A 57,671-nucleotide genomic window follows, 5' to 3' on the forward strand; every position below is an offset into this window, starting at 1 on the left:
AAAGAAGAAAGTTACCTTTATTATGTGCTGTACATATTATTCATAGGACTAACGCAGCTTACGTTAAGTGGTTATACCTATAAATATCTTTGGCCGGATACACCTGCTTTTAACAATCTGGCGTACGTTATGTTCCCTGCCCTGGCCGGAATTTTCACGATTCTGTTCATCAAAAATTTCTTACATACAAGTGTCAAATCGCCAATATTGCACCATATGCTCACCATTGTAAGCTTTGGTTATTTACTGGCACTCGTAACCCGGTTAGTAGGATATGACCTGATCAGTTTCCGTATTATTGATATTATGGCCCTCACAGGAGCTATCGTTACGTTGATCATCGCAGCACGACTTTCATTTTTAGAAAATTACAGGCCAGCCAAATTTTTCCTGACTGCCTGGCTGGTCTTTCTGGTCGGACTTATCCTTTACATTGTACGTAACCTCAACATGCTGCCGTATAATGATTTTACAAATTACAGCATGCAGGTTGGGACAATTATAGAAGTGATCCTGCTTTCATTTGCGCTTGCCGACAAAATTAATATATTGAAAAAAGAACGGGAGCTTTCTCAGGAACAAGCCCTTCGGATCTCTCTGGAAAATGAAAAAATCATCCGTGAGCAAAATATTTCACTTGAAAAGAAAGTTGCTGAAAGGACGATAGAATTAACAAAAACCAATATTGACCTGGAGGATACGCTTAACAAACTGAAAGATGCGCAATCGCAATTGATTGAATCTGAAAAAATGGCATCTCTTGGACAGCTTACAGCAGGGATAGCCCATGAGATCAACAACCCGATCAACTTTGTAAGTTCTAATATCCGTCCCTTAAGAAGAGATATTGATGATGTGATGGAAATTCTTTCGGAATTTGATGAAATGCAGCAGATTGATTCTTTGGAAGGTATACATACTAAACTCAATCAAATTGAAAAGTTGAAAGAAGATCTGGATCTGGACTATATTAAAACAGAAATCGGGCTGCTGCTGAGCGGTATGGAAGACGGCGCCAGACGAACTGTCGAGATTGTAAAAGGCCTGAAAGTTTTCTCAAGAGTAGATGAGTCAGACCTTAACTTTGTTAATTTAAATGAAGGAATTGAATCTACGCTGGTAATTTTAAATTATCAGATGGGAACAAATCTTGAACTTATTAAAAATCTGGGAAGTATTCCAAACGTTGAGTGTTATGGCGGGAAAATGAATCAGGTTTTTATGAACATACTTACCAATTCAATTTACGCCGTTCAAAAAGGAAATCTGACAGACCGGAAACCAACCATTTGGGTTAAAACATTTCTGAAAGATAGTGAGCACGTAACAATTTCCATAAAAGACAATGGATCGGGTATGAGCCCTGAAGTAAAGGCCAAAATTTATGATCCTTTTTTCACGACCAAAGACGTTGGAGAAGGTACCGGTTTAGGTTTATCAATCGTTTTTAAGATTATTGAAGTACATTACGGCACAATTGAAGTAATATCAGAAATCAACAAAGGAACGGAGTTCGTAATTACACTCCCAATAACTAAAAAAAATAGCCTTACCTGAATCAATGACTGATAAACAGATACGCATACTATACATAGACGACGAGGAGCATAATCTGCAATCGTTTAAGGCATCATTCCGTAAACAGTACAACATTACCACAACCACATCCGTAGTTGAGGCTGAGGGATTTATGGAGCAAAAAGAGTTCCACGTAGTACTGGCTGATCAGAGAATGCCGGGCATGACCGGGACACAGTTTTTTGAAAAAATAAGGATCAGATTCCCTGAGCCAATAAGGATTTTAATTACAGGACATACAGATATCAGTGCGGCGATTGACGCCATTAATAAAGGAGAAGTTTTTAGGTTTATTGACAAACCGTGGGATTACACCTACGTTGAAAATGCAATTACCCACGCATTTGAAATTTTTAATACCAGGGCTGAATTAAAGCAAAGGAATCTTGATCTCGAAAAAGCTTACGAAGAGCTGGACAAATTTGTATATAGTGCCTCACACGATCTGCGCGCACCATTGATGTCGGTTTTAGGTATTGTTAACCTGGCATTGATGGAAGATAAAGTCGAGTCTCAGAATGAATATCTGGACCTGATCAAGCAATCCGTAAAAAAGCTGGATACTTTTATTATCAATATCATTGACTATTATAAGAATGCACGCGGTGTTGCGACCATGACTCCGATCAATTTCCAAGAGCTTGTTAATGATGTTACCGAGGCAATTAGGTTCTTACCGGAATTTGAAAATGTTGAAATGACAACAGACATTACCCAAACCGGTGTTTTTGAATCGGATGTAATGAAGCTGAGAATAATATTTAATAACCTTATAAGCAATGCAGTAAAATTCCAGGATCCGAAAAAGGAAAAGTCTTTTATTAAACTCAGCATTCATGCCACACCGGCTAATACTTTGATTACTTTTGAAGATAATGGCCTGGGAATAAAAAAAGACGACCTCGAAAAAATATTCAAAATGTTTTATCGTGCAGGTGCTACCAATAGTGGCTCTGGCATAGGTCTTTATATCGTACATGAGGCGATTAATAAACTTGAAGGAAAAATTAAGGTTACATCAACTTTAGGTGAAGGCAGTATTTTTGAAATAGATATTCCTTCAATAAATAAATAGAAATTATGACTGCTCAATTTGATTTTATCTTAATTGATGATAGCGCTTTTGATTTATTTATTTATGAAAAACTAATTATTAAAAGCGGGATAGGCAATTCAGTACGGCCTTTTAATTCCGCTGAGGATGCTCTTGAATATTTGACCGGGGAAGGTGAGTCCCTACCTCCAACCGTTATTTTACTGGATTTGCAAATGCCTGGCATGAATGGATTTGAATTTATTGACAAATTTGATCTGCTTGCTGACCAAGTGAAGGATAAAATTCGCATTTACATGTTATCTTCCACGATCGATACGAGGGATATTGACAAGGCCAAAGCCAGTGATTCTATCATTGATTTACTTTCAAAACCGTTGGAAATTGGCCTGCTTAAAACAATTTTGACAACATGATTTTGTGTACTTGACCCTGTATTTTTCGTTAGTTCTATCCGTTAGGTTTCGCCGTAGCGCGCAATAAGTCTTGCATTAAACATAGTCTGCAACAAATTCTGAATCAGCAGATTTCCAGTAAAAATTCCTCAATCTAATATTTTCAAAATAAAAAAAATAAACAATAAATAGTTTCTATATAATAATTTAAATATTTATCTGAGAGGTTACATATCAGGTATGTTTTTAATAAAGGTAATATTCAATTAACCAAAACCCATAATAACCTAAACTCACAAATGAAAACAGATAATAAAACGCTAATTGAAATTAAAAGACTACACGAACAATACGTAAAAGAAGTTGAGTTCAGCGGCATTAAGCCTTTATCCATAGAAATTTACAAATCTCATTCTAAAAACTTTGTAAGGTGGATTCATGGAGATTTTGTTCCCGGCGGAAAATTGAAGAAAACGATGGAGGATAACATCCTTAAAGAACAAAACCAGGCTGTATAAAAAAAATAATTCAAGTCCTTAAAAAAGACTGATGAAAATATGGTTTTGGTTGTACATCATTACAGTAGAATATATGAATTTCTTTATTTAGCTTTGAGAAGGAAATTTCAATTTCCCGATACTGGCATAAAGAAATATTTAACAATAAGGTTATGATTATTGCATTGCTTAACTTTTTTAAAGGCCGTTTTGATAAAGACTCCATTCAGGCAGCCAAGTCAAGCGAAAAACGCATGACACGTCAGGAAGCGTTTCAGCAAATGAGAGAATTGGCCAAAAAATCGGGCAAAAAATGACTTTTTTTAATGGTTAAGTATTAATTGTTAATGGTCAATAATTGCTCATTAGGGCTTTGTTTCTTCGAAATTGAACTTAATGCTCTTCTAAATTATTAACCCGAGTCTTTCACAATCCATCAATTCTCGTTGATTAATCAATTCTCCCTTTCCACTCATTAACAATTAACCCTTAACAATTACTTTGTCCATAATAGGCATCCTTTCCGTGTTTTCTGAAAAAGTGTTATTAATGGTTAATGATTGCTCATTAGGCCTTTGTTTCTTCGAAATTGAACTTAATGCTCTTCTAAATTATTAACCCGAGTCTTTCACAATCCATCAATTCTCGTTGATTAATCAATTCTCCCTTTCCACTCATTAACAATTAACCCTTAACAATTACTTTGTCCATAATAGGCATCCTTTCCGTGTTTTCTGAAAAAGTGTTTATCTATCAGGCTTTGTTTTATTGAAGTCACCTCGGGGTTAATTTGCATCGTTAAATACGCCATTTTCGCGATTTCCTCCAAAACAACTGCATTATATACTGCTTTGCCAGGATCTTTTCCCCATGTAAAAGGTCCATGGCAAGCCACCAGCACCATTTCCACCTCTTCCGGGCTAAGGCATAACCGATTAAACAGATCAAGAATCTGGTTACCGGTCTCATGTTCATAATCTCCCTGAATCATTTCATCGGTCATTACATCCGTGACAGGAACTGGTGCGACCAAATGATCGGCATGAGTTGTGCCAAGATTTGGTATAGACATTCCCGCCTGCGACCAGGCAACCGCATAGGTTGAGTGCGTATGACAAACACCACCGATCGATGGAAAATTCCTGTACAGCAAAGTATGTGTTTTGGTATCCGACGATGGACGCATGTTTCCTTCAACCAGCACGTTATCAAGGTCAACGATTACGATATCTTCTACTTTTAGTTTACGATAAGGCACGCCGCTCGGTTTGATGGCAATAACGCCCGCTGAACGGTCAATTCCACTGACATTCCCAAAAGTAACAATAGCCAGTTCTTCCTTCGGAATTTCCATATTGGCTTCGTAAACCTGTTCTTTTAAATATTTATATAACATTTTATTAAGCTAAAACCCGGGTTAAACTGACTATTGTATTTGGTGATTCTAATTAATATTCTAAAAAAGACTTATATGATTTGGTGTCACTTATAGTAAGCCTCACTCCATCTCAATTCATTTTTCAACTGGCGAAGTGTTGTACTTTTATCAATCACAACCAGCTCAACGCCTACCATTTCCGCAAACATTTCTATTTGTTCAGTGCCAAGATTCTGACTAAAAACCGTGTGATGCGCTCCACCGGCATAAATCCAGGCTGCACAACCGGTTTTCATATCAGGAGCAGGTTTCCAGATCGCACGTGCCACCGGAAGTTTTGGCAGATCCTCTTCAACTGCAACAGCTTCTACTTCATTCACCAACAAACGAAACCGGTTGCCCATATCAATAAGTGAAACGTTGATTGCAGGACCGGCAGGTGCATTAAAAACCAGGCGTACGGGATCTTCTTTCCCTCCTATACCCAAAGGATGAATTTCACATGAAGGCTTTCTGTCCGCAATAGTTGGACAGATTTCAAGCATATGGGATCCTAAAACAAGATTTCTTTCCGGATTGAAATGATACGTGTAATCTTCCATAAATGAACTTCCGCCGGGCAATCCGCTTCCCATGACTTTAAGCGCGCGAACCATGGCAGAAGTTTTCCAGTCGCCCTCACCCGCATAACCGTAGCCTGCCGCCATCATGCGCTGTGAGCCAATTCCCGGCAATTGCTTCATCCCATATAAATCCTCGAAAGTGTTGGTATAACCTTTGAAATTTCCATCTTCCAGAAAATATTTCAATCCGAGTTCTATTCTCGCAGCATCTTGCAATGCTTGGTATTTTTCTTTTCCTTTGTGTAGAGATGCCACGAGCCGGTATTGATCCTCGTATTCGGTGATCAGTTTGTCAACGGCCTCATCAGAAACCTGATTGATAACTTTTACCAAATCGCCGACAGCATACGTATTGACAGAAAACCCAAAAGTCATTTCAGCGGCAACTTTATCCCCATCGGTTACAGCCACCTGTCTCATATTATCCCCAAACCGGGCAAATTTCGCCCCATTAAGATCATTTTTGGCGCTGGCTACCCGAGACCACGATGCCAGCGCTTCAATTACATCATTTTGCTGCCAGTGACCAACAATCACCTTCCGGTTTATCCTCATCCGTGTCATGATATAACCGAATTCCCGATCACCATGCGCGGACTGATTCAGGTTCATAAAATCCATATCGATATCGTTCCAAGGGATATCACGGTTAAACTGGGTATGCAGATGAAGCAAAGGTTTGCGTAAAATCTGCAACCCACGTATCCACATTTTGGCTGGGGAGAAAGTATGCATCCAGGCTACTATACCAACGCAACTAACTGAAACATTAGCATCCTGACAAATACGATATATTTCATCCGGAGATTTTACAACCGGTTTAAAAACAACACGAACTGGTATCTGAGAATTTTTATCAAAAGAATCACTTATAATTTGGGAATGTTCATCTACCTGGCGAAGCGTATCCTCCCCATATAAATCCTGACTACCAGTAACAAACCATATTTCAAATTGCTTTAAATCCAACATTGAGGCTGATTGTCTAAAAAAAATATTATGGATAATTATTGCTGTTTTAAACTGCCTTTAAATCTTCAACAGTATGCTGCATTATACCCGATTCTACAAAATTTCCTGCTTTTAGATACCGCTGGTACAGTTTTTCATAAACCCGCGCGATTTCAGGCCTTGGACGATATTCTGTATCAAACCCTGAGTTCATAGCCTGCTGAGCTTCGGGAAGTGTCTCATAAATTCCGGATGCAACCGCAGCAAACATCGCTGCTCCAAGTGCGCAGGCCTGCTCCGAAGACGCAACTTTAATGGGCATGTTCATGACATCAGCCAACGTCTGCATCACAAACCTTGATTTTTTTGCTACCCCGCCAATTGCAATAACTTCCCGGATCGGCACTCCTTCTCTGACGAAGCGATCTGCTATACTTTTGGACCCGTAAGCCGTTGCTTCAACCAGGGCTTTAAAAACCCTCGCTCCGTCACTGGCAAGATTAAGTCCGAAAATTGCTCCCTTTAAAGTATGATTGGCATCAGGAGTGCGTCTACCGTTCAGCCAATCTATGGCAACAATGTCATTTTCTGTGACCGGTAAAAGTGCAGCTTGTGCAGACAAATGCGGAAGTAATTTTTCGGAAAGTTCTTTCGCAGCATTTTCACCTAAAATTTCAGCAACTGGCGTCGTGATCAGCTTGGCAAACCAGGCATAAATATCTCCAAAACCAGATTGTCCGGCTTCCATGCCCAGCATACCGGGCACTATCGAACCATCAACCTGGCCACAAATTCCTTGAATCAATAAGTGACCGATTTCTTCATTCGGAGCTACAAGCATATCACAGGTTGAAGTTCCGATCACTTTGCAAAGTGCGTAAGGCTCGATTAAAGCCCCTACAGCACCCATGTGACAATCAAACGCACCAACACCAATAATTACATTCAACGGAATACCCAGTTTTTCAGCCCACTGAGCGGAAATCGTCCCCATTGGCTTATCAGATGTTTCTGTTTTTGAAAAAAGACGATCACGGATTCCTGCCAAAAGCGGATCAAGCGCGACAAAAAATTCCTCCGAAGGAAGTCCGTCGTATTCGCTGTGCCATAATGCTTTATGACCTGCTGCACAACGCGATCTGTGTATCGCTAAAGGATTAGTATTTCCGGTCAGTTCCGCAGAAATCCAGTCGCAATGTTCAACCCATGAAAAAGCGGCCTCCCGTACCTTTTCATCGATTCGCAGCGTTTTTAATATTTTTGACCAGAACCATTCCGACGAATAAATTCCACCAACGTATTTCGTATAATCTATATCCCAATGATGCGCAAGTTGGTTTATCTCCTCAGCTTCTGCATTCGCCGTATGATCTTTCCAAAGGATAAACATCCCGTTCGGATTCTCTGCAAATTCAGGCAAAAGCGCTAACGGAGTTCCGTTTTTATCCACAGCCACAGGAGTTGACCCGGTTGTATCAATGGAAATTCCTGTTATATTTTCACGAATTTCCGCACCCGCATTTTTCAAAGCACCAGTCACACAGGACTCTAAACCTTCCAGATAATCAAGCGGATGCTGCCTGAAACGGGAAATGGCCGGATCGCAATATTTTCCTTCTTTCCACCTTTTGTACTCATGCACAGCAGTGCCAGCCGTTTCTCCTGTATGTGCATTTACGACTAGCGCCCGAACCGAATCGGTCCCGTAATCAATGCCTATTACGTACTTGTTTTTCATATGCGACACTATTGAATACTTAAAAGATTTTGGAAAAAATTCAGGAAACTAAGCTTTGCAAAAGCCGACGACATTCTAAGTTATGCACACCGACAATATCGAAAATCAATTAACAATTATGAATAATCGGCTTGTAAATATAATATATTTTATTTATAGTGTATATGTGACACAATTGAAAATATATAAAATATTCACTTTTAATCAGGATTATTAAGCACGGCTAAATTTTGACAGGTTTCATTGAATCCGGCATGAAATTCCAGAAAGCATGAAATTTCTCCTTATACCGAATTGTATCGAGTTTGTACAAAGTCGCCTTCTTAGTTGTAGAATTGCTATTTTTGCTGCCTGTATCAATAAGTAAACCTGTTGAAAGCAATTTTCTACTAAAATTTCGTCTGTCGAGCGGTGTGTTGTAAATTGCTTCATACAATTTTTGTAATTGGGGAATTGTAAAAAGTTCGGGCAAAAGTTCAAATCCGATCGGATGTAATGCAGCTTTATAACGCAGATGTTCAATTGCCCGGCCGACCATTTCATTATGGTCAAAAATTAATTCCGGACGCTGATCCAGGCTGATCCAGGATGCGTTGTGATTTCTTACGGCCTCTGAATCATGTTCATCAATCTGTATCAATGCAAAAAAAACGACTGATACGGTTCGTTCAGCCGGATCACGGTTAACCTTCCCAAACGTTTCAAGCTGTTCGACATAAATATTTTTTAATCCTGTTAGATAAAAAATAATTCGCCCTGCCCCTACTTCAAGATCTTCATCTTCTCTCAGAAATCCGCCCATAAGCGACCACTTTCCCATTTCAGGTTCTAGATTCCGCTTAACCAGAAGCAGTTTTATATCTTTTCCGTCAAAACCAAAAATGATACAATCAATAGCAAGCAAAATGCGCGATGTGACGGGATACCTATACATAAAAATTCAAACGTAATACTTCTGACAGATTAGGTGGGCAAAATACAACTTCTCACTTGGTTAGTACTAAATTGTACAAAAAATTTAAGTTTATTAACTTATTGTTATTAAAAAATAAAAAAACAAAGAGATTACTTAACTTTCAAGTGAAGTGCGTGAGCAAATTTAGACTGATTTTTGTTAAAAATTTCTTACCTTATTCTGAAAGGATTGAGGCCTTGAAACATATGAGCCAGTTGTACCTTACCTATTCTGATGAAAATATTCTCGAACTGATCGGTCAGGACGACGAACTTGCATTTGGCGAGCTATATGAACGCTATTTCAAGGTCTTGTTCAATTATGTATTTTCCAAGGTCGGTGATCAGTTTTCAGCACAGGAAATCGTTCAGGAATTGTTTGTAAATATCTGGCAGCAGCGTCAGAAAAATCAGATTCAGACTTGTCGTCCATTTTTATTTGCTGTGGCGAAAAAATCTGTTATTAATTTTTACAGAAAAGAATTCACCCGAAAGCATCATTACAATCAGTGGGAAATCCAGGCATCGACCATTTCGGAACTGACGGATCAGACAATACTTACAGCTGATCTGCAAAACAAATATGAACGGGCACTTGAAATGTTACCTGCAAAATGCCGGGAAGTATTTATCCGAAGTCGCCAGGGACTTTCAAACCGTGAAATTGCTTCTGAATTGATCATTTCCGAAAAAACAGTTGAACAACATATTACAAAGGCTCTCCGTATTTTAAGACAGCATTTGAAAGAACATCTGGCCTATCTGATTATTTTTTATCAATTATTTTTATAATCCGGATAAGGGTAATTTCTTTCATACACGACTTTTATTCAAACTAACATTTATTCAATCTTCGTTCAGACCGAACGTCCTTACCATTTATGAAGTTTATTATTCCAGCTTTCCTTTCCGCTTTTCTTTTTGTTACTCAGGCTGGTGCTCAAAGTCCGGTTCGTTATACCACTGCACAAGCCCATTCACATAATGATTATGCACAGAATATTCCTTTTCTGCGTGCTTATTATCAACAATTCGGTTCTATTGAAGCCGATATTTTTCTGAAAAATGACAGCATTTTTGTAGCACACGATCACAAATACATTACGTCAAAAAACACTTTTAACGCCTTATATTTAAAACCGATCCTTGATCAGATTGAAAAGAATAAGGGCAGTATCTATCCTGATAAAAATCGGGGTTTACAGTTATTAATCGATTTAAAAACACCTGGTAAAGAAACCATTGCCGCACTTATAAAAGAATTAAAACCACATACCGACATTTTTTATCCGAAGGGATCTGTCAAAATCGTTTTGAGCGGTGAAGTACCTCCACCCCAGGAATTTGATCAATATCCTGATTATCTGTTTTTTGACGGACGGCCGGATGTTCTGTATACCAAAGCACAGCTTGAAAAAGTTGGGCTGATTAGTCAGGATTTTACAAAATATACCAAATGGAATGGAAAAGGAATTTTGGTCAAAAGTGAGAAAAACGCTATTCAAGCTGTTATAAAAAAGGTACACGACCAAGGCAAAAAGGTGCGTTTTTGGGCAACTCCGGATAATATTAACGCCTGGAAAATGCTTATGAACTTGGGACTCGATTATTTGAATACTGACAAAGTAGAAGAACTGGGACCGTATCTAAGAAACCGTCCCGATGCTGAATATACCGCTGAAAAAATTCAGCCGCTTTACAAACCAACCTATCGAAATAACGACAAGGAATCCAAAGTCAAAAATATAATTTTATTGATTGGCGACGGTATGGGACTCACGCAGATTTATTCGGGTGTGACCGCTAATCGCGGAGAACTAAATCTGACCCGTTTTTTAAATATTGGCTTTTCTAAAACCAATGCTGCGGATAGTTATATCACTGATTCCGCCGCTGGGGCAACGGCGATGGCTACCGGTAAAAAAGCGAGAAACCGAGCGATTGGCGTGGATACTAACAATATTCCACTTCCTAACTTACCTGATAAAATAAAACCTCTTGGCATAAAAACGGGGCTGATATCGGCTGGGAATATTGTTGACGCTACTCCCGCCGCGTTTTATGCACATCGCTCCGACAGAGCTATGGAAGCTTTGATAGCACACGATTATCTAAAATCTCCTGTTGATATTTTGATCGGGGGCGGTGCTCCGCTTTTCAATAAAGAAAAAGTTTCGGACTCTCTTCAGTCAAAAGGAATCCAGTTTTCTAATCAGTGGAAGGATTTGAATACATTGAAAACTCCGTTTGTACTTTTAGATGATTCCAAAACAGTTTCAATACTTAACGGACGTGGCAATTTTCTTACTGAGGCATTTAAAAAGACGCAGAAATCGCTGGTGAAAAATGAAAAAGGATTTTTTATTATGGCAGAAGGAGCACAAATTGATTACGGCGGACATGTCAATAAAGTACCTTATGTCGTTACCGAAATGCTGGATTTTGACCAATTAATCGGAGAAGCCTTACGTTTTGCGGATAGTAACGGAGAAACGCTAGTTATTGTAACTGCAGATCACGAAACGGGTGGCTTGACTTTGCTTGACGGCGATTTGAAAAAAGGATATGTTGACGGACATTTTAGTACCAATGACCATACTTCGGTGATGGTCCCGGTTTTTGCTTACGGACCACATTCGATGGATTTCAGAGGGGTTTATGAGAACACTGAGATTTATGAGAAGATATTGAAGTTATTTAAGAGGTATGGTAAGAAATAAATAACAATTTCATTATGAATCAAAAAGACTGTTGGAAATTAATTCCCGACAGTCTTTTTGATTCATAAATGTCTAATTTTTACTTCGATTTATAAACCACCCCATCCTTCATCACAAAAGTAACATTCATCATCACTGTGGGATCTTTTAATGGATCTGAATCTACGGCAATAATGTCAGCCAGTTTTCCAACTTCAACAGAACCGATCTGATCTTTCATACTTAATATTTCGGAATTCGTGCGTGTTGCAGCGAGCAACGCTTCTGCCATCGGCATTCCTGCTTCGGTCATGTAAACAAATTCTTTTGCATTTTTTCCATGTACATAAACACCCGCATCTGTACCGAAACCGATTTTAACGCCAGCCTTATACGCTTTTGCAAAAGATTCCTGGATCATCTTTCCGGTTTCTAACGCTTTTGGAACAACAAGCGGATGATAATATCCCGGAATCTTGGCAGAATCCGAAGCAGTTTTACCGGCAATAATAGTCGGAACAAGATATGCTCCTTTTTCCTTGAAAAGTTTGATACACTCATCATCCAGGAATGAACCATGTTCAATCGTCGTAACGCCGGCGCGTAATGCACGTTTCATACCTTCTGCTCCGTGTGCGTGTGCCGCTACTTTTAGTCCATAATCATTCGCAGTTTCAATCAATGCTTTTAATTCATCTGGTTGAAATTGCGGTCCTTTCCCGTTTTTGGCGATACTCAATACACCGCCGGTTGCCGTGATTTTGATCCAGTCAACACCATCTTTATACCGTTGACGAATGGCCTGACGTGCTTCGTCCGGGCTATTGATCACACCGTCAAGAGCTGCTGGCGGAAGTTGTAGTTCCGGCTTGATACCGTTTGAAGGATCTCCGTGTCCACCGGTTGTTGCAATCGTTTTTCCGGAGGTTAGAATTCTCGGACCTACAACCACACCTCTGTTGATTGCATTTCGCAAAGCAATATTAGCGCCGCTTCCACCCAGATCTCTTACCGTTGTAAAACCAGCCATTAACGTAGTCACCCCGTTTTTCTGTGCGTCAAAAGCGACATCAGCCATATTTTGCTGAATTCTTTTTTGAAACTGGTCCTTGCTTGTTTCTCCTTCCAGATGGACGTGCATATCGATCAATCCGGGCAAAACAGTTTTACTTTTCAGGTCGATCACTTTATCTGCCGAAAGTGCGGCCGAATAACCGTTTTCAATTGAAATAATTTTATTTTTTTCAACAATAACAGTGACAGAAGACCTGACAGAGCCATTGGTACCATCAAACAAATTGCCGCAATAAATAACAGTGCGCTGGGCAAATACGCTGCTGACAGAAAAAACTGCAAGAAAAGCTAGGTAGACAATTTTCATAATAAGATGTTTTTGAGAAGAAATTGCGCTTTTCCGTTGATAGTAAGTTACTGAACGTAAGGCTTATAAACATACCGATTGGAAGGCTTTAATCAAAATTTAAAATGCCCTCAGAATTTTTTAAAAATATTTTTAAAACTGACTAAGGGTCAGCCCGTTTTCATACGACTTGGTTTTAAATTGATAATTAAAATCATCACATGAATCAACCTGTCCCGTCTGCTTTCCTGTTGGAGAAATACCTTAATGATCAATGCACTGCTCAGGAAAAAGAACTGGTAGAAAAATGGTATGCATCAATAAATGGTAAAACTGATTATCTGGATACGCTTTCTGATGCCGAACAAATTCATTTACAGGAAGAAACCTTTGCCTACATAAAAACGCAGATACAAAAGACGGAAATCAAAACACAAACAATCTCTCCGACTTTTATCTGGCTAAGCGGAATTGCAGCTTCACTCTTAATAGGATTAGGATTTTACTTTCTTAATCAGCGCCGGGAAAATATCTCTCAAATTGCGGCTTTTGATACTAAAAAAGAAAGCATTTCAGATACAATTTATTTTCGGAATAACGAGCCACGTATGGTGATGCACAAACTTCCGGATGGAAGTTTCGTGTGGATGCATGATAATGCCGCGATTTCTTACCCAAGAAATTTCCAAAAGGACAAAAGAACAGTAACGTTTAGCGGCGAAGGTTTTTTTGATATCGCACATGACAAAACACGGCCGTTCCTGATTCAAAGTGGTGAGGTGAAAATTAAAGTATTAGGAACCCGCTTCAATGTTAAAGCATTAGAAAAACAAAAAATGCTGGAAGTATCTGTCGTTTCCGGTAGCGTCTCGGTAAGCGCCCCTGGCGAAAAGTCCACACAGGAAGTGATCTTAAAACCTCAGCAAAAGGCATTTTTCGAGCCAAAATCAAAACGACTTACGTTTTTTGAAATACCAAGCCAGGCTAAAAAAGAAATATTTGAACCGGTAACGATTGTATTTGAGGAAACGCAGCTTACTTCTGTGATCCAGCAATTGGAGCAGCGTTTTGACACACACATTCTTCTTGTGAACCCGGATATGAATCGCTGCAAACTGACAGCGGATTTCGAACAACAATCCCTTCCGGTTATCCTTGAAATGCTATGCACTTCACTGGAAGCAAGTTACACCATGTCGGAGAATACCATTTTGATTGATGGAAAAGCTTGTAAATAAAAATTAATAACCCGCTTACTTAACCCAAAACCACCGACCTCATGAAAAAAGATTTTACTATTCCACCCTGACTTTCCGAGCATAAAAAGGCCGGATGTGTACCACCACACCCGGCCCAAACTTGCTTATTTCCCCCAATGATTTCTCATTTCACGTACCACCGTGAGAGAGGAAATAAAATGTCCAATAGTTCTAACAATCAGACAATCAAAATTATGCAAAAATCAGTACGTAACAAGCCGATCAACTGGCAAAAACTTATGCGCATCGGATTGCTTCAATGGATCATGGCCGCTTTACTTGCAAGCTCTGGCTACGCAAGAGAAAGTTCGGCGCAGTCTATCCTGAGTAAGGATATGACGCTGCGGTTAGACAACGTTACGCTCAAAGAAGCGTTAGGACAAATTCAGAAAAAAACGGATGTAAAGTTTGTGTACAGCAGCCGCGTTTCTCTGCAAAGTAAAATCAAAATTGACGTAGAACACCAAAAACTTTCGAATGTTCTGGATCAGCTGCTGACTCCACGCGGAATCAGTTATAAAGTAATTAATGAACAAATTGTGTTGGCCAGCACTCAGCAAAAAATTGTAATGCTAATGCCCGATATCGATTCAAAAATGCGTGAGCTGACCGCTCCGGCAGAGATCAATATCAAAGGAACAGTACTTTCAGCTGACAATAAAGAACCACTTCCCGGTGTAAGTGTTGTGGTAAAAGGCACGCAGCGCGGTACTTCCACAGATGCCAAGGGAGCTTTTGAAATTGATGTTCCTAACTCGGAAGCTTCACTTATTTTCAGTTTTGTAGGGTATCAAAGTCAGGAAGTTCTGGTGGGAAATAAATCCTCAATCAGCGTTTCACTGGCAGTGGATACCAAGTCTTTGGATGAGCTTGTCGTGATCGGATACGGAACCGCTAAAAAGAGCGATCTTTCAGCCGCTGTGTCCTCCGTGCCCGACATGGCTCAGATCAAAAACCGTCCCGTATTGGATGTAGCGAATATGATCCAGGGAAAAGTGCCCGGTGTAACAGCGATCAGTAACGGAGGGCACCCGGACCAGACACCCAATATTACAATCCGTGGTACAGGTTCACGCGGCGGTGAAAGTGTTTTGTATGTTGTGGATGGTGTGCCAAATGCACCTTATAATCCGTCGGATATTGAATCCATTACCGTTTTAAAAGATGCAGCCTCTGCCGCAATTTATGGAGCATTTTCAGGATCAGCCGGGGTAATCCTTATCACAACAAGACAAGCGGCTGCCGGAAAACCAAGTATTGAATATTCTGGTTTCCGCGGAATCAAACAAGCCTGGAAATTGCCAAATTCGCTTAGCGCAGATAAAGAAGCGGCTGTATCAAATCTGGCTTTCACAAACGCGGGCCTTACTCCGCTTGATGGCTGGGATGCTACAAAAAATCCTTATGCGCAGGTTACACGTACAAACTGGATTAATGAAATTTTCAGAACCGGAATCATTCAGAGACATAATATCAGTATCAACGCAGGAACTGATAAATTCTCAACTTTATTCCAGGGACGCTACGAAAAAAATGAAGGAACGTTATTAAATACGTTCAGCCAGAACATTTCTATGCGTTTTAATACCTCTTACAAATTCACTGAAAACCTGAAATTCCGTCAGGAATTGTTTTGGAATAATAGTGACAGCCGCGGAACAGAAACGGCCAGCGGATATAGCGGAACAATTTTGTCGGCGATGTACATGCCGCGTTCTGCATCGGTTTATTATGATGACGGTTCTTTCGGTGGCGTTGGCCCAAGAGATTCACAATATCTGGGTATTCACGGTGACGCGATCAACCCGGTTGCTACGCTTCTTCGGTACAAACCTTACAATAAAGGAAATGACATTCAGTCGGTATCTGAACTTTCGTACGCCAATATTATTCCGGGATTATCCTTTTTGACCCGTTTCTCTTATCGTCAGAAATCATCGCTTTATAAAAACTTTACCCCAAAAAGAACAGAACCGGGTAAGCCAAATAATCAGAATACGTTAAGTTATTCAACAGACCGCTCGTATAACTGGATTTGGGAAAATACGTTGAACTATTCCCGCGTATTTGGCAAACATAATGTGGGCGCCATGCTTTCTACAACTTCACAGGAAAATGCTTCGAAAGGCTTTTCTGCTACTGCAAGAGATATTTCGGATGAAGAAAACTGGGCTCAGTTTTTCATCAACGCAAGTACATTCACCTCCGACAGACCAACCGATTATGACTGGAAAGACCGTAACGTATCTTACGTTGGAAGAGCTTCATATAGTTTTGCAGACCGTTATTTTGTAACAGGCAGTTATCGTTATGACATCGCCGGCAGACTTGCAGAAGGATACCGTGGAAAAGGTTTCCCGGCAGCAACAGCGGCCTGGAAAATCAGTTCCGAACCTTTCTTCAACGTTCCGGCTGTGGATTTGTTAAAAATCAGAGCAAGCTGGGGACGGATTGGTAACATCGGATCGGTTGGCCGTTACTATGGTTACTCTACGTTGAGTTCAAGTTATACGTATCAGGTTGGTGACGGCGGTGTTTATTCAAGAGCACTTTACGTTGAAGCATTGAAAAATCCGAAACTATCATGGGAAACATCGCAGCAAACCGACATCGGTATTGACATCTCGCTGATGAAAGAAAAACTAACACTTTCTGCGGATTATTTTGATAAACTGACTTACAATCTGATCAAGCAACAAGATACTGACTGGACAAATACCTACGGCTTTGGAGCTCCTTTAATCAATCAGGGAAAAATAAGCAACAAAGGTTTTGAACTGGTTGCTACCTGGAAAGACCGCGCAGGGGAATTGGGTTATGAGATCAGTGGTAATATTGCTACGCTTAAAAACCGGGTTGAATATATTGATAATAACCCTAATTCAGTCTGGGTGCATCCGGACGCGTGGAGAGGGACGATCACGCCATACCGCTCAACCGTTGGACAACCCTATTATTCTTACTGGCTTGTTAAAACAGATGGAATTTTCAAAACCAACGAAGAAGCAAATAACTATACAGTGAACGGAACAAAAGTACAGCCAAATGCTCAGGCAGGCGACTTGAAATTTGTAGACCAGAACGGTGACGGAAAAATCGACGATAGCGACAGAGTTTATATGGGTAACGCTTTCCCAAAAATCACTTACGGATTTACTACTAACCTTAACTGGAAATCTTTCGACCTAAGTATGTTTTGGCAAGGAGTAGGTGGCGTAAAAATTTTCCATGCGTTTAAAGAATCTACTTTGAATGCTTCGGAGCAGGGGTACAACCGTTGGGATAAAATTCTGGATGCCTGGTCACCAACAAATACAGGATCCAGCATTCCAAGAATTTCGGCCAGTGATGCAAATAAAAACTTCCAGACAGCTTCTGACTGGTATCTGGAAAGCGGAAATTACGTGCGTTTGAAAAGCTTGATTATCGGATACACGGTTCCTAAATTCATAAAAGGTGCAAGTTTAAGAGTGTATTTGAGCGGAGATAATTTATTGACATTCACGAAATATTCAGGAATGGATCCCGAAGTAGGAAGTACGCTGGTGAACGGTTCTTACACCGCACCAGGCATGGATGGCGGCCAATTCCCGGTTTCCCGTGTATACTCAGCAGGTTTAAAGCTTAAATTCTAACATTCCGAAAATTATGAGATTATATATAAAACATTCGATTTTATCAGGCATGGCGCTTATGCTAAGTCTGACTGCGTGTGATGAAAAATGGGTTGATACCAAACCAAACGGAGAATCAACAACGGCTTACTTTTGGGATAGCGAAGATGATGTGATTAAAGGCGTGGCTTCGATGTATGTTGCGATGCGTGACGAAGAAACCTGGGGACGTAATCTTTTTTGGGTTCAAAATGCAAGCGACGATTTAATCGTGGGGAGATCAAAAGCGGATGGAGAAAACATCAAAAACTTTATTCCGTCAGGTAACGAAGGCTATCTGACAGGCGGCTGGAATGATTTGTATTCGATGATGAATAAAGCAAATCAAACGATTGAAGGCGTTAAAAAGGCTACCAATGTGAGCGATGCTGTAAGAAATCGTTCTTTGGGGGAAGCCTACTTTGTACGTGCTTTTTCTCATTTCTGGATAGCCTATATTTGGGGACATAAAAATCAGGGTGTTCCTTATGATGGTATTGAAAATGCTGAATTCGGTCTGAGAATTCCTCCGCAGCTTCCTTCAGTAACCGATAATTATGCTCAGATCATCAGCGACTTGCAAAAAGCGGCGGATCTTCTTCCTTTGTTCCAAACCTTCGGAGCAGCCGACAAGGGAAGAGCACACAAGGCAGCGGCCTGGGGATATATGGTGAAAACCTATGCATATTGGGCGCAATACGACAATACCAAATGGGCTGCGATTCCTGATATTGCGGATAAAATCAAAAATGAAGGTGGACGCGCTTTGGTAACGGGACAAGGAAGTAACCTTGCCAATTACAAAGCTGTTTTTAAAGCAGCCAATAACTGGAGTAGTGAATATATCTGGTCGGTAACTTCCGGCGTTCAGGGAGGTTCTGAATTTCCGGGTGTTGTCATGGAAAATAAAGGATGGGGAATTTACAATGGCTGGGGTTATTTCCAACCTACTGCTGAGCTTTATGACGAATATGAAGCAAACGATCCGCGCCGTGAAGCAACGATTTTGAAATTTGGAGACAAGTTTACTTTCTTCGGTGTTGAGCGTGCTTACTTTTCAACGAATAGCCTATCGGGTTTCCAGATCAATAAATACATGGATCCGTATAGCAATGGTACAAACCAGGATCCGGGAACAAATACGCAAATTAACCAGAACGGCGACTACCCTACTACCACACTGAATTTGCCACTGATGCGTTATGCGGAAGTGCTGCTTTTCAAAGCGGAAGCACTAATTCAGCAAGGTAAAAACAGCGAGGCGGCAGCTCCTTTAAATGAAGTTCGTGCGCGTGTTGGTCTCGCGCCAATTACCGCACCGACGCTTGCCAACCTGAAACATGAACGCCGTGTGGAACTGGGTTGTGAATGGACCGACCGTTTGGCAGATTTGAAACGTTGGGGTGATTATGATAAAATAAACGCCCCACTTCATGGCCGCATTCATACCAACAAAACTGATCCTGCTTCCACTTTTACAGTGCAGCAGGTTTGGCCGGCAAGGACTTTTACGGCTGCAAAATTGGCCTGGCCGATCAGTCCAAATGAAATTGCAAGAAGTAACGGTGCTTACAAACAAACACCGGGCTGGTAAAATATCAGTTTGAAAATTAAGAAAAGAAAGGCGTTGGATGTAAATCCGGTGCCTTTCTCTATTTTACACCAAACCGGAATAACACAATTTATACTATAAATAAAACATTTATTTTGAAACTAATTATAGTCAAAATTGTAATATAAAACGATTTAGCTTTCGCTGTTATGATATCATTAAACTAAACGTGTTTCTTAATAAAACCATAACATTATAAATGCGATAATAACTTTGATGTAAAATACCTTTGAGTTATAAATGTCACGAAAGCCAGATTGTAATAGATTAAGTATTCAAATTATTTTTTAATTCGAAAGGCACTTAACATTCTAAAACAAGGACAAAATATAGTATAGAAATTCCCTCCGCTTTATTTTCAAACAGGAAACTATTTTAGTTTTATTTAAAGAAAAATTAATACTTTTATCGACTATCTTCTATCGAATATTTAAGAAAACAGATTGACCCCGATTACTTTTGTCTAACAGAATATGGATACTTTATATACCAAACCTGACGCAGCACAAGACAAAAGTGAAGATAGAATTGCTTTTGAAATGTTGTTTAACAGAAACTATTCCAACCTTGTTTATTTTTCTTTCAACATGGTTAAGGATAAAGGCGAGGCTGAAGATATTGCGCAAGATGCCTTTATCACCTACTGGAATCGCAGAGAGGAAGTCGCCGGGGATCTAGATGCAATCAAAAGTTTCCTGTATACAACCGTTAAAAATGCGAGTCTGAATTTATTAAGACATCAAAAAGTAATAGAAAAATTCACGCTGCATCTTCCTGAACTTGTTGACGATAAAAATATTATCAATTCGATTATTCAGTCTGAGGTATATTCCAAAATTCATTACGCGATTGAATCCCTTCCACCGGCTTGCCAGCAAATTGCAAGAATGAGTTATCTGGATGATAAAAAGAATAATGAAATAGCAGAGGAATTGGGAATATCGGTCAATACCGTAAAAACTCAAAAACAACGCGCGATGCAGCTTCTGCGTCCACAATTTACAGCTGAGATTTTCAGCCTTCTTATCCTTATCTTTTTGAAATAAGCAAGTTTACATCTTCTTTCTCAAATTTATAATACTTCACAAATAACAGATAATCCTGTTACTCTGTGATAGTTACGATTAATTTAATCTAAATATTTCTTTAAATAAAAATATTTCTCTAAAACCTTTCACCCCAAATATCATTCTGCGTGTCTTACTAATAAAGAACAAAAGCCAGGAATGAAAGCACCTTTTGAAATCGCAGATTTAATTTTCAAATATCTTAATGGAGACCTTTCCGTGGAGGAAAATAAGGTATTGCAGGATTGGCTGAACGAAGACATCGCGAACCAGATCACGCTGAATGAATTGCAGAACAAAGACAAAATGGAAGAAAGTCTGCAATTTTTCGAATCGATTGACCATAAAGCTGCCTGGGAAAATATCAATGAGCAAATTGAGAATCCAGTTATTCCTCATTCTTTCTGGTCTTTCAATAAATTCTTCAAATACGCGGCGGCAATACTGATAACCGGTTTTGTTGGTTATGCTTTTTTACACAAAAAAAACAATGCTGATACAGCTATTGCAAAAACCAAAAAGCCGCAGACTTTAAAAAATGATGTACTTCCCGGAGGTAACAAGGCTACTCTGACCTTGGGAGACGGCAGCGTAATAACCTTGGAAGACATGGAAAATGGAACTTTCAAAAAGGAAAACGGCGTAAAGATCAGCAAAAAAGAAGGTCAGCTTGTTTACGAAATCCTGCCCGCAGAAAGTAACAGTACCATCACATACAACACAATTAATACGCCAACAGGCGGCCAGTACGAGATATTACTTCCGGATGGAAGCAAAGTATGGCTCAATTCCAGGTCTTCACTACACTTTCCAACTGCATTTTCGGGTAAGGAGCGCAAGGTTGAATTAACTGGCGAAGGATATTTTGAAATAAGTAAAAACAAACAAATGCCTTTTGTTGTAGAAGCTGGAAAAACACATGTTGAAGTCTTAGGAACTCATTTTAACGTCATGGCTTACGACAACGAAGCTGTTTCTAAAACTACCTTATTGGAAGGCTCTGTAAAGGTTGGAAATGGGGAAAATAAAAAATTACTGAATCCTGGTCAGCAAGCCATAGTCGGATCGCAGATTCGTGTGCGAGCAGCCGATTTAGAAGAAGCAGTAGCGTGGAAAGAGGGTTATTTCCAGTTTGATAATGAAGACCTGACAACGATTATGCGCCAGTTGCAAAGATGGTATGACGTGGATGTTGTGAACGAAAAACAGATTCCGGATAAACATTTCACGGCGATGATCTCCCGCAATAATACGCTGTCAAAAGTATTGAAAATGCTTGAAATGTCAGGAGAATTAAAGTTTGAGATCGAAGATAAAAGAATTACAATCCGGGAAAAATAATCAGAAGAAATAGTAATTCTGGAAAACCGATAGCCGGCCAGGGCTACCGGTCCGAAAGGATTATTAAACAAGTGTACAGTGCGAACCATAAACTTTTAAATCCAAACATCGTAAAACTATGAAATTAAAGCTACTCTTCAAAAGTAGTAGACGTATCAGCCTTATTCCATCCAAAATTCTATTCATGATGAAATTAAGTGCTTTCCTACTAGCCGTGGCCTGTATGCAGGTAAGTGCGGCGGCCGTTTCTCAAAAACTTTCCGTTTCTGTGGAGAACGCTCCACTGGAACATGTGATCAAAATTATCCAAAAACGCAGCGGTTATCAGTTCATTTTCAATAATGAATTGTTGAAAAAAGCCAAACCTGTTACGATGCGTATTTCCGACGGTTCGCTTGAACAGGTTCTGGAACAATGTTTCAATAATCAGCCGCTCACGTACAGTCTGATGGAAAGAACTATTGTGGTCAAACCGAAAATTCCGGAGGTAAAAACCCAGATAATTCCTGTTCAGGCGCCGCTGATCGACATTAGCGGAAAAGTTTCTGACGAAAAAGGTGATGGCCTGCCAGGTGTGAGTATCATCGTAAAAGGTACACAGCGCGGAACGACCACGGACGGTGAAGGGCAATTTAAACTGGATCTGGCGGAGGGTGACAAAGACGCTGTTCTGATTTTCAGCTTTGTTGGTTACATCACAAAAGAGCTGCCGATTGGCACACGGACGACTTTCAACATTTCTCTGGATGCCGATACCAAAGCTTTGGAAGAACTGGTTGTCGTGGGTTATGGTACGCAGAAAAAAATGAACCTTACCGGCGCTGTTGATCAGGTTACGAGCAAAGTATTGGAAAACCGCTCGCTTCCTAATCTCGCACAGGGTTTGCAAGGCGTTATTCCTAACCTTAACCTGACAATGGGTGACGGAAAACCTACACAATCGCCTTCGTACAACATTCGTGGAGCAACTTCCATCGGACAGGGAGGAAGTGCACTGGTTTTGATAGACGGCGTCGAAGGTGATCCAAGCCGGATTAACCCTAATGACGTCGCCAGCGTTTCTGTTTTGAAAGATGCTGCTTCGGCTGCGATTTATGGCGCAAGAGGTGCATTTGGTGTTGTTTTGATTACTACAAAATCGCCCCAAAAAGACAAAACAACTGTGAGTTATTCACTGAACCATTCGATCAAAAGTCCGATTGCTGTTCCTGATTTCGTGACAGACGGATACACTTTTGCTAAAATGTTTAATGAGGGATGGAGCGCCTGGAATGACTATTCTCAAACGCCACAAAACGTAAATAAAACGGTAAAATTCTCACCGGCTTATCTGGCTGAATTTGAAAAACGTTCGAAAGATCCGAGTTTACCAAAAACGGTTGTTGACCCGGTTACAGGTGAATACGTTTATTACGAAAATACGGATTGGTACAAACAATTATACAAAAAAACGACAAGTGCTACGGAACACAACTTATCAGTTTCCGGTGGAAGCGGCAAGGCAGATTTCATGGTGACAGGCCGTTATTTCGGTCAGGATGGGCTTTTTAAGTATAATTCCGATGATTACAAAATCATGAGTTTGCGTGTAAAAGGCTCTGTTCAGCTTTACAAATGGCTTAACATATCGAACAACGCCGACTTCTCTTCCATGAAATATCACAATCCGCTTAACGTCGGTGAAGGTGGTTCTATATGGAGAAATATTTCGGATGAAGGCCACACAATGGCTCCGATGTTCAACCCGGACGGAACACTTACATATTCCGCCGCGTACACGGTTGGAGATTTTTATTATGGCAAAAACGGTATCAATACGAACAAACGTGTTTTCAGAAATACAACCAGTTTTTCTTCACAGTTTTTCAATGATGTGCTGAGAATCAAAGGAAATTTCACCTACCAGAATACAGACAACAACGATTATCGTACGCGCGTACCTGTTCCTTACAGCCGCAAACCGGGGGTTATTGAATACGTTGGAACAAATTATAACGATCTCCAAAACTTGCTGCGCAACACCCAATATACGGCTACCAATATCTATGGTGAATTTGAACCGAAAGTTGGCACAAATCATTATTTCAAAGTATTGGCGGGCTTCAACCAGGAACAATCGCTTTACAAAGAGCTGCAAGTTGTTCGTAACGGATTGATTTATGAAGGCGCGAGCGATATAAATCTTGCGCTTGGACAAACCATTACAACCGGTGGCGGATATGATAAATGGGCAATTGCCGGTGGTTTTTACCGTGTAAATTATTCGTTTAAAGAAAGATATTTGTTAGAATTAAACGGTCGTTATGACGGATCTTCCAAATTCCCTTCCAGCCAGCGCTTTGCATTTTTCCCGTCTGTTTCAGCAGGATGGAGAATCTCTAACGAACCTTTTTGGAAAGTATCACCAAAAGTGATTTCTGAATTAAAACTGAGAGGATCTTATGGCTCGCTTGGTAATGGAAATATCACGTCCTATTCATTCCAGGACAAGTTTAAAATTGAACAGTCAGGCCGAATTTTGAACGGTGTCAGACCGCAAAAAACAGGACAACCGACTGTTTTGCCAAACGGACTTACCTGGGAAACTTCAAGCACAGCTGATTTTGGTGTGGATGTATCCATGCTTGCCAATCGTTTGACATTAAATGCTGATGCTTACCAAAGAAAAACCACCGGCATGTTCACAACCGGTATGACGTTACCTGCTGTTTTCGGTACCGATGTACCAAAGGGAAATTATGCCGATTTGACAACAAAAGGCTGGGAAGCGGCCATTACCTGGCGCGATCAGTTCACAGTTGGTTCAAAACCGCTAAACTATTCTGTTCGTCTGACTGTGGCGGATTACACAGCCAAAATTGACAAATATAATAACCCGGACAAAAGGCTTACGGATTATTATGAAGGTCAGAAACTGGGCGAAATCTGGGGATTTGTGAACGATGGTTATTTCAAATCAGCTGACGACATTACCAATTCTGCGAAACAAATCTTGTACAAAGCATCCACAACAGGAAAATTGCTTCCGGGTGATATCAAGTTTAAAGATCTGAATGGTGACGGCGTGATCGATATCGGCGATAATACAGTTTCAAAGCCGGGTGATAAAAAAATCATTGGGAATTCACTTCCGCGTTACACCTACGGTGTGACACTTGGCGGTGACTGGAACAATTTCTTCATCTCGGCATTTTTCCAGGGCGTGGCAAAACAGGACTGGTTTCCGGGGCCAGAAGCAGCTAATTTCTGGGGACAATATAATCGTCCGTACAATAAAGTTCCGGAATGGCAATTGGGAAATATCTGGTCTGAAACTAATCCGGATGCTTACCTTCCTCGTTACCGCGGATACGTGGCGCAAGGTTCTGGTGAGCTTTCACAAAACCAGACAAAATATTTGCAGAACGTAGCTTATATCCGTCTGAAAAATATCCAGATCGGATACAATCTGCCTCATTCTTTGACCACTAAACTGAAAATGGCCAGTGCCCGTGTGTATCTGTCGGGTGATAATATTTTCACTTATTCTCCTATGTATAAAATCACAAAGGATATTGATGTGGAAAATATTGGAAGATCTGATACTGTTTTGAATCCGACTGATGATCCGTCAAAACCTAATAATGGCAACAGCGGTAATGCAAATAATTATCCGATACTAAAAGGCTTCACGATGGGATTGTCAGTTACTTTCTGAGCCGCAAAATCTAAATTTTCGAAGAAAATAAAATCAAATACTCATGAAATTTAAATTTATAGGACTGTTATTTCTGATCGGCTTGTTGGCTGGCGGATGCCAGGAACTGGATCAGGTTCCGCAGTCCACTGCTGATAATAATGCCGTTTTTAACAGTGAAAAAGGATTGGATTTGTATACCACTTCTTTTTACGATGTCCTTCCAACGGGTAACGATATCATCCGTTCCGACGAAATGAGTGATTTTGGGGCACGTTCATCTGTCCCTGATTTTTTGCGTGACGGCGCTTTTGGTCCACGTCAAAGTACAGGCTGGGATTGGAAACCGCTTCGAAACATCAATTATTTTATCGAAAACAATAACCGCCAAACCGTTTCGGCAGATGCCAGAAAACACTATACGGCTCTTGCCCGGTTTTTCAGAGCGATATTTTATTTTGAAAAAGTAAAACGCTTCGGCGATGTGCCCTGGATCAATAAGGCTGCTACGGTTGATGATCCATCTCTTTTCAATGGTCGTGATCCACGCACCATGGTAATGGATTCTGTTTTGGCTGATTTAAATTATGCGGTTGAAAATATCCGTACCACTACGGACAATAGCAGAAGTTTGATCACCAAATCAGTCGCTTATGGTTATAAGTCAAGAATCTGCCTTTTTGAAGGTACTTTCAGAAAATACCAGACTACCTATAACTTGCAGTCAACCGTCGATAAATGGTTAAATGAATCTATCTCTGCTTCTGAAAAAGTAATTAAAGAAGGAGGATTTTCTTTGAATGAAACCGGCGGAAATGAGAAATCGTATCGTCAGGTTTTCATTAATAATACACCTGTGACCAATGAAGTCATGCTGTCATACGTTTGCGATCCTGCACTGAGTGTTTATAATGATGCAAACTGGTGGTGGACAAGTTCAACTTACGGAGCGCGGTTGAGCTTTACCCGCACTTTTGTAAATACATACCTGAATGCAGACGGAACACCGTTTACCAATAAGGCCGGACATGAAACGATGACTTTTGCGCAGGAAGTGAAAGGCCGCGATAAAAGATTACAGCAAAGCATCCGGATGGGAAGTTACAAACGGATCAATGGTGGAAAAGAAGAAGCCGCACCACCCGTTTTCTCCTATACTTACACAGGTTATCAACCAATAAAATGGACATTGGATGACACTTATTACGATGGAGGAACAAGAAATATCAACTCCATTTCTACCATGCGTTATGCGGAAATTTTGTTGAATTATGCAGAAGCAAAAGCAGAACTGAACAAATTAACAGATACAGACTGGGCATTAACTGTGGGCGCGATTCGTAAAAGAGCAGGCATAACGGGAGGACTTTCTGCCGTTCCGGCTATTGTTGATCCATATTTGCAAACGAATTATTTCCCTGGAATTTCCGATCCGGCTATTCTTGAGATCCGCCGTGAAAGAGGCACTGAATTGTGTCTTGAAGGTTTCCGCTTTTATGATATCGTTCGCTGGAAACGCGGTCCGTTGATGGAGCAAAAATGGAATGGTTTCTATGTTCCTGCATTGAATCAACCTATGGACCTTAACGAAGATGGCGTGATGGATGTGGCTTTTGTAAAAGGAACGCCTGCTTCTCCGGTAGCCGGGGTAACCTATATCAATGTTGCTGAAACAATCAGCGCAGGTGCAAATCCACAAAGATTATCAAACGATACGTTCGGCGAAATTACATGGCTCAACACCGTTCCACGTAAATGGGAAGAGAAACATTATCTATATCCTATTCCTGAAACAGACCGGTTGTTCAATCCAAAATTGGGACAAAATCCGGGATGGTAGTTTGGCTATCGGCTTTCGGCGATCGGCTGTCAGATTCAGGATTAAGATAATAATCTATATTCTCATATGTTTCTGAGTCCCGATTACTGAAAGCCGATGTAAATTTTTACCCATAGAGTAAGGAGCGCGTTGTTTTTTCTCTTTACTCTATGTTTCTTTCAACAAAATTCTATTTCAAATCCTTAATTCTTTTCAAATGAAAAAATCACTTCTGATCCTGACAGCTGTTTTGTTGCTGTCGACAGCAGGTTTTGCACAAAAAACTTCAACAATTAATATCGCTTCATATAACCTGCGTTATGACAATAAAGGTGACGGAATTAACGCATGGCCAAATCGTAAGGAAATGGTAAAAGGACTGGTTCGTTTCCATGAATTTGACATTTTTGGAACACAGGAAGTGTTGATCAATCAACTACATGATGTAGCTGAACTGACCGAATTTGCATTTCTTGGAAAAGGCCGTGATGACGGAAAAGAAGGTGGGGAACATTCTGCTATTTTTTACAAAAAAGATCGTTTCAAAGTGTTAAAAAATGGCGATTTCTGGCTAAGCGAAACACCGGACAAACCAGGAAAAGGCTGGGATGCAACGTGCTGTAACCGGATTTGTTCATGGGCTAAATTCCAGGATCTGAACACAAAGAAAGAATTCTATTTTTTCAACGTCCACTTTGATCACCAAGGTGTAGAAGCGCGCCGCCAGTCAGGAATTCTGATGGTGAAAAAAATGAAGGAAATCGCAGGAAATTCCCCAACAATTTTAACGGGCGATTTCAATTCAACGCCAGAAACAGAACAGATCAAAGCTATACAAACACTTTTGAGTGATTCTCATGAAGTAACGGAACAGCCAAAATATGGTCCGGAAGGAACTTTCAACAGCTTCAAATTTGATGCTCCAATGGCAAATCGTATTGACTACATTTTTGTGAGCAAACCAATAAAAGTTTTAAAATATGGTGTATTGACTGATGCAAAAGAACAGCGTTATCCGTCGGATCATCAGCCGGTGGTTATTAAAGCTGTGATTAATTAATCAGCTTTTCGTGATCTGATTAAGTAACAAAAGCATTTAAGATCCTTGTAGTTGTTGAAGTAATATTCAATACATTACAAGGATTTATTTTTTGGTTTAATATGATTTTAAGAAGAGATTTTTTGAAGAAAACCATTCTCGGCAGCACGGCCGGAATCCTCTTACCGGAAATAATATCCGCCGATTCTTTTGATAAAAACGAAAATATTAAAAAAGGATACACATTTTTATTTCAGGGAGATTCTATAACAGATGGTAACCGAACCAGAAATACCGACTGGAACCATGTCATGGGGCACGGATTTGCCTACCTGATTGGTAGCAGATTATGGTTTGACCATCCTAAAAAAGAATTTCACTTTTTCAATCGCGGTATAAGCGGAAATAAAATCACCGATCTCGCAACGCGCTGGCAAACGGATACCCTGGATTTAAAACCAAACCTGATTAATATACTTATTGGCGTCAATGACACCGAAGCGGCTGTCAAAGGAAATAAAGAAAATACACCGCAATCATTTGAAACGGACTACCGTTCTGTTTTAGAAAAAACAAAAAAAGAATTGCCTGATGCGCAGCTTGTTCTTGGTATTCCTTTTTTGCTGCCGGTTGGACGAGTTAAGGAAAAATGGGAAATGTATCAAAACGAATTAAAGCCACGACAGGAAATTGTAAAACGTCTGGCAAAAGATTTTGATGTGATTTGTATCGATTTCCAGGAAGGTTTTGATAATGCATTGAAAACCGCTCCAGCCGATTACTGGATCTGGGATGGAATTCATCCTATGCCCGCGGGTCACGAATTAATGGCGAGGTTATGGATTAAGGAAGTGCACAAAAAACTGAAATTTGTCAAGTAAGTTTTTATTCCAAATCGCAAAAGAAAATAGCCGGACATCAGCCCGGCTATTTTCTTATTCTCTTCTTATTAAGTTATAATCTTAGCGGCTAATCCAGCTAAACTCATAAGCCAATTCAGGAATACGCGTACGGTCAGCAATACGGCGTAAACGCGCCGGCAAAGCCATCAAATAATCACGTGCTTTTTCGGCACCAGAATTAAGATCTCTTATTGTTTCGATTTCCCACTCTATAAGCAAAGATTCAAGGATTTCGATATAATCCATTGTTGTATATACTCCCAAACGCTGCGCAGCATCAGAGAAATGCGAGAATGTATCACCCATTTTCACACCAGATTCACGAAGGAAGTGAGCAGGCATTACAATTTTTTTCCTCATCATATCCTCCAAAGCCAACATCAACTCGGATGGATCAACAGCCAAAATGCGGCTAACAAATGCTTTGTAAGCTTTCGCATGACGCATTTCATCGGAAGCAATCACACCACAAATTTTTGAAAGATGTGGATTACCAAATTGTTTCGAAAGCGTTGCAGTACGACGGTGTGATACGTTCGTTGCCAGTTCCTGGAACGATGTATAAATAAAGTTGCGGTAAGGATCACGATCCGTGCCGATGTCAAAACCATCCGCGATAAGATATTGGGTAGATACCTCCATGGCACGCATGTTAACGCGTCCAGACAAATACAAATACTTGTTAAGAAGATCGCCATGACGGTTTTCCTCGGCTGTCCAGGCTCTCACCCATCTCGACCAGCCGGAAGGATTGTCAACCTGATCCACACCGATCACGTCCATTAACCATGATTCGTAGGTTGGAAGCGCTTCTTCTGTTATGGTGTCACCAATTAATACTGCTATATAGTCGTATGGCAAATCCCTGCAGCTTTCCTGCAATAATTTCACTTCACTGAAAAAGTTCTCTTTGCTGGAATCCGGCAAAAAATCAGTAGGCTGCCAATTTTGATCGATCGGTTTCAGGTATTCTGCCATCAGGGCATCGAGGTCCTTTCCTACATGTTGCATGACTTCTAGTCGTGCTGCTGAAAGTTCGGTTTCCATTGTTGATTCAATTTAACTTACAATATAATTTTACAAAGTACGGGAATTTAATGAAAGTTATACATGACAAATCTCATTTACTACTTTACAAATTTTCACAATCGGTGTACATTTGGAATATTTTAGTTAAAAAAAGGGAATGAAAAAAATTATAGACTATCTCCTGAGTACCATTTATCTTCTTCATTTCGGGCTTTCATTGCTTGTTTTTCATATTGCACAGGCCGTGGCACTCAACGTTTTCGGAAAAAAAGCACATGAAAAAGTAGTCGATTATCTCAATTTTTCTTTAACCTACGGATTATATCTAACGGGTTCCAGCGTGACTTTTAAAAATCTGGCTATGATCCCCGATGATCGTCCAATTATTTTCGTTGCCAACCACCAAAGTACATTTGATATCCCATCCATCATCTGGTTTCTAAGAAAACGGCATCCGCTTTTTGTTTCAAAAATTGAACTGGCAAAAGGTGTTCCGAGTATTTCCTATAACCTTCGAAAAAGCGGCGCAGCACTGATAAACCGTAAAGACGGAAAGCAGGCAATTGCCGAAATCTCACGACTTGGTAAACTTATAAATGACACGACGGGATCAGCAATTATTTTCCCGGAAGGAACCCGCACGGCCAGCGGAATAATGAAACCGTTTGTTCCTGGCGGCGTTGCCATGTTATTGAAACGCGCTCCAAATGCATTAATTATACCGGTGGCAGTAGATGGCACGGGACGATTTAATCCAAAAGGAATTTTCCCATTGAAATCTTTTTCAAAACTTTCCTGGACTGCTTTGCCTGCTATTGAACCAGCAGGGAGAAAAGCGGAGGAGATTTTGTTGGAAGCGCAGGAGGCGATTCAACGGGAACTGAGTTAATCAAAATTCATTTTAAATAATTCCTGTATCACCCTTTCAGGGTTTGGCAAATTCTCTAAAAGTTAGATGCTATAATAATGTCAGCCCGTCGGGCTTTGTACTTGGTCGCTATTCAAATTTATCTGACCATTTCTATTTTTTACAATCCCAAAGGGATGACATTATTATAGAAATAACTATGAATTTGATGCGAGTGAAGCCCGGAACGGGTGACATAGTTTTGGCTTGCAAAGATCTTATCACAACAAATAATAATTATATCAACCTTTCAGGGTTTGTTTAACTCCTCCCAAATTTCATCTCTATAATAATGTCAGCCCGCCGGGCTTTGCACTTGGTCGCTATTCAAATTTATCTGACCATTTCTATTTTTTACAATCCCAAAGGGATGACATTATTATAGAAATAACTATGAATTTGATGCGAGTGAAACCCGGAACGGGTGACATAGTTTTGGCTTGCAAAGATCTTATCACAACAAATAATAATTATATCAACCTTTCAGGGTTTGTTTAACTCCTTCCAAAATTTCATCTCTACAATAATATCAGCCCGTCGGGCTTTGTACTTGGCCGCTATTCAAATTTATCTGACCATTTCTATTTTTTACAATCCCAAAGGGATGACATTATTATAGAAATAACTATGAATTTGATGCGAGTGAAACCCGGAACGGGTGACATAGTTTTGGCTTGCAAAGATCTTATCACAACAAATAATAATTATATCAACCTTTCAGGGTTTGTTTAACTCCTTCCAAAATTTCATCTCTACAATAATGTCAGCCCGCCGGGCTTTGCACTTGGTCGCTATTCAAATTTATCTGGCCATTTCTATTTTTTACAATCCCAAAGGGATGACATTATTATAGAAATAACTATGAATTTGATGCGAGTGAAACCCGGAACGGGTGACATAATTTTGGCTTGCAAAGATCTTATCACAACAAATAATAATTATATCAACCTTTCAGGGTTTGTTTAACTCCTTCCAAATTTCATCTCTATAATAATGTCAGCCCGCCGGGCTTCTCTTTTTAGCTCCAAACATCTATTTGTCAAACAAAAATTACGATATTAAATAAACTAAAACTTCACTTTCAAAAAATATTAACCCTTTCAAAAAATACAATTCCTATTCATCATCCTCATATTTAACAACTTACAAAACATCAAATATTACTAATAAATCTTTCCATAATCGCTTAACAATCGTTAACAAAGCACTTTTAAACCTATGTCAATCCTTTACCTCTAACCCATGAACTTTAAAAAATATAACCATGAAAAAGATACTTCTTGTTGCCGCATTTATCGCATTTGGTTTGACTAACGCATCTGCTCAGTACAATGGCCGGGATCGCGACCGGGACTATAACCATGATTACAATCGCGATAATGCTTACCAAAATCCACGTGACAGCCACGGATATATTGTTAACGACATGCAAAGAGATGCCCGTCGCCAAATTTCAATTGGTATTGAGAGAGGAACATTAAATCCTCGTGAAGCATCTGCACTTATGCACGAATACGAACGCATCGAAGCACGTGAAAGAAAATTCAGTCACCGTGGCGGACTTAATCCAAGAGAAGAAAGAAACCTGATACAGGATTTGGAAAGATTAATGGCTGAAACACGTAGCATGAGCAGCCGACGTAACAACGACAACTGGGCAAGAAACCCAAGAGGAAGATATTAAAAATCAGTTGAAGGTTTAGGTAGTTTTGAAAAGCATTTCCCAGTTTTGGGAAATGCTTTTTTTGCCAAATACTATTTAAAAATACATTACCAATTTCACATGAGACTTTTTAAACCCTTCTTTCTCATAAAAACGATGCGCACTTTCCCTTACATTATTGGAGGTTACTTCAATTTGAAGGGCATTCTTGCTTTTTGCAAAATCTATTAATTTTTCCACCAAAGCTTTTCCGATTTCTTTGGAACGATACTGAGGTGAAACATACATTTCCTGGATTTCGGCAACTACACAAGCATGATGTAACAAAAACTGAGTATGACAACTTCCCATGCCGACCGGTTCACCGCCAAGTTCAGCGATCACATATTGAATCCGATCCTGAGCAAGATTGGTATGAAAAACGTTATTAAAAGATTCACGATCAAACTCCTTGTCTTCCAGATCACAGATCATGTTATACACTGTTTCCTCATCCTTTTCTGTTGCCACCCGAATAAATAGGTTAGAAACTGCCATATCAAAAATGCTGTAATTCAGCTGAATCGTGAATAAATAATCCTTTTTCAGGAAGCTGAGCCAATTCCACCATACCTCTGGCAACTTTGGCTGAATCAATAGCTGCATATTTTTTCAATGGCCCAACCATTACCGGATCCAGAATTTTCGCCAATACTTCACCGATTTTCTCACCAAACCGGGCTTCTCCTCCCCGATCTCCCAGAAGTAATGATGGACGTAAAATATGCAAGGTGTCATAATGTAAATCAGTCAGTTCCTTTTCAATTTCACCTTTGACACGGTTATAAAAAATGAAGGATTTCGAATCGGCGCCCATCGAAGAGACGATCAGATATTTCGAAGAGCCATTTAATTTTCCCAAACGACCAATTTGTAACGGATATTGAAAATCAACTTTTTTGAAAGCTTCTTCTGAACCGGCTTTTTTAATTGTCGTTCCCAGACAGCAGAAAATATCGTCAGCTTTGACGAGAGATGCATCCGGTTTGTCAAAATCGAAGAAAATTTCGTTCAGTTTTTCATGTTTTAAACCAGTGGCCCTTCTGGTAAGGATTTTTATTTGGTTATATATAGGTGAAGCAAGTAAATAATTCAAAACCTGCTTCCCAACAAGGCCCGTAGCCCCGATTACTAATGCTGTTTTATGAGATGAGTAAGACATGGTATAAGTTTTGGAAATTGCAATTTAAAAAGTATACCATTATGGTGACAACTATCTTTTGCAAATTCTGTTTTCCTACCCAATATTTATAGTATTAATTCTAATTTAGACGCTATTGCGGCCAGATTACAATGGTTTTTCCAGTAGTATCAGACAGATTTGCATAAAACTCTTTTGTTTCAGCTTGTGAAAATTTGCTCATATCGAGTTTTGTACCATCACAATAATAATTTACGCATCCATAACAGGACCAATAGCTCACATAGTAATTAATAACAGGCTTCCCATTAAATTCTAAAAGTTTTATGGTGGTATAATTATCCTCCCGATTATTTTTCATCTCCCGAACGAGATCCCGCAGCCACGGAATTTCCTGAACCGGATTACTGACACCACAGGCCGCAGTGTTGGTACCTTTATCATTATTGGTAACAGTCTCATTTTTTTTGCAAGAGAACAAACACAAGAAGACAAGTAAAAGAATCTCAGAGATTTTCATGCTGGACGAGATTTTGTATTTATCAAAGGACTTTCTAAACTATTAAAAGGTTGGAAAGTCAGTTGATAAATTATTTCCTGATCGAAATATTTCTCATCAGTTCTGTACCTTTTTTCAAAGTACGTTTTCAATATTAAAATTGTCAATTGTAGAATTATGTAATCAGTAAGCAGTATAATATGCGTTTGCAAGTGCTAATTCAGGCAAATAAAGAAAGGAACAATTATTGAAGTATCGTTTACAAAAAACCACTTGTAACCATGGGCAAAGAACATAAAAATACAAACGTCGCAGGAGGATCGCCGTCAAGTTCTGGTCCGGAAAATCCGGCTAATGATCCGGTTTTGCAGGAAGATGACAGCAAAAGACCATCCAAAGAAATAAAAAAAGAAGCGATCGATGAGTCAGAAAGTGAGAACATGACCAATAAAAAAGGTTATAATGAAACAGATCCAAATGTGCCGGTAAAAACAGTGAAAACTCCTTAGACTTACTATTTTACAGCAAAAAATGACATCGAAAAATGGTGTCATTTTTTGTTATTGCTATTATTAAATCCAACTTATTTAGCATAGAAAGCTTCAATCGCTGCGACCAGATATACAAATGGCGCATTCCAGTTAATCGCAATTTCGTTAGACGCATAGGAGCAATCGGCGTCAACAAAAGATTCGTCGGCAAAATTGTTTGGATAACCTGCACATTTATCCTGCTGAGCAGGATTAGGCCCGCCCGACAAAAGTCCGGGAACCGGCTCAACAATTCCGTCTGCAACAGAAGGACGGTGGTGCGGATGCATGACTTGTTTTGATCCAAAACCAGTCAAAAAAGAATATCCTGTGGCGTTTCTTCCCAATATATAATCCAGATTTCCCAAAGCCGCACCGAGATATTTCTTACTTTTAGTCAGCTTATAGGCTTGTATTAGCGCAATTCCCTGGTTGGATGCCACTGCGTTACTTCCCCAGGCAAAATCCTTTGCATTTTTCCCCATTACTGTATGGTAAGGCTGTTTCTCAAGACTCGTAAGCAAATCATCTGAGAAGTCAATAACGCTTTTTTTGATCGACCGCAAGTATTGCTGATCAACCGGACCGAGCTGCTTTTCATTTCTAATGATCGTATAATAAGCCAACGCTTTCACCTGGCTCCATGAAGGAAGTGGCATCGGCTTTTCTGTTTCAAAAGAAATATTTTTAAGATAAACCTCATCCTTTGTCAAAATATACATTTCACTGGCGGCCCAGATCCACTCGTCTTTTCCATCTTTATCTTCATATCCGCCCGTGACTATATCCGGATCGAAAGTTTTATTCATTTCATTCTGATGATATTCCAAAGATGGATTTTTCCCGGCCCAAGCCCACCCTTTCAAAGCCGCGGCCTTACAGGAATCCGAAAGTCCGGGAAGCTCCTTTTCAAAGTTTTTAAAAACCCTGGCAGATTGGGCCATCACAGCTACAAAATCCAGTGTAGCAATTGTATTTTTCTGAACAACGTAACGTGGATTTTTACAGGCTTCCGGCATGATCATTCCATCAAAACGAGGATTTGTGAGTTTGTGATAAACTCCTCCGTCACCAGGATCCTGCATGGTCATCATCCATCGCAGATTCCACAAAACCTCATCCAGCAAATCCGGGACTGCATTGTTGCTTTCAGGAATATTCGTTTTGAGGTTTTTAAAATACACCGGAAAATCCTCATAAACGGATAGCAAAGTCGCCATCGTGATTCCCGAATTGACAATATATTTATTGTAATCACCGGCATCGTACCAACCTTTTGGAGAACTTATCATTGAACTTTCCGGTCTTCCGGGTGAAACAGCTGACGGATGAATTAATACTTTATCATCAGGATGTCCTTCGGCGCGGGCCCATTTTCCGGCAAACTTTTCGGGTAATGCAGCGGAAGCTCTTTGGTAATAATAACCGCGAATAGCCGCAATCGCTACATTTTTATGAATTTCGGGTTTAATTTCAAAAAGATAAGAAGTTCCTGCTTTTGGCACTTCCAGAATATAACTACCAGATTTTTGAAAAGCAGAGAAATCAGCAATTCGTCCGGCTTTTCCGGAATATTGACTTTTTCGGATTTCTCCAAGTTTACCGGTAAAAACAACTTTTTTCGATTTGGTATCTTTCAAAACAAAATCTGTATTTTCTTCCCCAACTACGATCGCAATTTTAGAAGCAGCAGGATAAAACCCAACTTGATTCAGGCGAATATTTTCGGAAGAAGATTGTCCCAGCGAACAATTCGCCAGCAAAGAAAGAAACACGGAATAGTAATATATTTTTTTCAAAACGGAGGTACTGATTTATAAAGCTGCTAAAATTTTACGACTTATAAAACAAAGAAAAAAGAGCGAAATCCATACTCATTCAAGTTAGGAATCAACTATTTAAACATAAAAAAACAGATGACCGGATTGGCCATCTGTCTTATAATATCCTTATAAAAGACTGATTTTTAGCTTACTTTTTTAGGGCCTACTGAATCATAAATAACCACTTTTTCCCACAAATGAGCGTAATCTTTACGGAATTCGTCGTGTATCGGGTGTGTCTGGTATAATTCTTCCTCAATAATATTTTTAAAAAAGCACATCCATGAAAAAGTATAATCTCTCACAATCACAGAGCGGCTTGTAGATGCCGGCTTTCCGATATTAACATACTGGATCTGCGGTACTTTAGCAAGTTTTTTCAAACCTTCCAAAAGTTTGGCTTCATCCTGAGCATTGTTAGGATCTTTCAGATAAAAAAGAACGTGATGTATAAAAAGTTCACTAACTCTTTCCGGTTCAGCGGCGAGTGGTGAAATTGATACCAATGAGGCTAATCCGGCGTTTTGTAAAAATTTGCGTCTTGATGAATCTTCCATGATTTGGGTGTAAGTGGATAAATTATTTCAATTATTCTCCCTGATCTTTAAAAAACTATCAGGTGTCAGTACTGCCATTTTACTATTTTTGTAATCCTTAACATTTCTGGTGATCAGAACATGTATCTCGCTATGATCAGCAGCTGAAAAATTCTGTAAGGCGTCTTCAAAATCTGAAAAGTCAGAATTCAAAGCTTGTAATACAGTATTTTTTCCCATTGTAAGGACATCTGTAATATGAAATAACAGTTTAAGCTTATCTATTACGTAGTTATGACTGGCTGTTTTTTTTAGCAAATAATAGACATTGCTGTATATCAATGGTGTCACAAATCCTTTAACTTCACCAGATTCCAGCAATGAAAATATCTTCACGGCATTATCAGAAAATGGATGACGCTCAAATAAAAAATCTAAGATAATATCTGTATCAATTAAGACTTTCCTCACTTTACAAATATTTTTCGGATAACCCTTTTATTAATTCTTCCTTGTAATCAAAATCTGCCGGTGCCTTAAATGATCCTCGTAAAGCCTTAACAATGGGAGTTAATTCTATTTGTTTTTCTTTCGGATCTGCAATTACAGCTTTTAAATAGTTTTCCACAAGATCCGACAAACTCCTACCCTCTTGCCTGGCATATTTTTTAGCTTGGTCAATAACTGATTCTTCGATAGTTAATGTCAACTTTGTGTTCATGCTTATGTTGTTTATCGTTTAGCAATTTATAAAATTACACGTGTGAAAACAAAAATAAAAACACGTATACTTCCTTCTTATTATTTTGATGTCATTAAAACCAACTCATTAACCGTTTTCCAATTCCTCGTAGTAGCGGTAACCTTCAATTTATTTTCAAAAAAATTATTGTTTAGCTTCGTTTTGCCGTAGCCGTTTGGACAAAAAAGATAAATTGTTTTTCCGTCTGCAATCCATTCATCCGGTAAAAACTGAGCGGTTTCCTTTAATTTTTCGACAAGCGTATTTTCCGGAATTTCGTCCAGAAAAGTTACATGCAATTTGGTAACGTCTTCATTTCTTCCGGTTAAAAACGGATTATGCTGCTGGACTTTTTTCAATTCCTTTTCTTCCAAAACAATGACCGGAACTGAAAACGAGAAGGTTTTCTGAATGTTATCATGGATTTCTTTTGCAAGATCCTTATCATTTTCCGGTTTTGCATTGAACACAATATTTCCACTTTGAATGTATGTCCGGACATTTTCAAACGGCAATGTCTCGAACATCTTTTTCAGCTCTGCCATCTTGATCATTTTCTGACCTGAGACATTTATTCCTCTTAAAATCGTGACGTAAGTTTTCATTTGCTTTGATCAAACAGGTATAAATCTTTTTTACATTCAATTATTAAACAGAAAAGTATAATTTACTCAAACTCTCCTTCTTCACATGCATTCAATTTAATCAAACCGACGATATGATTACGAAGAGAGATATTACCGTTGCGGCTGTTACGATAGGACTGACCATGTCTTTTGTCATTGCCAATTCCAAGATCGCCAATCTGGATTCTTCCATTTTCGATTGGAACGACATCCCGGTAAAAGAAACCAAAACGGGTTCAGTCCGTACCTTTTTCCGTTCTTCAACCGCTACACTGGACGAACTTGAATGCCATGTAACAACCTTAAATGCCGGCGAATCTTCTCATCCGCCACATAAACATCCGGAAGAAGAAGTTATCATTATCAAAGAAGGAACGCTTGAAGCGTTGGTCAATGGAAATATGAAACGTGTCGGTCCGGGTTCAGTGGTTTTCCAGGCCTCCAATCAAATGCATTCGATCAAAAACGTGGGCAATACACCCGCAACTTATCACGTTTTCAGCTGGCATTCGCCAGGTACTATGAAAAAATAATGCTGGTATTAAAGAAGCTTAAAACCGGAATCCAAAATTAAATGCGAATTCCCCAATTATGCTCAGATCATTATTAGAGTAGAAAAAACCGGATGATGAATTTTGCCGGTCAAGATAACGCATTCCCAAACCACCGTTTATACCTAAGTTGATATGCGACGTAATTTGAAAGTTTAAATAGTTATTGACTACCAATCCTAATCGGAAACGACTACTCTCTATTGAATTATAATAGCCACCACCGCCCGGATAAGAAACGTAGTTGCTATAAGTATCTTTGACAAAACCAGTAACAATATTTGGCCCAACGGCATAAGTAACTTTACGCTGACCAAAAGGATAAATTTTCACGCCTGGTGAAATATAAAAATTGGTAAGATATTTCGCATTTGATCCGATAAGCGGATCGTAAATATTGTAGTCGTGAAAGATGAATGAAACTGGCAAAATAATCCCAATATGCTGTCCATTTCCTACCAGTCGCTCATAGCTGAATCCAAAGCCAGGTCCTGAATCCAATGCTTTAAATGGCGAAATGGTTAAAATATTTCTTCCGTATTCATTGTTGGTAACTCTTGGCCTTACAGAGGATTCTATTGCAACGGGACGGTCGCTTATCACAAAAGTTTCACCATTGCCAAACACGATATGGCTGAGTTCAGCTTTACGAATCACAAATTTGGCGCTGTTAGGTTCGGGATTAATTTGGTATCGGACTTCTCTTACGCCCACTTCTGTCACTTTGCCCTCAATAATGGCTCCGTTTTTCTTAATCAGTTTATCCTGAGCCTGCAAAGAAATGGTAAATACGACTAAAAATAGCAGCGTTAGTACCGGACGTTTCATGATCATGTTTTTAAATGGCTAATGTAAATGCAAAGTAATCATAAAACGGTTACATCGAAAACAAAACTTAATGAACGATAAAAAAGTGATTACTGTTATCAACTGAACCTAAAAAGGTTTCGTAATACAATTCCGGCTCTGTTTATACCTAAAGCTATACACATGGGCAGCTTAAAACAACCAAATGACATTTCAAGAATTAAACCTCATTGAGCCTATTACAAAGGCTCTGACAGAAGAAGGATACACAACTCCAACGCCTATCCAGGCAAAAGCAATTCCTCTTATTTTACAGCATAGAGATTTACTGGGTTGCGCACAGACGGGCACAGGAAAAACCGCAGCTTTTGCGATTCCGATGCTTCAGATATTAGAAGAAAAACCAAAAAATAAAAACGAGAAAGGCCCGATCCGCGCACTTATTCTTACTCCAACACGCGAACTTGCTATTCAGATTGGTGAAAGTTTCGCTGCTTACGGGCGTTTCACAAACATTACGCATACCGTTATTTTTGGCGGAGTAGGTCAAAAGCCACAGACGGATGCATTGAGAAGAGGTGTCGATATTTTAATTGCAACACCGGGACGTCTTTTAGACCTTATCAATCAGGGATTTGTACATTTAAAACAACTCGAAATATTTGTTTTGGATGAAGCGGATCGTATGCTTGATATGGGTTTTGTGCATGATGTGAAAAAGATTTTGAAACTTCTGCCTGCTAAACGCCAGTCTCTGTTTTTCTCAGCAACAATGCCTCCTGTTATTATGACGCTGGCAGATACGATTCTTTCCAATCCTGCAAAAGTGGAAGTTACCCCGGTTTCTTCTACGGCAGATACGATTAAACAATCGGTTTATTTTGTAGATAAATCTGATAAAAATAATCTGCTTTTGCACATTTTGAAAGATGATACGATCGCTACCGCACTTGTATTTACAAGAACAAAACATGGCGCTGATAAGGTGGTTAAGGTTTTGCGTAAAGCGGGTGTCACTTCGGAAGCTATCCACGGTAACAAATCTCAGAATGCTCGTCAGAATGCTTTGAAAAATTTTAAAAGCCAGACTACACGTGTTTTAGTTGCTACCGACATTGCCGCACGCGGAATTGATGTGGATGATTTAACACATGTGATCAACTACGAAATCCCGAATATTCCGGAAACTTATGTTCACCGCATTGGCCGTACAGGACGTGCTGGTGCAAAAGGAACTGCTTTTTCTTTCTGTGATGTAGATGAAAAAGGTTTTTTGAAAGATATTCATAAACTGATTGATAAAAATATTCCGGTGACTAAGGATCATCCTTATTCGAACGGGAGATAATTTAAGTTGAATTGTATAATGTACAAAAATACATATACCGATATCAGCCTTTCCGAAATGAAAGAGCTTCGAAAAGAATCTGATTGTGTTGTTGTTGATGTTCGTGAAACCTGGGAATTTGAAGAATTCAATGAAGGGGGAATGAATATCCCCTTAGCCGAAATCCGGCAGCAGAGAAATCTGCTGTCGGATTTTAAGTATATCGTTGTTTTATGTACGAATGGCGTCAGAAGTAAAGTAGCCGCCATGGATTTTTGCCGCGTTCCTGAATGGAATGACAAAAAGATTTTCCATTTGCATGGGGGGATCTTGGAAGCGGAATGATTCTATATTAAATAAACACACAAACCGGCTCCCTCGGAGCCTCCTGTTTATAGAAATGCAAAATTTCAATATAGAAACCGACTCCGTTAGGAGCCTCCTGCTTAACGCAGGAAACTCCTAACAGCGTTACACAAATCAATTGCTAACTTTTTTACTATAAACAGTATGTCCCCATGGGGCAATCGCCGGAAACCAGATTTAACTGAAACTATATTTTATTTGGTATCACTCTTTCTTGTTTTCATCACTTGACGAAAAACAAGCGGGACCAAACGTTGACATCTTAGATACTAACACTTCCTTCAAAAACCCGTACCGCAGGTCCTATCAGATAAATATCATCAAATTTCGCTTCGTCTTTTTCGAAATAATCAACCTGTAACGTTCCACCCAAAGTTTCCACAGTAACCGGGCCGTTCCATCCTTCACGTAAATGTGCAGATAGAACGCAAGCTGTTACACCCGTTCCACAAGAATAAGTTTCATCTTCAACGCCACGCTCATACGTTCTTACGCTTAAATGATTTTCACCAAGTAATTGAACGAAATTAACGTTGGTACCGCCCAATGGACCAAATTTCGAGCCATAGCGAACATCTTTACCAATCTCAACAACTTCTGTTTCCTGAATATCGTCAACATAAGTCACATAATGGGGAGAACCGGTATTGAGAAAATCATAATCATCATGCCTTTCAACACCATTAACCGGGCCCATTTTCAGGCGAATGATTTCCTCCGTAGCAACACCTTCATGCAGGCCATCAACAGCTATAAACGAAGTTTCCTTATCAAAAAGACCAAGATCATGCGCAAAACGTACGGCACAGCGGCCACCATTTCCACACATACTGCCTTCGCGACCATCCGCATTGAAATAAACCATCCGGAAATCATATCCTTCTGCATTTTCCAAAAGAATAAGTCCGTCAGACCCTATACCGAAACGACGATGACATAGTTTCTCTATTAATTCCTGTGAAGACTGAAAAAATCCTGTGCGATTATCAATCATCACAAAATCATTTCCGGTACCCTGATATTTAAAAAAAGGAAGTTCCATGTTAGCTGTCGGCGATCGGCTTTCGGCAATCGTTTTATGGTTATTCTAAAATCTTAACAACAAAAGAGAAGTTTTGCATTCCCAACCAAAACAACAAAACCCTGCAAAGAAAAGATTCTCTTGCAGGGTTTTTAATTTCGTCCGAAGAAAATATCTTATGCCTTCGCTACTTTAAGCTCTTTAATACGAGCAGCTTTACCCTGACGACCGCGTAAGAAGAACAAACGCGCACGACGCACCTTACCACGACGAATCAATTCGATTTTCGCGATACTTGGTGAAAGGATTGGGAAAATACGTTCAACTGCAATTCCGTTAGAAATTTTACGTACAGTGAAAGTTTCTCCACTTCCGCTCAAATTACGGCGTTGCATTACCGTACCTTGAAACTGCTGAATACGTTCTTTGTTACCTTCTCTGATCTTAACGTGTACGTTGATCGTGTCACCTGCTTTAAATACAGGATACTCGGAGGTACGATTCTCGATCGTAGCTTCTACGAGTTTAATTAATTCGCTCATGACGATGCTTTATAATGAAATTGAAATTGCAACTTGCTTCCAGCGGATGAGGTGACGCCCCTTCATAAAAAACAACTTTTGCGAAAACGAGTGCAAAGCTAAGATTAATTCTTAATATCTGAAAGAGTTAACATAATTTTATGCAGTGAAACCAACATAATTTTGCTGGAATAATATTAGTAGCCAGAGATTTGCCCGACCCAATACCCTATTGGCCCGTTTTTATTAAAAATGTGTTTTGACCTATGAAAATATTAAACGTAAAACAGATCCGCGAACTGGATGCTGCGACAATACAAAACGAGCCGATTTCATCCCTAAATTTAATGGAAAGAGCTTCTCAGGCTTTTGTCAAATGGTATGAGGGGCGTTTTGATACAACAAAATCAATTTCAGTTTTTTGCGGAAAAGGCAATAATGGAGGAGATGGACTGGCTATTTCACGCATTCTATCTGGTAAAGGCTATCATGTCCGTGTTTTTGTGATCGAGTATACCAAAGATGCTTCGGAAGATTTTCAACAAAATCTCGTAAAAATCGAAAATCTGATTCAGGTTAAATCTGTTTACGAGATCAATGCCATGCCTGAGTTTGTTGATGATCACGTTATTATTGACGCACTATTGGGTTCAGGATTATCCCGCCCGGCTGAAGGTTTATTGGCGGAAGTAATTAAGAAAATAAATGACGCTCCCGGCCCTATTATTTCCGTTGACATCGCAAGTGGCTTATACGTTGATAAATCCAATGAAAAAGCCGACACCATCATTGAACCTGACCATACGGTAACTTTTCAATTACCCAAGCTTGCTTTCATGATGCCTCAAAACGCAGCATTTACCGGAGACTGGCATGTTGTGGATATAGGACTTAATGAAAAATATATAGCGGACGCAAGCACGCCCTATCATTTCACTGATCAATCTTCTGGTGAGGCGCTGGTAAAATTCCGGGAGAAGTTTTCTCACAAAGGTACCTTTGGCCATGCATTGATCATGGCAGGAAGTTATGGCAAAATAGGCGCAGCAGTTTTATCTTCCAGAGCTTGTGCACATTCGGGAGCTGGATTATTAACTGTTCACGTTCCTGAATGTGGTTATGAAATATTACAAATTTCACTGCCGGAAGCTATGATTTCAGTTGATCAAAACCGAAATTATATCGCTTCCGTCCCTGAACTTGATTCATTTTCCGCTATCGGAATTGGTCCTGGAATCGGACAGGAAGCCCTTACTGTAAGAGTGCTGGACGAACTTTTAAGTAAAATAAAAGTGCCGCTGATCATTGATGCGGATGCTCTGAACATTCTTTCCAAACACCCTGATCTGCTTGAAAAACTTCCGGCCAAGACAATTGTATCGCCACATCCTAAAGAGTTTCAAAGATTAGCCGGAGAGTCTGCGAATGAATATGACCGACTGGAACTTGCCAGAAACTTTGCCCAAAAGCACAATGTGATTATTTGTCTGAAAGGTGCTTATACGGCTGTAATTTTATCAGATGGTGATGTCCATTTCAATTCGACAGGAAATGCAGGAATGGCAACAGGTGGAAGCGGGGATGTTTTGACAGGAATTTTGACTTCATTATTAGCCCAAAAATATACACCTGAAAATGCAGCGATTTTTGGGGTTTTCCAACATGGATTAGCAGGTGATAAAGCAGCAAAGAAAAAGACAAAAACGGCTATGATTGCTTCGGATATTATTGATAATCTGGGTTGGTAGTTTTTTTGACCAGAAGACTTTTTTCAATTAAGAAAATCAGGTTTTTAACTGACTGGTTCATTACCCGTCCTACGACAGAAAAAGCCGTAGGACGGGCTCGAGCCTCCCGTCGGATGGCTTTTTCCGCCATCCGACGGGTATTAAAACTTTCTATTATCTAAAAAGAAAAAATCAAAACAACTAACTCATAATCTGATAAACAGCAAAGGCCGAAACATAGGCCAGTGCCATCAAATATCCCAATTGAATTAGCGGCCATTTCCAACCATGCGTTTCGCGGTATACAACAGCGATGGTACTCATACACATCATCGCGAAAACGTAAAAAATCAATAACGAATAGCAAACGGCAGGTGTATACATCGGGCCGCCCTGATCATTTTTCTCCTGAACAAGTCTTTCTTTAACCGTCAACACATCTTCCGAATCACCGCTGATACTATAAATAGTAGCCATAGTGCCAACAAAAACCTCTCTTGCTGCAAATGATGCCAAAAGTGCGATTCCTATTTTCCAATCATAGCCTAACGGGCGTATAGCCGGTTCAATAAATCTTCCAAAATTTCCTGCGTAAGAACTTTCCAAACGGGCCGATGCTATTGCAGCAGCCACTTCCTGCTCGGGTGCCTGAGGCATTGCACTTACTACTTTTTGTTCAGCAGCTTTCATATGATCGCCTGGACCGTAGGATGATAGAACCCAGAGAATAATAGAAATCGCAAGAATAACTTTCCCCGCTTCCAGTACAAAAGATTTTACGCTATCGTACATCATAAAACCGACATGGCCCCAGCGCGGCATTTTAAATGTCGGCATTTCAAGCATGAAATATCCAGGTTCTGTTCTTTTGATAAACAACGACATCAGCCAGGCTGATGCCAATGCCCCTATCAGACCTAAAAAATATAATCCAAACAAAACCAGTCCCTGCATATTGAAAATGCCCAGCACTTTTGTCGATGGAATGATAAGCGCAATAAGAATACTATAAATCGGAAGTCTTGCCGAGCAGCTCATAATTGGTGTCACCAGAATTGTCAAAAGTCGCTCGTGACGACTGCTGATACTTCTGGTAGTCATAATAGCGGGAACTGCACAAGCTACACCAGAAATTAATGGAACAACACTTCTCCCATTCAATCCAAAACGGCGCATTATTTTATCCATAATCACCATGACCCGCGCCATATATCCCGATTCTTCCAGGACAGAAACAAGTCCGAAAAGAATGGCAATTTGCGGAATGAAGATAATTACCCCTCCAATTCCGGCCATAACTCCATCCGTCAGCAAATCATTAAGAACGCCTTTTGGAAGTATTTCCTTTGTCCAGGCAATAAGTAAGGCCGTATTTTCATCAAGCCAATCCATCGGGTAAGAAGCCCAGGCAAAAATAGCCTGAAAGATCACCATCAGGATTAATGCGAAAGTGACATAACCCCAAATGGGATGAAGTAAAATTTTATCCAATTTCCTCGTCCAGAGCGGTTGTTCTGTTGCGCCTTCTGACTTTACCGATTTGGCAATTATCGGTTTAATCGTTTCGTACCGGGCAATTGTTTCATCAGCCAGAAATCCAGTCTCATCAAATCCATATTTTTCAATAAGCGCATCCAGTTTCGCGCGAACAGGCTGAGCGAGAAATGAAAAGTTATCATGCTGACAAACATATTGCAGAGCAACATAGTCATTGTCAAGATCATGCAGCTCTTTCACTTCATCAATAAGAGCCGGCTCATTTCCTTTCGGAGCATAAAAATATTTTAGTTCAGGCTTTTCTGTCCTCTCAACAACCTGACGAACGGCTTCCTGCAAATTAGGAATACCCTCACCTGTTCTTGCATTGATTTTGACAACCGGAACATTAAGCTGCATCGCAAGCTGAACGGCATTTACAGTAAGTTTCATACTTGCCGCAACATCCAGCATATTTAATGCAAGAATTGTAGGTATGCCCAGATCATTTATTTCGGTAAAAAGAAGAAGATTTCTTTGAAGATTGGATGCATCCGCCACAACTATGACAGCCGCCGGGTAATCAGGGTGGTTTGGATTGGCAAGAATATCCATCACAACACCTTCGTCTGCTGATTTAGGATAAACACTGTAAGTACCTGGTAAGTCCACAACAGTTACATCGAACCCCTGCTCTCCATTAGAACCCGACAAACGAAAAGTTCCTGATTTCTTTTCAACGGTTACACCAGGGAAATTCCCAGTTTTTTGCCTTAAACCTGTAAGCGCATTAAATAATGTTGATTTTCCCGCATTCGGGTTTCCTACGAGGGCAATTTTTATATTTTCTTGTTTCAATTGAAAATCAAAATAGAACGAAAGACGAATTACTCAATTTCGATGGTTGAAGCCTCATTCAGTCGTAATGATAAAGAATAACAGCCACCTACATTTATACAAATCGGGTCACCCAAAGGAGCAACCGCATCCAGACGTACCACACAACCTGGCACACATCCCATCTCCAGCAATTTCAAAGACATAATCCGATCTGTAAATGATCTGATAACTGCCTTCTCCCCTTTTTGAAGCTGCGAAACCGTACGAACCGACATATTAGCTTATTTAGATTAAATATACGTAAGTGCAAATTAAGCATTCTCCGCCCGTAATTCAAATAGTTAGGGTCATCATTTATGTAAACAATGCCATAAATCATACAAAAACATCCCATTATTATTATTACGCTCGGGTTTTGTGTCGTACTTTTGTTGCGCCAAAGACGAATGTCCCCAAGCAAGAGTAACGGAAAACGATCACCGCGCCGAAAGCTAATAACTGACTGCCGATAGCATAAAGTATTGAACGAGATAAAAACCCTCATTTGGAAAGAAGTGACGCTGGAATGGCGACAAAAATACGCTTTGAGTGGCATGTTACTTTACGTGGTGTCCACTGTTTTTGTTTGTTATTTAAGTTTTAACCTGCGCCGCAATCAACTCACTCCTATTGTTTGGAATACACTTTTCTGGATTATTATACTTTTTACAGCGGTGAATGCGATAGCAAAAAGTTTTTCCCAGGAACGTTACGGACGGTTGATTTACTATTACAATCTGTGCAGTCCGCAAGCGATTATCGTATCTAAAATTATTTATAATTCATTGGTCATGCTGGTGCTTGCCGTCATAGGATTTGGATTTTACGCTTTTGTCATGGGAAATCCTGTTGGCGATATCGGACTTTATTTTATTTGTATCCTGCTGGCGGCCATTGGATTTGCATCAGTCCTGACACTAGTTGCAGGCATTGCTTCAAAAGCTGAAAACAATGCAACCCTGATGGCTGTATTAAGTTTCCCCATCATTTTGCCAATGCTTTTGATGACGATCAGGTTGGCAAAAAACGCAATGGACGGATTGGATAGAAGTGTCAGCACGGATGAAATTATAACATTACTGGCAATTGACGCAATTGTGATAACACTTAGCTATTTACTTTTTCCGTTTTTATGGAGAAGTTAATAATGAACTAACACGCTATATTTATAAACAATAATTTAAAGTACCTATTATTTAAAGCGATGAGAAAAATCTGGTGGAAGATCCTCTGTATAGTTATCATATTCTACGTGATTATTATGGGATTTATGGGTCCGGTTCCACACCTGCCCATTCTGAATGAAACGATCCGGAATACTTATTTCCATGTTGCGTTATGGCTGGCCATGACAATTCTTTTATTCGCTGCCATGATATTTTCGGTTAAATATCTGCGGGCTGGCCGTATTAATGATGATGACATAGCGAGTGAACTGACAAAATCAGCCATCTTTTTTGGGATTCTCGGATGTGTAACTGGTTCCGCCTGGGCTAATTTTAGCTGGGGAGATCCATGGCCGAATGATCCGAAATTAAATAGTGCCGCAGTTTGTTTACTAATTTATCTTGCATATCTATTACTCAGAAGTTCATTTGAAGATGATCAGCGACGGGCACGGATATCAGCAGTTTACAATATTTTCGCATTTGCAGTTTTTATTCCAATCATTTATATCCTTCCAAGATTAACGGATTCCCTACATCCTGGCAGCGGAGGAAACGCCACTTTTGGATCATTTGACTTTGATAGTAACATTCGTAAAGTATTCTATCCAGCCATAATAGGCTATATTCTGCTTGGAATGTGGCTTGCGGAACTTCGAATAAGAATTAAAGTTATCAAGCGAATCAGAGAAGAGGAATTTATTGAAAGCAGCCATAAGTAATTGTTTCCAGTCTAAATTTCAAAAACAGTAAACATTTCAAATCAAAAATTCGTTAAGAATTGAGTCTATATGAATACCATGAAAAAAGTTTCCTTATTCTTACTGTGCCTGATGGTTTTGTCGGGAAATCTGTTCGCTCAGGCGACTACTGATCCTGATTATGTACCCATGGCAGATAAGATGCGTGAAGATGGAAAGATCTGGGTTGTAGTAGCTGTGGTTGCTCTTGTTTTTGCAGGAATTGCTATCAATATGCTTAGAATCGATTTTAGATTAAGAAAAATTGAAAAAGAGTTAAATATCAAGTAATCAGTATGAAAAAGATCCAGATATTCGGTCTCATCATTATTGCGGTAGCTATTGGAATTATCGTTTCAACAGCCGGCGATGCAAGTACCTATGTTGATTTTGGGAAAGCAAAAGAAATGGCTGACAACGGTGATAACGAAAGTATTCACGTGGTGGGAAAATTGCAAAAAAACGCAGCAGGACAGATTCTTGATATGCAGTATCATCCTGAAATCGATCCGAATTATTTCGAATTCACCTTGGTTGACAATAAAAATATGGTTCAGAAAGTAGTGTACAGAAGTACAAAACCGCAGGACTTTGATAAATCTGAACAGGTTGTAGTAGTTGGAAAAATGCAGAACGGAACATTTGCGGCAGAAAAAATTCTAATGAAATGTCCTTCTAAATATGAGAACGGCAAAATGGAAACTACGGAGGCAACCGCATCAAAATCATGATTCATACTACCATTGGAGATGCAGGTCACCTGCTGACGATTATCGCATTTGCATCTGCCTTACTGGCAACATTTGCTTATTTTAAAGCTGCTTTGGCCGGAACGCCTATTAATGAAGTAACGAACTGGAAGCATTATGCCAGAACCGTTTTCGTTGTCCACGTCGTTTCCGTTCTGGGAATTGTTTTCTCTTTATACTGGATCATCGGAAATCATTATTTCGAATACCATTACGCCTGGAAAAACTCATCACTTTCTTTGCCTACGGGTTATACCATATCCAGTTTCTGGCAGGATCAGGAAGGAAGTTTTCTTCTTTGGATTTTCTGGAATGTGATCCTGGGTTCTGTTCTTATTTTCTCAAACAGATCGTGGGAGGCTCCAGTAATGACCATTTTCGCTTTGGTTCAGGCTTTTTTGACTTCTATGATCCTGGGAGTTGTTATCCCGGGTATTGATCTAAAAATCGGTTCTACACCTTTCCTTTTAATGAAAGAGGTAATGCCGAATCTGCCGGTTTATCAAATGGATCCTAATTTCATTGCCAAAGATGGCAATGGATTAAATCCGCTTTTACAGAATTACTGGATGGTAATTCACCCGCCAACTTTGTTCCTGGGTTTTGCTACGACATTAATTCCTTTCTCTTTTGCAATCGCTGGTTTGTGGACTAAGAAAATCCATGAATGGGTTCGTCCGGCCTTGCCTTGGGCCCTGTTTTCAGCCATGATTCTTGGTATCGGGATTTTGATGGGTGCTTACTGGGCCTATGAAACTTTAAATTTTGGTAGTTACTGGAACTGGGATCCGGTTGAGAACTCTTCCATTGTTCCCTGGTTAATTTTGATTGCGGCAATTCATACCATGATCATCGCAAGAAGAAATGCAACGGCATTAAAAACCTCGTTTATATTAACAATAGCCACATTTATCCTGATCCTTTATTCTACGTTTATGACACGTAGCGGAGTTTTAGGAAATGCATCGGTTCACTCCTTTACGGATTTAGGATTATCAGGTCAATTATTGATTTACCTTTTAACATTCATCGTAGTAGCGGTTGGACTGCTGATATATCGCTGGAAAATCCTTCCGTCTGACGAAGAAGAAGTTTCAACTTATTCTCAGGAATTCTGGATTTTTATCGGTGCAACATTACTTTGTCTTTCTGGTTTCCAGATTTTGGCAACAACGTCAATTCCGGTTTATAATAAAGTAGCAGAAGCTTTTGGCGGTGTTTTAAATATGGCACTTCCGGCTGATCAGGTTGGTCATTATAATAAATTCCAGCTTTGGTTTTTCTCTCTGATTATCGTTCTGACGGGTATTGGCCAGTTTTTCTGGTGGAAACGTGTTGGTAAGGACAAATTGCAGGCTTTGTACAATCCTTTACTAATTGCTCTACTTATCAGTGCAGCGGTTATTGTTATACAAGGTGTCAAAGAAATTCAGTACATCGTTTTATTAACGACATCGATTTTTGCGATTGTTGCTAACGGAACAATTTTATTTCAAATCATCAAAGGGAAATATAGCCTGTCTGGTGGCGCAGTAACGCACATTGGTGTGGCTTTAATGCTCTTGGGAATATTGTTTTCTTCTGCTTATACCAAAGTGGTATCCATCAACAATTCAGGTTTGATGATTTCACGCAGTGCAGAATTTACCAATAACGATAATAAGGAGAATAAGGAAAACATAACGCTGTGGTTGAACAAACCTGAGAAAATGGGCGATTATATGCTGACCTGGCGTGACGTTCGTGTTGAACCTCGTCATATTCCGGGTTATATTCCTAAAAGCTGGGTGGACATGATCGAAAACGATTACCATGCCGTTGCTTTGAGAGATATCGTTATTAATGACAAAAAATACAATTCCAAAGGTGATACGATAGAAATTTATCCTGAGAATTTCTATTACGAAATTGAATATCGCGAGCCTTCCGGTCGTGTATTTAACTTATTCCCTCGCGCTCAGATTAATCCAAGAATGGGATTGGTATCCTCTCCGGATATTCAGCGTGAACTGGACAAAGATTTGTATACCTACGTTTCCATGGTAACAAATCCAACGGCAGAACCCGTTTGGAGCCCTACCGAAAATTTCACGATCAGTATGCGTGATACGTTTTTTGTAAATGATTACGTTGCCGTTTTGGATAATGTAGTGCGTACGGAAGAAGTAGAAGGTATGAAATTAGGCGAAGGTGACGCGGCTGTGAAAGCAGTTATCCGTGTTCTGGATAAAGATAATGAGTACGTTGTTACACCTTCTTTCGTGATTCGTGACCGTTTGGTGGCTCGTAAGCCGGAAGTAAATAAAGATCTTGGATTCCGTGTTCAGTTCCAGGAAATTGATCCGGCGACTGGTAAATTCACTTTTGCTGTAAACACAACCCAGCGTGATTTTATAGTTATGAAAGCTACCGAAAAACCATTGATCAATATTCTATGGCTTGGTACATTTGTATTGGTTATCGGCTTTATTATGGCAACGGTTCGTCGCTTCCAGGATTTTATCAAAATGCGCGATAAAGAAAATATAACTGTCAATAAAAAAACAAGCAAGGTAAAAGAAGCCACTGTTTAATTTGCCCTGTTCATAAAAAGATCCGGTTGGAAATTCTAGCCGGATCTTTTTATGTTTAATAAATAGTTTCGCGGTAGCTTAAAAAAACGACACAATATTTAAGAAAGTGGGACATAAGAAAGTTTGTTTGGAATGTAGGGTGAGTTTAAACAGACCTTTTGATAAAGGTTCTGAACTGAATTATCCTTGTCCGGAATGCGGAAAGAAAATGACACTTTTGCCACACAGATTTCGACCACCAAAAAAATCGGAAGAAAAACAGTGGGAAACCATTAGATTTTTAATTGAAAAGGGTTTTTACTTTCAACACATTTATGAAAAAGTAGAAACAAAAAATGGAGTTACTTCTTATAAAAATTATGTTGCTTATCCTGACAATATTAGAGATGCAAAGGAATTTGTCGAGAAGTTTAAAGAACAAGCAAGGAAAAATTAGAGATCTTCCATAAAACATTTTTGTAAGGTTCAATTCAGAATCAAATTATACTACGTATAGTCCCACATCGGCAGGTTGGAAGCTAATTTCCATTCCTTTTCAAGCCTTTATCAATCTTTTCATCATAAACTCTATACTTCGATTTATAGAAAAGAACTTCATCTTCGTAAACTTTAAAACTCGTTTCAGGACATTCTTTTTTTACTTCTTCAACCTGATGTGCTGCCAGTTTTTCATCCAGCTGCCAAAACAAACCTTGTAAATAAGATTGGTAATCCTGATCCAGCGTTTTTTGCAGGCTTTTTAAACCTATAACCGGTTTTTCCAAGCCGGGCATCAGTTTGACCTGATCTAACTGATTTTCACTAAAACGAAAGCGCTGGGACTCACCTTTTCCATTCCTTAGTTTATCTGCTTCCCGAAAAGTATCTGTCAGCAATTTACAAGGCTGACCGTAGGTTAAGCTGCTTACCAGTAAACCCAAAATGATAACACTTACCTTTTTCATTTAAAAATTATAAAATACTTTGGCAAAGAAAAAAGCGCCATTATTTCCCATTTGAACCGAATCCCAGGCACCACCCGATTCCGTTTTATAAGGCTTTGACATAGTAGGATAAACGTTCAGAATATTACTGCCACCGATTGTAAAAGAAAGATATTCATCAAATTTATAGCCAACAGACACATCTGTTTGTATAACGGATTTATAAACATCTACATAATCTTTCTCGGTGTAAACCTTTCCGGCTTTATCTGTTTTTCCGAAATAGTTGTTAATGAGCTCCATTTTCCCAAAATAAATCGCTCTTGCCATAAAAGTCAGGTTATCAATCGTATAATCAAGGGTAAGATTAACCTTTGCCGGCGGTGCCGCAGATAATATAAAATAACGTTCTCTTCTGTTAAGATAAGATGTCTGTTTCCCTTCCAGTTTCTCACTGGTTTTGATGGTATCAATGGCCATGGTATTGTAATTAGCACCAACGGAAATATTTAATTTTCCAGCTCCAAGTTCTGCTCCATATTTTACGGTCAAATCCACACCCGCAGTCGAAGTGTTCAAAGAATTGGTGAAAAATCTTGCTTCGTCTATATTTAATTGTTTCAGCCCCGCTCCTACCAGTCTGTCATTCTGACTAATCGGCCCGGCCAGGATGATCCGGTTCTGTACCTTAATATAATATCCGTCCATGGCCACCGCAAAGTTTTTGTCAGGCGAAAAAGTAATTCCAGCGCTGGCATTTTGGGTATTCTCCATTTTCAGGTCAGGTATTCCAAGTGCTTTTGCGGCTTCACTACCAGATCTCGCAATAACCTTTTGAGAGGGAATGACAAGTTGTGCGTTTGCAGGATTAATTGTTGCGTTACTAAAATATTGCTGAGCGAGTGAAGGTGCGCGGAATCCAATCCCATAACTGCCGCGCAGAACAAGTTCCTTCGTAATGCTAAACCGTAAGCCTCCTTTTCCGCTTACCGCACTTCCCAAGTCATTGTAATAATCAAAACGGCCGGCAGCACTTATAGAAAAACGGTTCGTCATCTTTGCTTCCACGTCCACATATCCTGCCGCATTATTGCGTTTTTCCCTGATTTCTTCTGCCGGACTGTATCCACGAAAGCCCTGAGCACCGCTTCGTTTTAACGGGTCATAAGTACGGTATGAAAAAACGTCACCTGAAAAAATGCTGTACCAATCCATTCTGTATTCAGCACCGAATGCCAGATTCACGCCTTGCAAAATATCGTCATAAAATTGGGATAAATTCAAATTGGTCACATTCTGATTGGTTTTAAAACCTCCCGCATCCATCGACGTTGGTGTACCTTTACCAAAAGATTCATTCAGTGAATTCTTCACTTTGTAATGAAACTTATTAAAGCCATAAGTATTACTGATATCGACATTAAATCCATTCCACTTCGTACGAACACCAATAGTAGCAGAACGATCCTCAACATTTCTGGATACCACAGGATCAAATCCATTTGGATAAATTTTGTATAAACTGTCCTTTTTTAATAACGTCCGGGAGAAGGCAAAACTCTCCGTTTGTCTGTAATTATAACCTCCGAAACTGTAAATTTCCGTGTTTTCATTAATTGGTAAAGCAGCGTTAAATGCGATGGTACCATTATAAACCCTTGGATCACCAAACTGTTTTCTTAAAACAGAATCAGGCTGCGTATTTGAACGGTTTGTATGATTTATAAAATTATAATCAGCCGTTGCATTTATAAATCCTTTCCGGCCAATCACTGCGCCGTAGTTTAAACTGTTGTTGTAATTCAATCCGTCCAAAGCACTGGAATCCCGGTTATATTTCGCCTTTCTGATTCCCGTATTCGCGTTAGCAGAAAATCCATTTATCGTTTCTTTTAAAACAATATTGATGACACCTGCAACCGCATCAGAACCATACTGCGCCGCAGCTCCATCTTTTAAAATTTCAATATGATCAATCGAAGCGACAGGAATTGTATTTAAATCAGCACTGGAATTACCTCGTCCATACGAGCCCGACAAATTAATTAATGCAGACTGATGTCTTCTTTTTCCATTCACCAGCAAAAGCATCTCATCAGTCCCCATGCCGTGGATGGATATCTGATCTATATTATCAGTCCCGTCCGCGCCAATTTGTCTGTTTGAATTTAAGGAAGTTGATACAAATTGCAAAAGTTGCGTGAGATCAAATTGTCCGTTCAGTGAAGCTATTTTTTTAACGTCAATAATCTCAACCGGAGAGGTTAGATCGTTTCTCGTTGTTCTAAGATTTCGGGATCCTACAATTAAGGCCGGCTTGGTTTTACCAACACTTTTAAGAATAAAATTCTGTGTTCCAATTCCTTTAATTTCTCTTTCAATTTTGTCAAAACCATCAAAATCTACGACAAGCGTCGCATTTCCATAATGGACATACATTAAATAAACGCCGCGATCATTCGTAATTCCTTTGGCATTCGTTCCCATCTCCTGGATCGTTACCCCAGGAATTCCTTTTCCAACCTCGTCCGTAACCAACCCAGCTACTTTGTATTTTTGAGCAAATGCCTGAGCGGCAACAAGAAATAATAAAAAAGCAAAGTAAAATTTACTCACAATCAATAATAATTAATCAGGTTGATGAAATGACAGCTTCTTTTAATAGCTCTCGAAAAAAAATGAATCCGGATTTGAACGTGAAAATTTTTACAAGTTTAACCTTTGATTCAAAATTTTAAGAATAAAATTTCAAATTAATACTGATTGGAGAGTGTTTTCTAAACAAAACGTGATTTTCTTAAAATTAGCATAAACCTTTTACACTTTGAAAGACGGCGAAGAAACCTCTAAATACTATCTTTACAGTTAAAAATTATCATTACTCACTCCCTGTTTATTTACATGTTAGCCAACTTACTTAAAACTGCTTTGGGCAGGTTACGTTTTGTAGCGTTCCTTGAAGGTACTTCTCTCCTAATTTTGATGGGCGTTGCCATGCCTTTAAAATATCTTGCCGGCTATCCGCAGCCCGTACGAATGGTCGGAATGGCGCATGGAGTGCTTTTCATTCTTTATGTGATTTTGCTTATCCAGATTGTTTTTGAATATAACTGGGGATGGAAAAAATTTCTTCTGGCCTTTGTAGCTTCCGTTATTCCGTTTGGAACGTTCTACGCCGATAGAAAAATTTTCAGACACCCGAATTAATTATTGTTCCATGTAAATTCTTTTATTATTCCATATTCCTACCCATAACTAAAAAAGTGCATCCTAAAACCTTAATTAAGCTATGGCTATGCTTTGCCCTCGCCGGTAATTGTCTGGCCCAAAAACCCAATGAAAAGTATCAATATCACATCCATCCGGCATCTGCTCCTATTAAGGTAGATGGTGTTGCAGATGATCAGGGCTGGGAATCAGCTGAAACTGCAACCGACTTTTTTATGATTACGCCCATGGATACCAGTTTTTCCAGGGCAAGAACCGAAGTGAAAATGACATATGACAATGATCATATGTACATTCTGGTAATCAATCATAAAACTGTTAAGGGCTCCATCATTGTCGAATCGCTGAAACGGGATTTCTCTTTTGGAAAAAATGACAATTTCCTGCTTTTCATGGATACTTTCGATGACCGTACCAATGGTTTTTCTTTTGGGGCCAATGCCGCTGGCGCTCCCTGGGACGGACAAATGGGAGACGGTGGAACGGT

Annotated in this window: 52 protein-coding genes (2 of these 52 cut by a window edge); 31 read left to right on the forward strand and 21 right to left on the reverse strand. The window is 39.6% G+C overall.

All coding sequences use genetic code 11. The features are described 5' to 3' along the window. The 5 genes from FDK13_RS13760 to FDK13_RS35410 all read left to right on the forward strand — a co-directional run. Positions 1-1,557: the 3' portion of a sensor histidine kinase gene (locus FDK13_RS13760; RefSeq protein WP_137340583.1), read on the forward strand. The gene continues 597 nt to the left of window position 1, outside the view; only the last 1,557 of its 2,154 coding nucleotides appear in the window; its start codon lies beyond the left edge, outside the window; its stop codon occupies positions 1,555-1,557. A gap of 4 nt (positions 1,558-1,561) precedes the next feature. Next, positions 1,562-2,653, forward strand: a complete 1,092-nt coding sequence (locus tag FDK13_RS13765; RefSeq protein ID WP_137340584.1) for a hybrid sensor histidine kinase/response regulator — start codon at positions 1,562-1,564, stop codon at positions 2,651-2,653. A gap of 5 nt (positions 2,654-2,658) precedes the next feature. After that, positions 2,659-3,048 carry a response regulator gene (locus tag FDK13_RS13770; RefSeq protein ID WP_137340585.1) on the forward strand — a complete coding sequence of 130 codons (390 nt, stop codon included), beginning with the start codon at positions 2,659-2,661 and terminating at the stop codon, positions 3,046-3,048. 278 nt (positions 3,049-3,326) lie between these two features. Next, on the forward strand, positions 3,327-3,545 hold the full coding sequence (locus FDK13_RS13775; protein WP_137340586.1) for a hypothetical protein: 219 nt from the start codon (positions 3,327-3,329) through the stop codon (positions 3,543-3,545). Positions 3,546-3,697: 152 nt separating this feature from the next. Next, the gene (locus FDK13_RS35410; protein WP_170982799.1) at positions 3,698-3,841 is read left to right on the forward strand and encodes a hypothetical protein; all 144 of its coding nucleotides are present in this window, start codon (positions 3,698-3,700) and stop codon (positions 3,839-3,841) included. A 374-nt stretch (positions 3,842-4,215) separates the two neighbouring features. Here the strand turns inward: FDK13_RS35410 and FDK13_RS13780 are convergent, their stop codons facing one another. The 4 genes from FDK13_RS13780 to FDK13_RS13795 form a co-directional block, all read right to left on the reverse strand. Further along, the gene (locus tag FDK13_RS13780; protein WP_137340587.1) at positions 4,216-4,920 is read right to left on the reverse strand and encodes an L-ribulose-5-phosphate 4-epimerase; all 705 of its coding nucleotides are present in this window, start codon (positions 4,918-4,920) and stop codon (positions 4,216-4,218) included. Positions 4,921-5,006: 86 nt separating this feature from the next. Next, positions 5,007-6,497: an L-arabinose isomerase gene (araA, locus tag FDK13_RS13785; protein WP_137340588.1), complete on the reverse strand. Its 1,491-nt coding sequence runs from the start codon at positions 6,495-6,497 to the stop codon at positions 5,007-5,009. A 46-nt stretch (positions 6,498-6,543) separates the two neighbouring features. After that, entirely contained in the window at positions 6,544-8,214 is a 1,671-nt protein-coding gene (locus FDK13_RS13790) for a ribulokinase (protein ID WP_137340589.1), read from the reverse strand. Positions 8,215-8,437: 223 nt separating this feature from the next. After that, complete coding sequence (locus tag FDK13_RS13795; protein WP_137340590.1) at positions 8,438-9,148, reverse strand: NUDIX hydrolase; 711 nt, start codon at positions 9,146-9,148, stop codon at positions 8,438-8,440. 227 nt (positions 9,149-9,375) lie between these two features. Here FDK13_RS13795 and FDK13_RS13800 point away from each other — a divergent pair, with 227 nt between their 5' ends. Continuing rightward, positions 9,376-9,960, forward strand: a complete 585-nt coding sequence (locus FDK13_RS13800; protein ID WP_137340886.1) for an RNA polymerase sigma factor — start codon at positions 9,376-9,378, stop codon at positions 9,958-9,960. 89 nt (positions 9,961-10,049) lie between these two features. Continuing rightward, entirely contained in the window at positions 10,050-11,888 is a 1,839-nt protein-coding gene (locus tag FDK13_RS13805; RefSeq protein WP_137340591.1) for an alkaline phosphatase, read from the forward strand. A gap of 79 nt (positions 11,889-11,967) precedes the next feature. Here FDK13_RS13805 and FDK13_RS13810 read toward each other — a convergent pair whose 3' ends face one another. Continuing rightward, the gene (locus FDK13_RS13810) at positions 11,968-13,248 is read right to left on the reverse strand and encodes a metal-dependent hydrolase family protein (protein ID WP_137340592.1); all 1,281 of its coding nucleotides are present in this window, start codon (positions 13,246-13,248) and stop codon (positions 11,968-11,970) included. Positions 13,249-13,448: 200 nt separating this feature from the next. On the opposite strand from FDK13_RS13810, the gene FDK13_RS13815 reads away from it, so the two are divergent. The 9 genes from FDK13_RS13815 to FDK13_RS13855 all read left to right on the forward strand — a co-directional run bounded on the left by FDK13_RS13815 (position 13,449) and on the right by FDK13_RS13855 (position 29,574). Further along, complete coding sequence (locus FDK13_RS13815; RefSeq protein WP_137340593.1) at positions 13,449-14,465, forward strand: FecR family protein; 1,017 nt, start codon at positions 13,449-13,451, stop codon at positions 14,463-14,465. Between the two features lie 215 nt (positions 14,466-14,680). Continuing rightward, complete coding sequence (locus FDK13_RS13820) at positions 14,681-18,121, forward strand: SusC/RagA family TonB-linked outer membrane protein (RefSeq protein ID WP_229216037.1); 3,441 nt, start codon at positions 14,681-14,683, stop codon at positions 18,119-18,121. A 13-nt stretch (positions 18,122-18,134) separates the two neighbouring features. Further along, positions 18,135-19,733, forward strand: coding sequence for a RagB/SusD family nutrient uptake outer membrane protein (locus tag FDK13_RS13825; RefSeq protein ID WP_137340594.1), 1,599 nt, complete (start codon positions 18,135-18,137; stop codon positions 19,731-19,733). A 491-nt stretch (positions 19,734-20,224) separates the two neighbouring features. After that, positions 20,225-20,797 (forward strand): RNA polymerase sigma-70 factor, encoded by a 573-nt coding sequence (locus FDK13_RS13830; protein WP_137340595.1) that lies wholly within the window; start codon positions 20,225-20,227, stop codon positions 20,795-20,797. Positions 20,798-20,977: 180 nt separating this feature from the next. After that, positions 20,978-22,159 carry a FecR family protein gene (locus FDK13_RS13835; protein ID WP_137340596.1) on the forward strand — a complete coding sequence of 394 codons (1,182 nt, stop codon included), beginning with the start codon at positions 20,978-20,980 and terminating at the stop codon, positions 22,157-22,159. A 184-nt stretch (positions 22,160-22,343) separates the two neighbouring features. Next, positions 22,344-25,856, forward strand: a complete 3,513-nt coding sequence (locus tag FDK13_RS13840; protein WP_137340597.1) for a TonB-dependent receptor — start codon at positions 22,344-22,346, stop codon at positions 25,854-25,856. Positions 25,857-25,899: 43 nt separating this feature from the next. Beyond that, the gene (locus tag FDK13_RS13845; protein ID WP_137340598.1) at positions 25,900-27,675 is read left to right on the forward strand and encodes a RagB/SusD family nutrient uptake outer membrane protein; all 1,776 of its coding nucleotides are present in this window, start codon (positions 25,900-25,902) and stop codon (positions 27,673-27,675) included. 196 nt (positions 27,676-27,871) lie between these two features. Continuing rightward, complete coding sequence (locus FDK13_RS13850; protein ID WP_137340599.1) at positions 27,872-28,714, forward strand: endonuclease/exonuclease/phosphatase family protein; 843 nt, start codon at positions 27,872-27,874, stop codon at positions 28,712-28,714. 101 nt (positions 28,715-28,815) lie between these two features. Continuing rightward, positions 28,816-29,574, forward strand: a complete 759-nt coding sequence (locus FDK13_RS13855) for an SGNH/GDSL hydrolase family protein (protein ID WP_137340600.1) — start codon at positions 28,816-28,818, stop codon at positions 29,572-29,574. A gap of 81 nt (positions 29,575-29,655) precedes the next feature. Here FDK13_RS13855 and FDK13_RS13860 read toward each other — a convergent pair whose 3' ends face one another. Further along, entirely contained in the window at positions 29,656-30,642 is a 987-nt protein-coding gene (locus tag FDK13_RS13860) for an acyl-ACP desaturase (protein ID WP_137340601.1), read from the reverse strand. Between the two features lie 139 nt (positions 30,643-30,781). Here FDK13_RS13860 and FDK13_RS13865 point away from each other — a divergent pair, with 139 nt between their 5' ends. Next, positions 30,782-31,513, forward strand: a complete 732-nt coding sequence (locus FDK13_RS13865; RefSeq protein ID WP_137340602.1) for a lysophospholipid acyltransferase family protein — start codon at positions 30,782-30,784, stop codon at positions 31,511-31,513. A gap of 1,282 nt (positions 31,514-32,795) precedes the next feature. Beyond that, positions 32,796-33,215 (forward strand): hypothetical protein, encoded by a 420-nt coding sequence (locus FDK13_RS13870; protein WP_137340603.1) that lies wholly within the window; start codon positions 32,796-32,798, stop codon positions 33,213-33,215. A 75-nt stretch (positions 33,216-33,290) separates the two neighbouring features. Here the strand turns inward: FDK13_RS13870 and FDK13_RS13875 are convergent, their stop codons facing one another. The 3 genes from FDK13_RS13875 to FDK13_RS13885 form a co-directional block, all read right to left on the reverse strand. After that, positions 33,291-33,731, reverse strand: a complete 441-nt coding sequence (locus tag FDK13_RS13875) for a GNAT family N-acetyltransferase (protein WP_137340604.1) — start codon at positions 33,729-33,731, stop codon at positions 33,291-33,293. Between the two features lies 1 nt (position 33,732). Then, complete coding sequence (locus tag FDK13_RS13880; RefSeq protein ID WP_137340605.1) at positions 33,733-34,395, reverse strand: Rossmann-fold NAD(P)-binding domain-containing protein; 663 nt, start codon at positions 34,393-34,395, stop codon at positions 33,733-33,735. A 112-nt stretch (positions 34,396-34,507) separates the two neighbouring features. Continuing rightward, positions 34,508-34,894 carry a hypothetical protein gene (locus tag FDK13_RS13885; protein ID WP_137340606.1) on the reverse strand — a complete coding sequence of 129 codons (387 nt, stop codon included), beginning with the start codon at positions 34,892-34,894 and terminating at the stop codon, positions 34,508-34,510. A 260-nt stretch (positions 34,895-35,154) separates the two neighbouring features. On the opposite strand from FDK13_RS13885, the gene FDK13_RS13890 reads away from it, so the two are divergent. Continuing rightward, positions 35,155-35,382, forward strand: coding sequence for a hypothetical protein (locus FDK13_RS13890; protein WP_137340607.1), 228 nt, complete (start codon positions 35,155-35,157; stop codon positions 35,380-35,382). Positions 35,383-35,456: 74 nt separating this feature from the next. Here FDK13_RS13890 and FDK13_RS13895 read toward each other — a convergent pair whose 3' ends face one another. The 5 genes from FDK13_RS13895 to FDK13_RS13915 all read right to left on the reverse strand — a co-directional run bounded on the left by FDK13_RS13895 (position 35,457) and on the right by FDK13_RS13915 (position 39,109). Further along, positions 35,457-37,202: a glycoside hydrolase family 9 protein gene (locus FDK13_RS13895; protein WP_137340608.1), complete on the reverse strand. Its 1,746-nt coding sequence runs from the start codon at positions 37,200-37,202 to the stop codon at positions 35,457-35,459. Between the two features lie 167 nt (positions 37,203-37,369). Continuing rightward, positions 37,370-37,783: a Dabb family protein gene (locus FDK13_RS13900; protein ID WP_137340609.1), complete on the reverse strand. Its 414-nt coding sequence runs from the start codon at positions 37,781-37,783 to the stop codon at positions 37,370-37,372. Positions 37,784-37,810: 27 nt separating this feature from the next. Continuing rightward, on the reverse strand, positions 37,811-38,233 hold the full coding sequence (locus tag FDK13_RS13905) for a type II toxin-antitoxin system VapC family toxin (RefSeq protein WP_137340610.1): 423 nt from the start codon (positions 38,231-38,233) through the stop codon (positions 37,811-37,813). Position 38,234: 1 nt separating this feature from the next. Further along, entirely contained in the window at positions 38,235-38,483 is a 249-nt protein-coding gene (locus tag FDK13_RS13910) for a DUF6364 family protein (RefSeq protein ID WP_137340611.1), read from the reverse strand. An 80-nt stretch (positions 38,484-38,563) separates the two neighbouring features. Continuing rightward, a complete protein-coding gene (locus FDK13_RS13915; RefSeq protein ID WP_137340612.1) occupies positions 38,564-39,109 on the reverse strand; it encodes a DUF1697 domain-containing protein in 546 nt (181 codons plus the stop codon). A gap of 113 nt (positions 39,110-39,222) precedes the next feature. On the opposite strand from FDK13_RS13915, the gene FDK13_RS13920 reads away from it, so the two are divergent. Then, positions 39,223-39,663 carry a cupin domain-containing protein gene (locus FDK13_RS13920; protein WP_137340613.1) on the forward strand — a complete coding sequence of 147 codons (441 nt, stop codon included), beginning with the start codon at positions 39,223-39,225 and terminating at the stop codon, positions 39,661-39,663. Between the two features lie 18 nt (positions 39,664-39,681). On the opposite strand, the gene FDK13_RS13925 is transcribed toward FDK13_RS13920, so the two are convergent. Continuing rightward, the gene (locus FDK13_RS13925) at positions 39,682-40,509 is read right to left on the reverse strand and encodes a hypothetical protein (RefSeq protein WP_137340614.1); all 828 of its coding nucleotides are present in this window, start codon (positions 40,507-40,509) and stop codon (positions 39,682-39,684) included. A gap of 184 nt (positions 40,510-40,693) precedes the next feature. Here FDK13_RS13925 and FDK13_RS13930 point away from each other — a divergent pair, with 184 nt between their 5' ends. Together FDK13_RS13930 and FDK13_RS13935 are read left to right on the forward strand one after the other, a co-directional pair. Beyond that, positions 40,694-41,836: a DEAD/DEAH box helicase gene (locus FDK13_RS13930; protein WP_137340615.1), complete on the forward strand. Its 1,143-nt coding sequence runs from the start codon at positions 40,694-40,696 to the stop codon at positions 41,834-41,836. 18 nt (positions 41,837-41,854) lie between these two features. Next, positions 41,855-42,160, forward strand: a complete 306-nt coding sequence (locus tag FDK13_RS13935) for a rhodanese-like domain-containing protein (RefSeq protein ID WP_137340616.1) — start codon at positions 41,855-41,857, stop codon at positions 42,158-42,160. 283 nt (positions 42,161-42,443) lie between these two features. Here FDK13_RS13935 and dapF read toward each other — a convergent pair whose 3' ends face one another. After that, positions 42,444-43,223: a diaminopimelate epimerase gene (gene dapF, locus FDK13_RS13940; protein ID WP_137340617.1), complete on the reverse strand. Its 780-nt coding sequence runs from the start codon at positions 43,221-43,223 to the stop codon at positions 42,444-42,446. A gap of 155 nt (positions 43,224-43,378) precedes the next feature. Next, positions 43,379-43,744 carry a 50S ribosomal protein L19 gene (rplS, locus tag FDK13_RS13945; protein WP_137340618.1) on the reverse strand — a complete coding sequence of 122 codons (366 nt, stop codon included), beginning with the start codon at positions 43,742-43,744 and terminating at the stop codon, positions 43,379-43,381. Positions 43,745-43,989: 245 nt separating this feature from the next. Here rplS and FDK13_RS13950 point away from each other — a divergent pair, with 245 nt between their 5' ends. Beyond that, a complete protein-coding gene (locus tag FDK13_RS13950) occupies positions 43,990-45,471 on the forward strand; it encodes an NAD(P)H-hydrate dehydratase (protein ID WP_137340619.1) in 1,482 nt (493 codons plus the stop codon). A 180-nt stretch (positions 45,472-45,651) separates the two neighbouring features. Here FDK13_RS13950 and feoB read toward each other — a convergent pair whose 3' ends face one another. Continuing rightward, complete coding sequence (gene feoB, locus FDK13_RS13955) at positions 45,652-47,784, reverse strand: ferrous iron transport protein B (RefSeq protein ID WP_137340620.1); 2,133 nt, start codon at positions 47,782-47,784, stop codon at positions 45,652-45,654. Positions 47,785-47,813: 29 nt separating this feature from the next. After that, positions 47,814-48,041 carry a FeoA family protein gene (locus FDK13_RS13960; RefSeq protein WP_137340621.1) on the reverse strand — a complete coding sequence of 76 codons (228 nt, stop codon included), beginning with the start codon at positions 48,039-48,041 and terminating at the stop codon, positions 47,814-47,816. A gap of 246 nt (positions 48,042-48,287) precedes the next feature. Between FDK13_RS13960 and FDK13_RS13965 the strand changes: the two genes are divergently transcribed. The 6 genes from FDK13_RS13965 to FDK13_RS13990 all read left to right on the forward strand — a co-directional run bounded on the left by FDK13_RS13965 (position 48,288) and on the right by FDK13_RS13990 (position 53,469). Then, positions 48,288-48,950, forward strand: coding sequence for a heme exporter protein CcmB (locus tag FDK13_RS13965; protein ID WP_137340622.1), 663 nt, complete (start codon positions 48,288-48,290; stop codon positions 48,948-48,950). 23 nt (positions 48,951-48,973) lie between these two features. Continuing rightward, on the forward strand, positions 48,974-49,693 hold the full coding sequence (ccsA, locus tag FDK13_RS13970) for a cytochrome c biogenesis protein CcsA (RefSeq protein WP_510185853.1): 720 nt from the start codon (positions 48,974-48,976) through the stop codon (positions 49,691-49,693). 78 nt (positions 49,694-49,771) lie between these two features. Continuing rightward, complete coding sequence (locus FDK13_RS13975; protein ID WP_137340624.1) at positions 49,772-50,002, forward strand: CcmD family protein; 231 nt, start codon at positions 49,772-49,774, stop codon at positions 50,000-50,002. 5 nt (positions 50,003-50,007) lie between these two features. Next, positions 50,008-50,442, forward strand: a complete 435-nt coding sequence (locus tag FDK13_RS13980; RefSeq protein WP_137340625.1) for a cytochrome c maturation protein CcmE domain-containing protein — start codon at positions 50,008-50,010, stop codon at positions 50,440-50,442. Then, positions 50,439-53,033, forward strand: coding sequence for a cytochrome c biogenesis protein CcsA (gene ccsA / locus FDK13_RS13985; RefSeq protein WP_137340626.1), 2,595 nt, complete (start codon positions 50,439-50,441; stop codon positions 53,031-53,033). The genes FDK13_RS13980 and ccsA (FDK13_RS13985) overlap by 4 nt, the downstream gene beginning before the upstream one ends. Positions 53,034-53,139: 106 nt before the next feature. After that, positions 53,140-53,469 carry a hypothetical protein gene (locus FDK13_RS13990; protein ID WP_137340627.1) on the forward strand — a complete coding sequence of 110 codons (330 nt, stop codon included), beginning with the start codon at positions 53,140-53,142 and terminating at the stop codon, positions 53,467-53,469. An 82-nt stretch (positions 53,470-53,551) separates the two neighbouring features. Here the strand turns inward: FDK13_RS13990 and FDK13_RS13995 are convergent, their stop codons facing one another. Together FDK13_RS13995 and FDK13_RS14000 are read right to left on the reverse strand one after the other, a co-directional pair. Continuing rightward, on the reverse strand, positions 53,552-53,977 hold the full coding sequence (locus FDK13_RS13995) for a hypothetical protein (RefSeq protein WP_137340628.1): 426 nt from the start codon (positions 53,975-53,977) through the stop codon (positions 53,552-53,554). After that, complete coding sequence (locus tag FDK13_RS14000) at positions 53,978-56,572, reverse strand: TonB-dependent receptor (RefSeq protein ID WP_137340629.1); 2,595 nt, start codon at positions 56,570-56,572, stop codon at positions 53,978-53,980. Positions 56,573-56,857: 285 nt separating this feature from the next. Here FDK13_RS14000 and FDK13_RS14005 point away from each other — a divergent pair, with 285 nt between their 5' ends. Then, on the forward strand, positions 56,858-57,163 hold the full coding sequence (locus tag FDK13_RS14005) for a DUF3817 domain-containing protein (protein WP_137340630.1): 306 nt from the start codon (positions 56,858-56,860) through the stop codon (positions 57,161-57,163). 56 nt (positions 57,164-57,219) lie between these two features. Further along, positions 57,220-57,671 carry the 5' end (the start) of a DUF5916 domain-containing protein gene (locus FDK13_RS14010; RefSeq protein WP_137340631.1) on the forward strand. 1,723 nt of this gene lie beyond the right edge of the window, so the window shows 452 of its 2,175 coding nt (coding positions 1-452); the start codon lies at positions 57,220-57,222; its stop codon lies beyond the right edge, outside the window.

The organism is Dyadobacter frigoris (genome assembly GCF_005280585.1).
Taxonomy (GTDB): Bacteria; Bacteroidota; Bacteroidia; order Cytophagales; family Spirosomataceae; genus Dyadobacter; species Dyadobacter frigoris.

Coding starts and splice junctions, on each gene's coding strand:
- FDK13_RS13835 (WP_137340596.1), top strand. CDS start 20,978: ATGAAAGCACCTTTTGAAATCGCAGATTTAATTTTCAAATATCTTAAT.
- FDK13_RS35410 (WP_170982799.1), top strand. CDS start 3,698: ATGATTATTGCATTGCTTAACTTTTTTAAAGGCCGTTTTGATAAAGAC.
- ccsA (WP_137340626.1), top strand. CDS start 50,439: ATGATTCATACTACCATTGGAGATGCAGGTCACCTGCTGACGATTATC.
- FDK13_RS13870 (WP_137340603.1), top strand. CDS start 32,796: ATGAAAAAGATACTTCTTGTTGCCGCATTTATCGCATTTGGTTTGACT.
- FDK13_RS13765 (WP_137340584.1), top strand. CDS start 1,562: ATGACTGATAAACAGATACGCATACTATACATAGACGACGAGGAGCAT.
- FDK13_RS13880 (WP_137340605.1), bottom strand. CDS start 34,395: ATGTCTTACTCATCTCATAAAACAGCATTAGTAATCGGGGCTACGGGC.
- FDK13_RS13900 (WP_137340609.1), bottom strand. CDS start 37,783: ATGGAAGATTCATCAAGACGCAAATTTTTACAAAACGCCGGATTAGCC.
- FDK13_RS13780 (WP_137340587.1), bottom strand. CDS start 4,920: ATGTTATATAAATATTTAAAAGAACAGGTTTACGAAGCCAATATGGAA.
- FDK13_RS13825 (WP_137340594.1), top strand. CDS start 18,135: ATGAGATTATATATAAAACATTCGATTTTATCAGGCATGGCGCTTATG.
- FDK13_RS13865 (WP_137340602.1), top strand. CDS start 30,782: ATGAAAAAAATTATAGACTATCTCCTGAGTACCATTTATCTTCTTCAT.
- FDK13_RS13920 (WP_137340613.1), top strand. CDS start 39,223: ATGATTACGAAGAGAGATATTACCGTTGCGGCTGTTACGATAGGACTG.
- FDK13_RS13960 (WP_137340621.1), bottom strand. CDS start 48,041: ATGTCGGTTCGTACGGTTTCGCAGCTTCAAAAAGGGGAGAAGGCAGTT.
- FDK13_RS13810 (WP_137340592.1), bottom strand. CDS start 13,248: ATGAAAATTGTCTACCTAGCTTTTCTTGCAGTTTTTTCTGTCAGCAGC.
- FDK13_RS13800 (WP_137340886.1), top strand. CDS start 9,376: ATGAGCCAGTTGTACCTTACCTATTCTGATGAAAATATTCTCGAACTG.
- FDK13_RS13875 (WP_137340604.1), bottom strand. CDS start 33,731: ATGGCAGTTTCTAACCTATTTATTCGGGTGGCAACAGAAAAGGATGAG.
- FDK13_RS13980 (WP_137340625.1), top strand. CDS start 50,008: ATGAAAAAGATCCAGATATTCGGTCTCATCATTATTGCGGTAGCTATT.
- FDK13_RS13850 (WP_137340599.1), top strand. CDS start 27,872: ATGAAAAAATCACTTCTGATCCTGACAGCTGTTTTGTTGCTGTCGACA.
- araA (WP_137340588.1), bottom strand. CDS start 6,497: ATGTTGGATTTAAAGCAATTTGAAATATGGTTTGTTACTGGTAGTCAG.
- dapF (WP_137340617.1), bottom strand. CDS start 43,223: ATGGAACTTCCTTTTTTTAAATATCAGGGTACCGGAAATGATTTTGTG.
- FDK13_RS13860 (WP_137340601.1), bottom strand. CDS start 30,642: ATGGAAACCGAACTTTCAGCAGCACGACTAGAAGTCATGCAACATGTA.
- FDK13_RS13820 (WP_229216037.1), top strand. CDS start 14,681: ATGCAAAAATCAGTACGTAACAAGCCGATCAACTGGCAAAAACTTATG.
- FDK13_RS13935 (WP_137340616.1), top strand. CDS start 41,855: ATGTACAAAAATACATATACCGATATCAGCCTTTCCGAAATGAAAGAG.
- FDK13_RS13885 (WP_137340606.1), bottom strand. CDS start 34,894: ATGAAAATCTCTGAGATTCTTTTACTTGTCTTCTTGTGTTTGTTCTCT.
- FDK13_RS13795 (WP_137340590.1), bottom strand. CDS start 9,148: ATGTATAGGTATCCCGTCACATCGCGCATTTTGCTTGCTATTGATTGT.
- FDK13_RS13995 (WP_137340628.1), bottom strand. CDS start 53,977: ATGAAAAAGGTAAGTGTTATCATTTTGGGTTTACTGGTAAGCAGCTTA.
- FDK13_RS13915 (WP_137340612.1), bottom strand. CDS start 39,109: ATGAAAACTTACGTCACGATTTTAAGAGGAATAAATGTCTCAGGTCAG.
- FDK13_RS13910 (WP_137340611.1), bottom strand. CDS start 38,483: ATGAACACAAAGTTGACATTAACTATCGAAGAATCAGTTATTGACCAA.
- FDK13_RS13845 (WP_137340598.1), top strand. CDS start 25,900: ATGAAATTTAAATTTATAGGACTGTTATTTCTGATCGGCTTGTTGGCT.
- FDK13_RS13770 (WP_137340585.1), top strand. CDS start 2,659: ATGACTGCTCAATTTGATTTTATCTTAATTGATGATAGCGCTTTTGAT.
- FDK13_RS13975 (WP_137340624.1), top strand. CDS start 49,772: ATGAAAAAAGTTTCCTTATTCTTACTGTGCCTGATGGTTTTGTCGGGA.
- FDK13_RS14005 (WP_137340630.1), top strand. CDS start 56,858: ATGTTAGCCAACTTACTTAAAACTGCTTTGGGCAGGTTACGTTTTGTA.
- FDK13_RS13805 (WP_137340591.1), top strand. CDS start 10,050: ATGAAGTTTATTATTCCAGCTTTCCTTTCCGCTTTTCTTTTTGTTACT.
- FDK13_RS13950 (WP_137340619.1), top strand. CDS start 43,990: ATGAAAATATTAAACGTAAAACAGATCCGCGAACTGGATGCTGCGACA.
- FDK13_RS13815 (WP_137340593.1), top strand. CDS start 13,449: ATGAATCAACCTGTCCCGTCTGCTTTCCTGTTGGAGAAATACCTTAAT.
- FDK13_RS13930 (WP_137340615.1), top strand. CDS start 40,694: ATGACATTTCAAGAATTAAACCTCATTGAGCCTATTACAAAGGCTCTG.
- FDK13_RS13840 (WP_137340597.1), top strand. CDS start 22,344: ATGATGAAATTAAGTGCTTTCCTACTAGCCGTGGCCTGTATGCAGGTA.
- FDK13_RS13790 (WP_137340589.1), bottom strand. CDS start 8,214: ATGAAAAACAAGTACGTAATAGGCATTGATTACGGGACCGATTCGGTT.
- FDK13_RS13830 (WP_137340595.1), top strand. CDS start 20,225: ATGGATACTTTATATACCAAACCTGACGCAGCACAAGACAAAAGTGAA.
- FDK13_RS13925 (WP_137340614.1), bottom strand. CDS start 40,509: ATGAAACGTCCGGTACTAACGCTGCTATTTTTAGTCGTATTTACCATT.
- rplS (WP_137340618.1), bottom strand. CDS start 43,744: ATGAGCGAATTAATTAAACTCGTAGAAGCTACGATCGAGAATCGTACC.
- FDK13_RS13775 (WP_137340586.1), top strand. CDS start 3,327: ATGAAAACAGATAATAAAACGCTAATTGAAATTAAAAGACTACACGAA.
- FDK13_RS13890 (WP_137340607.1), top strand. CDS start 35,155: ATGGGCAAAGAACATAAAAATACAAACGTCGCAGGAGGATCGCCGTCA.
- FDK13_RS13855 (WP_137340600.1), top strand. CDS start 28,816: ATGATTTTAAGAAGAGATTTTTTGAAGAAAACCATTCTCGGCAGCACG.